The sequence below is a fragment of the Streptomyces sp. NPDC057900 genome (assembly GCF_042887885.1).
GTDB lineage: Bacteria > Actinomycetota > Actinomycetes > Streptomycetales > Streptomycetaceae > Streptomyces.
This window is the reverse complement of sequence record NZ_JBHVOI010000006.1, coordinates 379,523-437,193: the sequence shown is the minus strand read 5'-3', so window position 1 is coordinate 437,193 and position 57,671 is coordinate 379,523. Positions and strand designations below refer to the sequence as shown.

The window sequence follows — 57,671 nt, the reverse complement described above, 5'->3', positions numbered from 1 at the left end:
CACGATCGGCGGGGCGATGGAGGACGTACGGAGGATGTCGGCGGGAGGCCCTTGGACTACGCGCCCGTCACCGGGCAGGTACACCACCCGGTCGGCGTACTGCACGACGCGTTCGAGGCGGTGCTCGGCCATGAGGACGGTGACTCCGAGGTCGTGGACGAGCCGGGTGACGGCGGCGAGGACCTCGTCCGCCGCCGTCGGGTCGAGGGCGGAGGTGGGTTCGTCGAGAACCAGGACGCGGGGATGGGCGGTCAGGACCGATCCGATGGCCACCCGCTGCTGCTGCCCGCCGGACAGTTCGTGGAGCGCGCGGTGGCGGAGGTCTGCCAGGCCCAGCAGGTCCAGGGTCTCCTCGACCCGTTTACGCATGACCGGCGGCGCGATCGCCAGCTGTTCCATGGCGTAGGCGAGTTCTTCCTCGACGGTGTCGGTGACGAATCCGTCGAGCGGGTCCTGCCCGACGACTCCGACGACGTCCGCGAGTTCCCGGGGCGGATGGGTTGCGGTGTCCCGGCCGTCGACGGTGACGCGGCCATGGAGCGTGCCGCCCGTGAAGTGGGGCACGAGCCCGTTGACAGCGCCCAGGAGAGTCGACTTGCCGACCCCCGTGTGACCGACGACGAGGCAGAGTTCGCCCTCCTCGATGACGAGGTCGACCTCGCGGAGGGCGGGTTCGGCCGCCCCGTCGTACCTGACGGTGACCTGATCGAAGGTGATCACGTGGTTTCGGCTCTCTCGGTGCGCTGTCGGGGGACGACCGGGTGGGGCGGGGCCGGCGGCGGTGCGAGGAACCCGGCGGTCCCGGCGAGCAGGATCGCGCAGGTGGGCACCAGCGGGAGCGTCGGCCAGCTGAGCGGATAGATGGAGGGGTTGAGCTCGGCCGCGTCGTAGCCCATGTTGCTGAAGAGCAGGACGGCGGAGAGCACACCGGCGCCCGCGACGGTCCATTCGGGCAGCAGCCACGGGTCCGGCCGGTAGGTGGTGCGCGAGACCCTCCGTCCGCCCAGCCGCAGGCCCGCCACGCACAGCGCGGCTCCCGCCGCCATCGCCGGGAACCCGAGGAAGGCGGGGGTGGTCGCGTCGAGAAGGCCGTACGCCCCGGCGCACAGGCCGCACATCCCGAGGAGCATGAGCGCCCCGGTGGCCCGTCGGGAGCGGCGGGTGGCGGTGCCGGCGCGTCCGTATCCCCGGGAGTCCATTCCGGCGGCCAGACACAGGGACCGTTCCAGGGCGTCCTCCAGCACGGGGACGACGATGCCGCGCAGGGCCTTGAGCCCCCTGCCGCGCCCGGCCCGCAGCCGTCGGGCGCGGGCCACTCGTTGCACGCTCTGCACGAGTTGGGGCGCGACGCTGATGGCGACGGTGACGGCGACGCCGAGTTCGTGCAGGGCGCCGGGCAGGATCCGCAGGGCGCGTTTGGGGTTGGCGAGGGTGTTGGCGGCGCCGATGCAGCAGAGCATGCAGGCGAGCCGCAGACCGTCGGTGGCGGCGGACAGGAGAGCTTCGAGGGACACGGGTCCGCCGAGCTGGATGCCCGCGTACCAGTCGGGGGTGGGGATGTGCGGGAGGGAGAAGAGGAAGTGGTCGTGCGGGGTGATGCCGGTGGCGAAGACGGCCCGGAACAGGACGCGGATCGCGACGACGGTGAGGGCGAGGTAGAGGTAGTACTTGAATCCGCGGGCCCAGGGCGCCTCGGTGCGACGCGTGGTAACGACGTATCCGAGGACGGCGAGCACGAGGAACAGCAGCAGCGGGTTGTTGGTGCGGCTGACGGCGGTGGCCAGCGCGAGTGCCCAGATCCACCAGGCGACCGGGTGCAGCGTGCGCGGAAGGCGGCGGCCGATGTCCGGGGTGTGACCGGACATCGGCACGGCCTCCACGGGCGTGGCGTGTGACATGCGGGTCACTGTGTGCGGCGTCGGCGCTTGGCCGCGAACACGGCCGCTCCACCGACGAGCACGATCAGCGAGCCGCCCACCACCACCGGCACGAGAGAGCCGGCGTCGACCTTCGCGTCGGCGGCCGGCTCCGCGTCGACCACTCTGGTCCCGGTGCCCGACGGGCTGGGCGAGGGACTGGGGGTGGCGGTCGCCGAAGGGCTCGGTGACGCGGATTTCGATGCGCCGGGCGACGGGCTCCTCGACGGCTTCGCCTTGGCGGAGGCCGGTTCCGAGGGGGTCGGCTTCGAGGAGGGCGGCTTCGAGGAGGCCGGCTTCTTCGGCTCGGGCACCTTCGGGCCGGTGTCGGTGCCCGGGGGGAGCGCGGGGGCGCGTTCGGTCGAGGCCGGCTTGCCGACGTCGCCCCGCGCCTTCGTGTTGTGGGCCCGGAGCTGGTCCGGGGTCAGCGTGGGCCGTCCCTCTGTGCCCTCGATGTTCGTACCGCCGAAGATCCACAGATCGACGCTGCCGGGCTTCGGCTTGTAGAGCATCGCGCCGAGTTGGCTGTACTCCCAGGAGTTCGCGCCCGGATCGGCGTGCCAGTAGGACCAGTAGGCGGAGGCAGGTGGCGTCAGCACGCAGTCGTCCTGCTGGGGCGTCGGATACTGCTTGCCGCCCTGCTGCCCGCTGTAGCCGATCCGGCAGATGAAGGCCGGACCGTCGTGCCCGGTGCCGGTGGTGCGCCAGCCGCCCTGGTTGAGCAGTTCGTACCCGGTCGTGGGCGTGGTGCCGCAGGAGCGGTAGACGGGGCCGCCCCAGTGGCTGAAGTCGACTGCGAGGACGGCTCCGGACGTGGTCGTGCAGCGGCCCATGGGCTGCGGATCCGCAGCCGCCGGCGCCGCGTTCGCCATGAGCGCGGCGGCCGACAGGAGAAGGGCCGCGACCGTCCGAAGGGCTCCGCGCCGTACCGGGATGCTCATATCCGTCCCGCCCCCGATGCCCGGCGACGGGCCACGACGACCACCCGCCATCCGGCGCCCACCAGCAGCGCCGCGAACCCGGCGAGCACACCGGCCCGCACACCGGTCGAGGCCAGCGCTCCCCCGCCGGAGCCTCCGGTGCCGGTGCCGGTGCCGGTGTCGGTGTCGGTGTCGACGATGCCGCCCGTTCCGCCTGTCGAGCCGTCGGGGGTGATGATCGACGGGGTGGACGCGGCGGGGCCGGGTGTGGGCTGGGGCGAGGTCCCGGCCAGGCTCCGCACGAGCCTGCCGAACGAGATCCCGGTGGCACCGCCGACCGCCTGGGTGGAGGCGCGCAGGTCCGATCCGCGCTGCCCTTCCTTCGCGACGTTGAAGCCGCCGTCCTTGTTCTGCTGGCCCGCGAGGAACTTGCGCGCCTTGGCGATCTCGGAGGCGTACCGCTCCGCGTCCAGCGAGAGCCCCTGAACGGCGAGGGCGGCCGAGTTGACGGAGTTTCCGGCCGCGCCGGGGAAGCCGCCGTCGGGAAGCTGCTCGCCCGCGATCCAGCCGAGTGCCTTGTCCACGGCCTTGTCCGCCTTCTCGCCACCGGCCAGGTCCAGGGCCATCGCGGCGATGGCGGTGGAGTCGACGTCGGAGTCGCCCGTGGCGGGGATCAGGCTGGGCCAGGCACCGCTGCCGTGCTGGAAGCTCTCCAGGTAGGCGACCGGCGCCCGGGCCGCCCGCTGCTCGTCGGCGCGTACCTGGGCCATGATCGCCAAGGACTGGGAGAAGACCGAAGGGGCGTACGCGTAGGCGCCCTTGGCCGCGCAGCTGCGGTCCGGAGCCTTGCTCGGTCCGGCGCACACCGCCTTGCCGAGCGCGGCGATGAGGTCCTTGCCGCCGAAGGAGCGGGGATCGCGGCCCACCGCTTCGGCGAGCAGGGCGGCCTTGCCGATGGATCCGCCGAGCGCGTACTCCGTACCCGTCCCGGTCCAGTCCTGGAGGGTCCTGCCGGCCCCGTCCTTCCCGCCCTTGTCCAGGAAGTCGACGATGCCCCGGAGCTTGTCGTCGCCCATGCCGGTCGCCACGAGGGCGTAGGCGCCGTCGATGGTGAGCCCGAAGTCCGCGCGGCCCGTGCCGTCCCCGTAGTACCGGCCCTGCTTGAGGTTGGCCGCACGGGTGAGGTAGGCGACGCCCTTCTTCAGATCGGGGCCCCGGCCGGCCGGAAGCTTCGGGCCCTCGGTGGGCGGTCCAGTCGTCGGGGGCTTCGTGGCCGGCGGGTCCGTCGGGTCCGGCTTCTTCGTCGTCAGGCGGGCGAGGTCGGTGCCCGCACCGGCCAGGACCGCCGGGCCGGTGGCGTAGAGCACCGGGTCCGTTGCGTCCTCCTCGAATCCGAAGCCGCCACCGTCGAGCTGCTCACGCGAGAGCCAGGAGACGGCCGCGTCGGCCCGGGTGGTGTCGCCGAGCGCGCGCAGCGCCTGGGCCGCGTACGCGGTGGCGTGGACGCTGCCGGCCGTGGACCCCGTGTAGCCGGGGAACGCCCCGTCCTCGCGCTGGGCCTTCTTCAGATAGGTACGCGCCTTCGCCACGGCGGCGTCCTGGCCTGTGGCCTCGCGCAGGGCCAGAACCGTCAGGCCGGTGGTGGCGGGGTCTCCGTCGCAGTATTCGCCGGGGCGGATCAGGATGCTGGTGACGCCGCCGCCGTCGCACTGGAGCCGGGTCAGACGCTCGACGGCCGCCGTCGGAGGCGTCGCACCGGAGCGCAGCACGGCGAGGAGCGCGAGTGCCTGTCCTTCGCCGTACGAGGCGTTGCGGAAGTCGCCCTTCGCGGAGCAACCGGGGGTGTGGGTGCCGGACTCGGGGCCGGCAGCGCAGACGTTGCCGATGAGGTCCGCGATCAGGTCGTGGCCGCCGAAGGCATGCGGGTCGCGCTCCGTGGCCTCGGCGAGGAGGGCGAGCCGAGCGGCCGCCGTCGCGTCGGGTGCCTGGTCCTTGCCGGACGGGTAGGCGTAGTCGTCGGTGTGGGCGGCGAGGAAGGCCGTGACCTTGTCGAGGGTGGCGCTCGTGCCCTCGGCGGCGGCGAGCGCGTAGGCCGCCTCGGTGGTCAACAGGTAGTTCGGGGTGTCGGCGCCGTCGTCGACGACGCGTTCGCCGTCCTTGAGCGCACCCTTGGCCCAGGCCGCCGCCGCGGTGGTGTCGATCTCACCGGCCGGGACCGTGGGCGTGCTGCCGCCGGGGTCCGGGGTCTCTTCGCCCCCGCCGGCGCGCACGTCGTCAGGGGTGAACGTCGGCCCGCCGGTCGTGCCGCCGATGTCGGTCCCGCCGAACACCCAGGCGTCGACGTCACCGTCCTTCAGGTCGCGGCTCATGGCGCCGTACTGGCTGTACGTCCACTTGGTCTGTCCCGGCGAGGCGACCCAGTAGGACCAGTAGGCGGTGGCCGGCGGGGTGAGGACGCAGGACTCCTGGTCCGTCGTCGGGTACTGCGTTCCGGAGCCGAGTCCGATGCGGCAGATGAAGGCCGGGCCGTCGTGCTGCGTCCCCTCTGTGGTGAAGCCCGCCTCGTGGAGGAGTTCGTATCCGGTGGTCGGCGTGGTGTCGCAGCCGCGCTCGACCTTGCCGCCGAAGGGGCCGAAGTCGACAGCGACGACAGCGCCCTCGCGGGCCGTGCACGCGTCGACGGGACCGGCCGCGGCCGGGGTGCCCGTACCGAGTGTCACGCACATGGCAAGCAGGAGAAATGCCACCGCCACCAGGGACAGGAACGCTCTGGTCCCCGGCTTCCGGTCTGTTCGCTGTGCGGTCCCCACCGCGGCCCCCTCGTTCTGTCTCCGTGGGGACACGAACGTGGCTGAGCCCACCGCGACCACGCGTGATTCACCGCATGGCGGGGCTGGTCGACCACGCCGTAGTCCGCGACGGCGCTTCTCGCTGCAGATCAGGCCCCAGGTAATCCGGCTCGCCCGGCGATGCCGGGCCTACGGTTGCGGGTCAGCGCCGGATTTCGACCGGCTTCCCCTGGAACTCAGTGCTTATCAGGCGGATTTGAGCACGCCCTCGCACACAACGTCAAGAGGCGGCCGCGCCGTTCGGACCGGGTTCGGGGGCTGCTGACAGGACTGCTCCGCCTGGGGTAGCGTCCTGGGCTGCCACATGGGGGAACCCGGTGAGAGTCCGGGGCTGACGCGCAGCGGTGTGGGACGGCGGGGGCCGTTCCGAGCCCGAATGCCCATGTCGGCGGTGCATCACAGGAAGCCGGTCCACGCGTTCGGGCGGCGGCCCTTCCCGCTGCCGCCCCTCTTCGGGCCGGACGCGGGCCTGGCCGGCGCGCCCCTCATCCCAGGAGCAGGCCATGCCTCGTCCTTCGGTCTCACCCCGTCTTGTGTTCACAGCAGCCGTCTCCCTCGGGGCTCTGTGTCTGAGTGCCCTGCCGGCGGCGGCCACCGCCACACCGGCCCAGATCGCCACCTCGAAGACGAACGGTGTCGCGTATCTCAAGTCCCTTCAGGCGGCCGACGGTTCGTACGCCTCGGGCGGACTCTCCAACGAGTGGGCATTCAGCGCCCTGGCCGCCGCCGGAACCGCGGCGGTGGACGTCACACCTGGCGGCGACGCCTCGAAGAACGCGAGATCGGTCTACCGCACCCTGCTCGCCACGGCGGGCTGGCCATCGGCGGCACCTGTGGTCACCGACTACGAACGCGCCACGCTCAACGCCTACGCGGCCGGTATCGACCCCGCCAGGGTCTCCTCCTCCCGCAATCTGATCGGTGACATCTACGGCTACTGGCAGAACGCGGAGCCCGGCTACTTCGGCCCGTCCGCGAACTTCAACGGGACCGTCTTCGCGGCCCTGGCCCTCGGCGGGGCCAGGACCCAGGCCGGCGCCCAGCGCATACCCCAGGCCCTGCGCGATGCGCTCGTCACCCGTATCCGCGCCAACCAGCACGACGACGGCGGCTGGAACTACAGCAAGGCCGAGGGCGATCCGGCGGCGCTCGCCGCCACCAGTGACATCGACATGACCGGCGCCGCGATGGCCGCGCTCTGTGTCTCCGGCGTCCCGGGCACTGACACGGACATCGCTCAGGCAAAGGCGTTCCTCAAGAGCAAACTGGTGCCCACGAGCGGCGCGTTCAACGCGATGTTCGGCGTCAACACCGACTCCAACGGCTGGGCGGTCTCCGGTCTGAACGCCTGCGGCATCAACCCGCAGACCGGTGATTTCCTCACCTCCGTCGGCAGGACCCCGGTCGACTTCCTCATCAGTCAGCAGTTCAGCCCCGGCGGCGGCTTCAAGTACCTGCCCGGCGACACCGCGCCCTCCGCCTACGCGTCCATCGACGGTCTGCGAGCCGTCGCCGGCGGCGGATTCACCACCGCTCCCCCGGCCCCCGTCACGAGCGGCGCGCCCCGGTGGGTGGCACAGTCCGCCTTCACCCCGGGTACCGCCGCGAAACTGGCCCTGACGGTGGACGACGGAGCGGGGGGCCTGAAGGTGTGCTCCGTCACCCTCACTCCCACGGGGACCACGACGACGCTCGGCGCCGTCCTGGACGCGGCGACGAGCGGGGCGACCCCGTCCGGCTGCGTGAGCGGCGTGACACCGTCCTCGGGAACGGGCACGATCACGTCTCTCAACGGCAAGGCGAACAGCGGGACGAACACGTGGAAGGTCAGCGGCGACGGTTCGGCCTTCGCGGGAGCGAACCGCGCGACGGTGCTCAACGCCGGTGACACCATCGCCCTGCGCCGGGGCGCCTGACCGGACCGGGTGGTCTTCGACGTATCCTTATTGCACATGCGTCGCAATTAGCCAGCATGTGCAGAAAGGTGCGTCATGGAGTCCCCGGTGGTGCTCGGCATCGAGTCCTCGTGCGACGAGACCGGCGCGGGTCTCGTACGGAACGGGCGCCTGCTCGGACACGCGCTGGCGTCGAGCATGGACGAGCACGCGCGGTTCGGCGGAGTGGTGCCGGAGATCGCGGCGCGGGCACACCTGCACGCGTTCACGCCCGTCATGCGGGAGGCGCTGGACCGGGCGGGACTGCGGATGGCGGACATCGGTGCCGTGGCGGTCACCACCGGCCCCGGGCTGTCGGGGGCGCTCCAGGTGGGGCTCGCCGGGGCGAAGACCCTGGCGTTCTCGCTCGGGGTGCCGCTGTACGGGGTGCACCACCTGGCCGGGCACGTGGCCGCCGACACCCTGGAGCACGGGCCGCTGCCCGATCCCTGCATGGTGCTGATCGTCTCCGGTGGCCACACCTCCCTGCTGCTCGTACGGGATCTGGCGCGTGACCCGATCACGCATCTGGGCGACACCGTGGACGACGCGGCCGGCGAGTGCTTCGACAAGGTGGCCCGGGTGTTCGGGCTGCCGTATCCGGGCGGGCCGGCCATCGACCGGGCCGCCCGGGACGGCGATCCGCGCGCCGTGGCGTTCCCGCGCCCGCTGTCCGGGCCGCGGGACTCACGTCACGACTTCTCGTTCTCCGGGCTGAAGACCTCCGCCGCGCGCTGGGCCGAGCGGTACCGGCTGCGCGGCGAGGAACCGCCGCTGGCGGACGGGGCCGCCTCGCTCCAGGAGGCCGTGGCCGACGTGCTGACGCGCAAGGCGGTCGCCGCCTGCCGCGAGCACGGCGTGGACACCCTGGTCGTGGTGGGCGGAGTGGCCGCCAACTCCCGCGTCCGGGCGCTCGCGGAGGAACGCTGCCTCGCCGCCGGCATCACACTGCGGATCCCGCCGCTGAAGCTGTGCACCGACAACGGGGCGATGATCGCCTCGGTCGGAGACCTCCTGGTCCGGGCGGGGGCCGAACCCGCGCCCCTGGACGTCTCCATCGACCCGTCCGCACCCCTGGAGTACGCCGCGCTGCACCCCATCGCCCGTACGGCCAGGGCCGCCTGACGGTCCGCTCCGGCACGGCAACGGTCACCGCCATGGCCGAAATACGCCCGTCCACCCCCTTGACGGTGGCAGAAATGCGACTGACTATCTAAAGCATCTTAAGTAAAGCCGCTTTAGGAAGCAGTCTCTCCATGGGCAAATCCGCCGTTCCTCCCGCCGGGCCCCTCCGTCCGCAGCGCAGCCTGCTCCAGGTGCCCGCCCTGCCGCGCCGGCCTCCGGAGCGGCAGAAGGCGAGCACGCTGGACAGCCGGGTGCACAACCGGTCGCTGGTGCTGGCGACGCTGTACCACGAGGGGCCCAGGAGCCGTTCGGAGATCGCGCGGGCGTCCGGGCTGACCGCGCCGACGATCTCCGCGCTCGTCGCGGACCTTGAGGAGGACGGGCTCGTCGCCGACATCGGCCCCCGGCAGGGCGGCGCCCGGCTCGGCAAGCCCGCGAGCCTCGTGCGCATCGAGGACGACGCGGTGAACCTCGTGGTCCTGGACCTTTCGCACAGCAACCGGTTCAGTGGCGCGGTGCTCAACCTGCGGGGCGAGGCCGTCGAGCGCCGGGATGTGCCGCTCGGCGATGCCCTGGGCGCGGCCGCCCACGAACTGGTGCTCCGGCTCACCGCGGAACTGATCGGGGCGGCGCCCCGGCGGGTGCTCGGGATCGGCGTCGGCTCGCCGGGCATCATCGACGACACCGGGGTCATCCGTCTCGCCGCCCATCTCGGCTGGACGGACCTTCCGTTGGCGGCCGAACTGGCCGAACGCTTCGGCATCCCGGCTTACGTCGGCAACGACGTGAACCTGGCGGCGCTCGGGGTGCTGCACTTCCGGGACGCGCGGACCCAGAACCTCATGGTGATCTCGATCGAGCACGGCGTCGGCGCGGGGCTGATCGTCGGCGGCGAGCGGGTCGAGGGAGAGCAGTTCGCGGCGGGCGAGATCGGTCACGTCACCGTGGACGAGCACGGCGAGCTGTGCGTCTGCGGGCGGCGCGGCTGCCTCGATCTGTCCATCGACGCGGGGCACCTGAGGCGCCGTCTGGAGCGGGCTCCCGAGGAGCGCTGGCCGGTCCTGCGGGCGGAGGCGGGCCGGGCGCTGGGCACCGTACTCGCCCCGATCATCAGTGTCCTGAACCTGAACGAGATCGTGCTGACCGGCCCTCCCGAACTGGTCGACGGGGAGTTCCTCGACGCCGCGCTGGAGATCGTCCGGGCTCGCACGCTCGGCCCGGTCAACGCCGCTCTCGACATCCGGTCCCTCGCCGGGGACGACGATCTGATCCTGCTCGGCGGCGCGTGCCTGGTACTCGCCGGTGAGCTCGGGGTGCTCTGAACCGGGCCCACCACCCTGCCGTCCCCTTCGCCTCGCTTGAAACTTCCTCATACTCACAGGAGTTGCGATGAAACACTCAAGGTTCGCCGCGGTCGGCGCCCTCGGCCTGGCCTCCGCTCTCACCCTGACGGCCTGTAACGGCTCCGGGACGGGCGGCGCGGGCGGCGGTGAGCAGAAGGTCTCCGACGCGAAGGCGGAGGGCAAGACCCTCACCGTGTGGATCATGCAGGACGACTACTCCCCCGAGTCGCTCAAGGCGATCAAGCAGGAGTTCTCCGCGAAGACCGGTGCCGGGGTCACGATCGAGACCCAGAGCTGGGACGGGATCGCCACCAAGCTCACGACGGCGCTGGCCACCGACAGCCCGCCGGACGTCCTCGACCTCGGCAACACCCAGGTCGCGAGCTATGCCTCCAGCGGCGGCCTGATGGACCTGACCCCGTACGCCAAGGACCTCAGGCAGGGCCAGAAATGGCTTCCCGGTCTGGAGGACCCTTCGACGGTCGACGGCAGGCTGTACGCCGTGCCGGGCTTCGCCGCCGCCCGCGCGGTGATCTACAACAGGACGATGTGGTCGAAGGCCGGCGTCAAGAAGGCGCCGAAGACCTACGCCGAGCTCACCGCGGCGCTCGGGAAGGTCCGGGCGGCCAACAAGGCGTCCGACTTCTCACCGTTCTACCTGCCCGGCCAGCACTGGGCCACCGGGCTGCAGTTCATCTGGGACGCGGGTGGCGAGATAGCCACAGAGCAGGGCGGCAAGTGGTCGGCCGGGATCGGCTCCGCCAAGGCGCGGTCCGGTCTCGCCGAGTTCAAGAAGTTCCAGAACGCGTACTCCGCGCCCGCCTCCCGTACCGCCGATCCGCAGAACCCGGACCAGCTCCAGGTGTTCGCCGACGGGAAGGCGGGCGCCATCACCGCGACCAGCGGGCAGATCGCCCAGATCGAGAAGGCCAACCCCGAGCTCACCGACGCCGATCTCGGGTCTTTCCCGCTGCCCGGCACCTCCGGCAAGGCCCAGCCGGTGATGCTGGGCGGCGCCGTATGGGGCGTGGCGGCCAAGAGCAAGGAGCAGGATCTGGCGCTCCAGTGGATGAAGACCGCCGCGAGCCCCGGCATCCAGGACACCTGGATCGGCGGGCACGACGGCTGGAATCCGAACAGCGCCGAAGCGAACGAGAAGGCCCTGGACAGGGCCGCCCCGCTCAAGAAGGGATTCTTCGAGGCGGCGCTGAACTCCCGTGCCACACCGGCCAGTCCGAAGTGGGCGGCGCTGGAGGCCGACAAGTCCGTCAACCAGTTGTTCTCCGGCGTCGCCTCCGGCAAGAAGTCCCCGGCGGACGCGGCCCGCGACTTCGACGCCGCGGTGGACAAGGCACTCAATGCGGCCGGCTGACGAGGCGGGCCGCCCCAGCCCGTTGGGCGCCCATGACCTGCTCACCAAGGATCCGGAGCCCGCGACAGCGCCGGCCGGCGGCGGGCCGCTCGACGCGGCCGGTACGGCGGAGCCGGGGAAGCGGCCGGCGAGACGCCGACGGCAGTGGGCGGTGGTGTGGCTGCTCTCACCGGCCGGGCTGGTGATGGCCGCCTTCAGCGTGGCACCGGTCCTGTTCCTGGTCTTCACCTCGTTCACGGACTACAACCAACGCACCCTGTTCACCGGTGAGTTCAGCATGGTCGGCACGAAGCAGTACGCCGACATGTTCGACGACCCGGAGTTCTGGAAGTCGCTGGTGCGCAGCGTGCTGTTCACCGTGGCGATGGTCGCGGGCAGCGTCACGCTGGGCGTCGGCGTGGCCCAGTTGCTCACCCGGCTGCGCACCGCGATGCGCATGACGGTGACCGTCGTGCTGATCTTCGCCTGGGCCATGCCGAACGTCGCTTCCTCCCTGGTGTGGAAGTGGCTGTTCCAGCCGGGCTACGGGGTCGTCAACTGGCTGCTGACCCAGACGCACGTGTTCGGCGACGTGACCAATACCGACTGGGGCCAGAACGCCTCGCTCGCGTATCTCTCGATCTGGTCCCTGGTGGTCTGGCAGGCGGTGCCGTTCATCGCGCTGACCCTGTACGCGGCGCTCACCCAGCTGCCCCTGGAGCTGCCGGAGGCGGCGCGGCTGGACGGGGCGGGCGAGTGGCGGGTGTGGTGGTCGGTCACACTGCCCTTCCTGCGGCCGACCCTGCTGCTCGTCACGATCATGTCGGTGATCTGGGACTTCAACGTCTTCAACCAGATCTGGCTGGTCTCCGCGGGTGGTCCCGACAACGCGACGAGCACGCTCGGGATCTTCGCGTACAAGACGGCGTTCGTGTCCTTCCGGATCGGCCAGGGCGCGGCCCTGTCGGTCATCACCACCGCGATCCTGCTGGGGATCACCGCCGTGTACATCCGCAACCTGCTTCGCTCGGGGGAGGACCTGTGAGAAGCCGTACGGGAAACCGGGTGAAGGGCCGTCCGTACCGGGCGGGGAACCCACGGGGCGGCTGGCTGAACAACACGCTCGCCACCCTCTTCTGCCTCGTGTGGATCTTCCCTGTCTACTGGATGGTCAACACCGCCTTCAAGGCACGCTCCGAGGCGATGACGCCGACGCCGCACTTCTGGCCGTCCTCCCCGACCCTGCGCAACTTCGACGCGGCGATCAACCAGACGGGCTTCCTGACCGACCTGCGCAACAGCCTGATCGTGGTGGGCGGCGCCGTGCTGCTCGCCGTGGTCCTGGGGGCGTTCGCCGCGGCGGCGCTGTCCCGGTTCCGCTTCCGGGGCCGGCGCACCATCATGGTGTCGATCCTGATCGTGCAGATGCTGCCGATCACGGCGCTGCTCATCCCGACCTTCCTGATCTTCAACGAGATCGGGCTGCTCGGCACGTACATCGGGCTGGTCCTCGCTTACGTGGCCACCGTGCTGCCCTTCTCGATCTGGGTCATGCGCGGGTTCTTCATCACGGTCCCGGCGGAGATCGAGGAGGCCGCGCGGCTCGACGGCGCGACCACCTGGCAGACCCTGACCCGGATCCTCTTCCCCCTGGTGGCGCCGGGCCTGATCGCGTCCAGCATCTTCGCGTTCATCACGGCGTGGAACGACTATCTGGTCGCCTACACCTTCATGAAGGACCAGGACCACTACACGCTGCCCGTCTGGCTGGCGTCGTTCTCCACTCCCGCCACCGGTACCGATTTCGGCGGCCAGATGGCCGGCTCGGTGCTCTTCTCGCTGCCGGTGGTCGTCTTCTTCCTGATCATCCAACGCAAGCTGGTGTCCGGCATGTCCGCCGGAGCCGTGAAGGGATGACCCCCACCATGCTCCTCCTCCCCCGCCCCCGCTCGGCCGCGTCCGGCGACGGCGCGTTTCCGCTGGACACGTCCACCCGGATCAGCGCGCCCGCCGAACTGGCGCCGACCGCGCACTGGCTGCAGTCGGTGCTGCGTCCGGCGACCGGACTGGCGCTGCCGGTGACCGCGGGCTCCGGACCCGCCCCGGCGGGCCCCGTGCTGGCGCTGGCCCTGGATCCGCGCCTCCCCGCGGAGGGCTACCGCCTGGTCAGCGGTCCGGACGGCGTCACCGTCACGGGAGGTGACACCGCGGGCGTCTTCTACGGCTGCCAGACCCTGCGTCAGCTCCTGCCGCCGCAGATCTACCGCGCCGCCGGGACGGCCGGGGTGAGCTGGACGGTACCCTACGGCACCGTCGAGGACTCGCCCCGCTTCCGCTGGCGCGGCACGATGCTGGACGTGGCCCGGCACTTCATGCCCAAGCACGACGTGCTGCGCTTCCTCGACCTGCTGGCGATGCACCGCATCAACACGCTTCACCTGCACCTGACCGACGATCAGGGGTGGCGGGTGGAGATCCTGCGGCACCCCCGGCTGACCGAGGTCGGCTCCTGGCGCCGCGAGTCCCAGCTCGGCGCCGCGGAGGACGCCCCCAACGACGGTCGTCCGCACGGTGGTTACTACACCCAGGACGATCTGCGCGAGATAGTCGCGTACGCCGCCCAGCGGCACATCACGGTCATGCCGGAGATCGACGTACCGGGCCACTCGCAGGCCGCCATCGCCGCCTACCCCGAACTCGGCGTACGGGGCGAGCGGTTGGAGACCAGTCCTCGGTGGGGCATCAACAAGAACATCCTCAACGCGGAGGAGTCGACGCTCGAATTCTTCCTCGGTGTGTTCGACGAGGTGATGGACCTCTTCCCCGGGCCCTTCATCGGCATCGGCGGCGACGAGTGCCCCAAGGACCAGTGGGACGCCGATCCGCGCAGCCGGGAACTGATGGCTGAGCGGGGGCTCGCCGGCTCGAAGGAGCTACAGGCGTGGTTCCTCGGCCGGATCGGCGCGCACGTCGCGTCGCGCGGGCGCCGGGTGTTCGGGTGGGACGAGATCCTGGAGGGCGCTGTCCCGGAAGGTGTCGCGGTCGCCTCGTGGCGCGGGATGACCGGGGCCCGTACGGCGGCCCGCCGGGGATACGACGTGATCTCCTGCCCGGACGACCTGGCGTACCTGGACTACCGGCAGTCGGAGCTGGAGAGCGAACCGATCCCGTTCGCGGTGCCGCTGACGCTCGCGGACGCGTACGGCTTCGACCCGGTGCCCGACGGGCTCACCGAGGGGGAGACGGCCCGGATCCTCGGCGGACAGGCCAACCTCTGGACCGAGCACATGGATTCGCCCCGGACGGTCGACTACTACGCCTTCCCGCGCCTGTGCGCCATCGCGGAGGCGCTGTGGAGCGACGGCGAGCGCGATTTCGACGCCTTCCTCGTACGGCTCCGTACCCACCTGGCCCGGCTCGACGCCATCGGTGTCGAGTACCGCCGGGAGGACGGCCCGCTGCCGTGGCAGAGCCGGCCCGGCGTCCCGGGCAAACCCGCGACACGCGCCGACTGGGCCGAGTTCATCGACGGACTCGTGGCCCCCATCAGGACCTGAGCACCCTCCCGCACCACCTGCGAATCCGCACCTCTCCGAAGGAGAAACAGTGAAGCAGAGAACAGGACGACGGGCCGGCCTCGCGGCGGCGTCCGCGCTCACCGTGGCCGTGGCGACAGGAGTGGTGGGCCTGCCCGCCGCGAACGCCGCGAACGCCGCGGCATCCGGGACAGTGACCATCGGCGGGAAGTGTCTGGACGTCACCGACGGCAGCTCGGCCAACGGCACCGCCATCCAGCTGTTCGACTGCAACGGCGGCACCGCCCAGCAGTTCAGCTGGGCGGACGACGGCTCGTTGAAGGTGCTCGGCAAATGCCTTGATGTGACGGGCGGTTCGGATGCCAACGGCGCGCGCGTCCAGCTCTACGACTGCGCACGGGTGAACCAGCAGAAGTTCGAGTACCTGCCCGACGGGACCATCTACAGCGCCAAGTCCGGTAAGTGCGTGGCCGTACTGGGTGAGGTCGCGAACTACGCGCGGACCGGCCTCGCTCCGTGCGACCCGAAGCAGGCGTCGCAGCACTGGACCGCCGCGTCGGCGCCCGGCCCGGAGTACCGCCTCTCGGCCGGTGCCCCCGTCGAGTACGCCAACCCCGATGACACCCCGGCCGGGGTGTTCACGGCGAAGGACGGCCGGTTCTACTACCAGCAGGCGCACGCCCTGTACAGCGCGGACGACCCGCGCGAGTGGAACTTCTTCAGCGGCGACGACTTCGACTCGGCGCGGCTCGACCCGATATCCGGTGCGGTGAACCCCGCCGACGAGCGGGACCGCAACGACGACACGACGTGGCGCTGCAACAACAGCCCCACCGGCAAGGAAGCCACATCGGCCCCGGACACGTCCGGCTACGCCCATCCCAACTACTGCGATCTGGCGGGCGTGTGGGTCGATCCGGACAGCGGCGACTGGTACGGCCTGGTGCACAACGAGTTCACGCCGCAGCCGTTCGGCGACGGCATGCACTACGACGGGATCGACTACGCCGTCTCCCGGGACCAGGGCAGGACCTGGTCGATCGAGGACCACGTGATCACCTCGCCGTACAGCACGAAGCGCGATGACACCGGCCAGTTCCCGCAGGACACGTACGACTACGGCGACGGCGACCCGCGCCTGTTCGTGGACAACGCCTCGGGGTACTTCTACGTCTTCTACGCCGACCGGGTGCTGAACAAGTCCGGCGGCGGCAGCGTCTGGCACCAACACGTGGCGCGCGCGCCCATCGCCGGGAAGATGGCGCCCTCCTCATGGAGGAAGTGGCACGACGGCGCCTGGCAGTCGCCCGGCACCGGCGGCGAGGAATCCAACATCATCCCGGCGGACGGCAACGGCACCGGCTACACCGCGCCTGCCGACGAGTACAAGCCGTCCACCGCGGGCAAGGCGGCGGACCAGGTCGCGCGGGGCACCATGCCGGACAACTCCCAGCTGACCGTCATGAACATCACGTGGAGCGCCTACCTGGGCAAGTACATCGGCACCCCGCAGAACAACATCGCCCAGGCCACCGAGACCGACTCCCCGCTGCACTTCTACGCGACGGACGACCTGGCCACCCAGAAGTGGGAGGACATCGGCAGCGTCGCGGAGAACCAGAACGCCTCGTGGTACCGGTGGTTCCTCGACTCGGGGAGCAGGACCACATCCAGCGTGGTGGGCAGGACGTTCCGCTCGTACTGCTCCTTCTACTGCGACACGTACACGGGCGAGTACGCCGACATCACCATCGAGCCCACCTCGAAGACCGCGCTGCCCGTCTCCCCGGCCGGTGGCGGGGCCCGGGAGATCAGGGCCGCGAACGGCAGGTCCCTCGCGCTGTCCGGCGGACCGGCCCAGAAGTGGAAGGTCACGAGCACCGGCGACGGCTTCTACACCGTCTCCGGACCTGACGGCCGGCCGCTGCGCGTCGCGGACGGGGCGAGCGGGCGGGCCTGGGGCGCGCGGGTCTCACTCGGCGCGAAGGGCGCCACGGTGTCGGCCACCTCCCAGTGGTACGTCCAGAAGGCGGTGAAGTCCCCCGCCGCGGGTGGCGCTTCACGGGCCACGGGTGAGTACCGCCTGGTCAACCGCCACAGCGGGCTGGCCCTGAGCATCGACGGCCACGGCTCGGTCTCGACCGCACCGCAGCAGGCGGACGCGGCCCAGTTGGTGTCGTTCCGCCCCTGACGGCCGTCGGGCGGCGCGGCGGACCGGGGCTTCGGCCCCGGTCCGCGGGTCCCGGCAGAGGCTTCTCGGACGGTATGGACAGGGTGAGTTGACATGACTACGCTCACCCTTGGTCTAGACCGCAGAACTCTCCGGACGTCACCCCACATCTCCAGGAGCTACGTATGCGCAGAAGGATCACTTCCTTACTGGCCGGGCTCGGCCTGGCCGGTGCGGCACTCTTCGCCACCTCCGGCAGCGCCCAGAGCCACGGCTACACCGACTCCCCCATCAGCCGTCAGCAGCTCTGCGGCATCGGCACCGTCAAGCACTGCGGACAGATCCAGTGGGAGCCCCCGAGCGTCGAGGGCCCCAAGGGTTTCCCCACCCGCGGACCGGCCGACGGCCACATCTGCTCGGGCGGCATCGGCCGGTTCTCCGAGCTCGACGACCCGCGCGGCGGCGCCTGGCCCGCCACCAAGGTCACCGCCGGGCAGAGCTACACGTTCAACTGGCGGATCGAGGCGCGGCACGCCACGACCGACTTCCGGTACTACATCACCAAGGACGGCTACGACCCGTCCCAGCCGCTCACCCGGGCCGACCTGGACCCGCAGCCGTTCCTCACCGTCCCCTTCGGCGGCAAGCTGCCCGGCTCGACCGTGACCCACTCGGGCGTACTGCCGCAGAAGTCCGGCAAGCACCTGATCCTCGGCGTCTGGACGATCTCCGACACCGGGAACGCCTTCTACGCCTGCTCCGACGTGCAGTTCTGACACCGTCCCAGCCGCCGCTCCGAGCCACCCGGCCACCGGCCGGACGCACGGGGCGGCGGCCCGCCGCACCGGCCCACCGGTATGCCATTGGTACAGTCGCCGCCCCAGCAGACGTACCAGTGAGAGGCCGGCCGACCATGGCGGTGGACGCGCTCGACACCCGCATCCTGCGGCTGCTCATCGAGCAGCCGCACACCAGCGTGCGGGAGTACGCCCGGATTCTCTCCATCGCCCGGGGCACCCTCCAGGCCCGCATCGACCGGCTGGAACGCGACGGGGTGATCACCGGCAGTGGACCGGTCCTCTCCCCCGCCGCGCTCGGCCACCCGGTACTCGCCTTCGTCCACCTGGAGGTGACGCAGGGGCACCTCGACGACGTGGGCGAAGCGCTCGCCGCCGTCCCGGAGATCGTCGAGGCCTTCTCCACCACGGGCGGCGGCGACCTGCTGACCCGGGTGGTGGCCCGTGACAACGGACATCTGGAGGACGTGATCCAGCAGCTGATCCAGCTGCCGGGCGTGGTCAGAACCAGCACCGAGGTGGCGCTGCGGGAGCGGGTGCCGCACCGGCTGCTGCCCCTGGTGGAATCGGTGGGCCGGGCGGCCGCGGGGGACCCGGGATGATCAGCTGCTGAGAGCATGACCGTATGAACTCATCACGCACACGGCTCCCTTCGGTCCTCTTCGACCTGGACGGCACGCTCGTCGACAGCGAGCCGAACGCCTACGAGTCGGCGCGGCTGCTGCTGGAACGGTACGGGGTGCCGGACTTCACCTGGGAGCAGAACGCCCGGTTCGTCGGCATCAGCAACCGCGAGGCGCTCGCCGTGCTGCGGACCGAGTACGGCATCGGGGCCTCCGTGGACGAGCTGGTGGCGGGTCAGGACGCCATCTATCTGGAGCTGGCGCGCACCTCGACCGAGGCGTTTCCGGAGATGCGGAAGTTCGTGGAGACGCTGCACGCGCGCGGCGTCGCCATGGCGGTGGCCTCGGGTTCGTCGCCGGCCGCGATAAAGACCGTGCTGAAGGCCACCGGTCTCGACGCGTATCTCACCGAGTACGTCTCCGCGGAGGAAGTGACGCGTGGAAAGCCCGCACCGGACGTCTTCCTGGAGGCGGCGCGCCGTCTCGGCGTCCCGCCGGCCGGCTGCGTGGTGGTGGAGGACGCCCCGCCGGGCGCCGAGGCGGCCCGAGCGGCGGGCATGCGCTGCATCGCGGTCCCCTATGTACGGGCGACTGCCGGTGATCCGGTGTTCGTGGCGGCGGATCTGCTCTTCCCCGGCGGTCAGGGCGAGTTCAGCGCACAGGCCGCCTGTGCGTGGTTGTTCGCCTGATCCGCGCCGATCCCGCCCGGCGGTCGTCCGGCCGCCGTCCGCCGGATATCCTGATCATGCTGCGTGCCCCCACCCCGTCGGATACGGATGAGGTCGCAGCCGCGGCAGTCGAAGCGGTCCTCGGCCCAAACTCTGGATAGGTGTGCGCAGGTGCTGGTTGCTGGTCGGTACCGATTGATATCCGCCATCGGTCGTGGCGGGATGGGTGAGGTCTGGCGGGCCACGGACGAGGTCCTCGGCAGGTCCGTCGCCGTGAAGCTGCTGCTGGGAGAGCACGCCGACGAGTCGGCCACCGCGCGTTTCCGGCTGGAGGCCCAGACCGCTGCCCGGCTGAGCCATCCGCATCTGGTGGCGGTGTTCGACTTCGGGTCCTGGGAGGACCGGCTCTTCCTGGTGATGGAGCTGGTCGAGGGCAGGAGCCTCGCCGATCTGCTGCTGGCCCAGGAACGGCTGGACCCGGAGCAGGTCGCCCGCATCGCCGGGCAGGCCGCCGCCGGGCTGGCCGCGGCCCACCGGCAGGGCATAGTCCACCGGGACATCAAGCCCGGAAACCTGATGCTGGACGCGGAGGGCTCCGTCAAGATCGGTGACTTCGGCATCGCCCAGTTCGTCGACGACCCGTCCGCCGCGCTCACCACCACCGGCCATATCGTCGGCACGAGCCTCTACCTCGCACCGGAGCGGGCGCTGGGCCGCACGGCCGACGCCGCCTCGGACATGTACTCCCTCGGCTGTGTGATCTACCAACTGCTCCTCGGTCAGCCGCCGTTCCGTTCCGACACCCCGACCGCCACCCTCTACCAGCACGTGGACACGCCTCCCGTGCCGCTGCGGCAGCGCGGGGTCGACATGTCCGCCGCCTTCGACTCGTACCTGCTGGGACTGCTCGCGAAGCAGCCGGAGGACCGGCCGACGGCCCAGCAGGTGGCCGACTGGTTCAGCGGCGAGGCCTGGCGGGGGCAGGCGGAGCCGCTGCCGATGTACCGGCCCGCTCCACCGGCCGCGCCCTACCCGTCGGCGCCCGCACCGTCCTCCCGCGCGCCGCACCGGCCCCCGGCGAAGGCCGCGCCCGGCGCCGCGGCCGGCGAGGACACCGGCGCTCCGACCACCTACCGGCTGCCGCAGGCGGCCGGCGGCCACGGGCGGCGCGCGGCAAGCCGGCCGAGGAGCGTCCCCCGGCGCAGCACCCGTGAGGCGATAAGACGGCGCCCGAGGGTGGCCAGTGCCATCGCGGGCACCGTCGCCTTCCTCGCCGCCGTGTATCTGGGGATGAGTCTCTTCTCCCCCGATTCCAGTTCGGCCACCACCCCGGACGAGGTCATCCCGACGAGCGGTGCGCAGTCACCGGCCCCCGACGACGAGGGCCGGTAGTCCCACGCGCTACCAGCGGCCGTGCACCGCCGCGCGGATCCTGCGGTCGTAGAGGTCACGTACCGCGTCGAGCGTCCTGTCCGCCAGTGGCTCCAGCGCCGCCGCCGACGCGTTGGCGCGGGCCTGTTCCACCGAACGCGCGCCGGGGATCACGCTGGTGACGCCCGGCTGCTGGATGATCCAGCGCAGTGCGGTCTGCGCCGGCGTCGCCCCCTGGGGAGCGAGCCCGGCGAATTCGGCCGCGGCGGCGATCCCGGTCGCGTAGTCGATTCCGGAGAAGGTCTCGCCCTGGTCGAACGCCTCTCCGTGCCGGTTGTACGTGCGGTGGTCGTCGGGACCGAAGACGGTGTCCTTGGTGTACTTGCCGGAGAGCAGCCCGGAGGCGAGCGGCACGCGCGCGACGATGCCGACACCGGCGGCGCGCGCGGCCGGAAGCACCTCGTCCAGCGGCTTGAGGCGGAACGGGTTGAGGATGATCTGGACGCTGGCGACGCCGGGGCGGGCGATGGCCGTCAGCGCCTCCGCGCAGGTCTCGACACTCACCCCGTAGGCGGCGATCCGCTGCTGTTCGACCAGTGTGTCGAGTGCGTCGTAGACCGCGTCGGAGGAGTAGACGGCGGCCGGCGGGCAGTGCAGCTGCACCAGGTCCAGGGTGTCGACGCCCAGGTTCGACCGCGAGCGGTCGTTCCAGGCGCGGAAGTTGTCCAGGACGTAGTTCTCCGGCAGCTGCTCGACGCGCCGGCCCATCTTCGTGGCGACGAAGACCCGCGCGTCCGGACGCTCCTTCAGATAGCGGCCGATGAGCTGTTCGCTGCGGCCGTCCCCGTACACATCCGCGGTGTCGAAGAAGGTGACTCCCGACTCGACGGCCGCGTCGAGCACGCCGAAGGCATCCTCCTCCCGCACCTCGCCCCAGTCCCCGCCGAGCTGCCATGTGCCCTGCCCGACGACCGATACGTCCCGTCCGGTCCTGCCCAGTTCGCGCTGCTCCATGGAGATCATGCTACGTCGCCACGGGGCCGGCCCCGGGTCTCCCCGGGGCCGGCCCGCGGTGTGGGCTCAGGAGGCGTGCCGGCCCAGTTCCGTGAGGAGCCGCAGCTCGTCCCCGGTGAGCCGCAGGGCGGCCGCCGCGACGTTCTCCGTGAGGTGGTCCGGGTCGCCGGTGCCCGGAATGGCCAGTACGTGCGGGCCGCGCTGGAGGGTCCAGGCCAGCCGGACCTGGGCGGGCGAGGCTCCGTGCGCCCTGGCGACGGCCGACACCGCCTCGCTCTCCGCGGCGGCGGCCGCACCGGACTCCCGGCCCTCGCCCGCGATGGCGTAGAACGGCACGAAGGCGATACCCCGCTCCCCGCAGATCCGCAGCACATCGTCGGAGTCCGCGCGGCGGGTGGCTATGCCGTACCGGTTCTGCACGCAGACGACCGGTGCGATGGGCAGGGCCTCCGCGATCTGGTCCACCCCGACGTTGGACAGCCCCAGGTGGCGGATCAGCCCCTCCTCCCGCAGTTCGGCCAGCGCGCCGAACCTGTCCGCGATGGAGGCGGGCCCGTTCATGCGGAGGTTCACCACGTCGAGGTGGTCGCGGCCGAGCTGGCGGAGGTTCTCCTCGACCTGGCCGCGCAGGTCCTGCGGCCGGGCCCAGTCCAGCCAGTCGCCGGACGGGCCCCGGCCGGGGCCGACCTTGGTGGTGATGACCAGGTCGTCCGGGTAGGGCCCGAGCGCCCGGTTGATCAGCTCGTTGGCCGAGCTCATCGGTGAGAAGTAGAAGGCCGCCGTGTCGATGTGGTTCACACCGAGGTCAACGGCCCTGCGGAGCACGGCGATGGCCCGGTCCCGGTCGTGCGGGGTGCGGGCGGTGCTGAGCGCGGCGCCGCTCTGGGTGAGGCGCATCGCGCCGAAACCCATCCGGTTGACGGTCAGGTCGCCCAGCTGCCAGGTGCCGGCGTCCGCTGCGGTGATGGTTCCCGAAGTCATGTCTGTCGTCTTCCTCGTTGGCGGCGGGCCGGGGCCGGCCGCGTGACGGTACGTCAGGAGGGCTTGTGTAATTGATCGAGAGGTGATAAGGTCACAGTGGATATTTTCGTGGCAAGATCATTGAGTGCGGGTGCATACTAAACCCCTCACCGTCGGCCTGTCCACTCCCCCTCGCGTTCTTCCGGCGTCCGGATTCCGCCGCGCCGTCGATCTCTCGCGAGCCGCCTGGTGAACACACCAACTCGCCACCACTCTGTGCGAACGCTGTGCGATCCCACCGGGCCGACTTGACCAGACTTGCCAACTCCCGTCATAGCGACCTCAGTTCGTTGACCCACCGAGGGCCACGTGTGAGTGTTCGGTCGCTCGATCACGGACACCACCTGGGCGGACGGCCGACGGCAGCCGCACGGGAGGGGCGACTGTCCACGCCGCCGCCCGTGACCGAGGTCCCCACGAACCGAGGAGCCTCGATGAAACGCAGACCGATGACGGCCGGGACAACCCTGGCCGTCCTCGCCGCGATGCTGGTCGCCACGAATGGCCAGTCAGCTTCCGCGGAACCGTCCCCGCCCGCCCCCACCCCTCTCGCGGCCGCCGTGTCGGCCGCCGACCGGGCGGCCGCCAGTGGCCTCGACGCCCTGGCGAAGGGACCGGAGGAACGCTACGAGCGGCAGAACGTGACCCCGTGGGTCAACGGGCTCTACTCGATCGCCTACCAGCGCACCTACCGCGGACTCCCGGTGGTCGGCGGGGACGCCGTCGTGGTGGCCGACTCCAAGGGACGGGTCCGCGGCGCGCAGTCGGCGGTCTCCCGGCGGATCAACGTGCCGACCACCGCGACCGTCTCCGCCGCGAGGGCCGAGACCGCCGCGCGCAAGAAGCTGAAGTCCGTCGAGCGGGTGGACAGCCACCGGCTGGTCGTACGGGCCACCGGCAAGAAGTCCCGGCTGGCCTGGGAGACGGTGCTGACCGGCCGGACCGCGAAGGCGCCCAGCCATCTGCACGTCTTCGTCGACGCGGGCACCGGCACGGTGCTCGACAGCTACGACGACGTCAAGGCCGGCACCGGCAACAGCCAGTGGAACGGGCCCTCCCCGCTCTCCATCAACACGACTTCCTCCGGCGGGAGTTACTCGCTCCGGGATCCCGGCAGGCCGGGACTCAGCTGCGCCGACTACAGCACGGGCGGCGTCTTCACCAAGTCCTCCGACTCCTGGGGCACCGGCAACGCCGCCAGCAAGGAGACCGGCTGCGTCGACGTCATGTGGGCGGCCCAGCACGAGTGGGACATGCTGCGCGACTGGCTGGGGCGCAACGGCCACGACGGCAACGGCCGCAGCTGGCCGGTCAAGGTCGGGCTGAACGACGTGAACGCCTACTGGGACGGCTCCACCGTCTCCATCGGCCACAACAACGCCAACCAGTGGATCGGCGCCATGGACGTCGTGGGCCACGAGTTCGGCCACGGCATCGACCAGTACACCCCCGGCGGCGCCAACAACGAGTCCGGTCTCGGCGAGGCGACCGGCGACATCATGGGGGCGCTCACCGAGGCGTACACCAACGAGCCGGCCCCGTACGACGACCCGGACTACACCGTCGGCGAGAAGATCAACCTCGTGGGCAACGGGCCGATCCGCATCATGTACAACCCGGGGCAGATCGGTGACCCGAACTGCTACAGCTCCTCCATACCCAGCACGGAGGAGCACGCGGCGGCCGGTCCGCTCAACCACTGGTTCTACCTGCTGGCCGAGGGTTCCAGCCCCGGCGGCGGCAAGCCGTCCAGCCCGACGTGCAACAGCTCCTCGGTCACCGGCGTGGGCATCCAGAGCGCGGGCAAGGTCTTCTACGGCGGAATGCTGCTCAAGACCAGCGGCATGACGTACAAGCGCTACCGCACGGCCACGCTCACCTCGGCCAAGGCCCTCGACGCCACCTGTGTGCTGTTCAACCGGACGAAGGCCGCCTGGGACGCCGTCAGCGTGCCCGCCCAGAGCGGTGACCCCGCCTGCACCCCGAGCGGCAACAACGACTTCTCGATGTCGCTGGACCCGGCCACCGGCTCGGTGAAGCCCGGCAGCTCCGTGACGGCCACGGTCAGGACGACCGTCAGCTCCGGCAGCGCGCAGACGGTGAACCTGTCCGCGACCGGTCAGCCGAGCGGGGTCTCCGTCTCCTTCAGCCCGTCCTCCGTGCAGTCGGGCGCGACTTCGGCCATGACCGTCTCGACGACGTCGGCCGCGGCCCCCGGGACCTACACGCTCACCGTGAAGGGCGACGGCACCCAGAGCCACACCGCGCAGTACACGCTGACCGTCAATGACGGCGGTGGCACGCCGGGCGGCACGCCTCCCGACATCAGCGTCGCCAATGTGCAGTCGCACCTCTCGCAGCTCAGCACCATCGCCTCGCAGAACGGCGGCAACCGCCGGGCCGGCAGCGCCGGTTACACCGCCTCGCTCGCCTATGTGAAGGGCAAGCTCCAGGCGGCCGGCTACACCGTCAGCGAGCAGACCTGCGGCAGCTGCACCTACGCGGGCAAGAACCTCATCGCGGACTGGCCCGGCGGTCCGGCGGACAAGACCGTGATGTTCGGCGCCCATCTGGACAGCGTCAGCGCCGGGCCCGGCATCAATGACAACGGTTCCGGCTCTGCCACCCTGCTGGAGAACGCCCTCGCGCTGGCCCAGCAGAACCCGACGATGACCAAGCACGTCCGCTTCGCCTGGTGGAACGGCGAGGAGCAGGGCCTCCAGGGCTCCCAGTACTACGTCGGGCAGCTGACCTCCGCCCAGCGCGCCACCATCAGCGCGTACTACAACTTCGACATGATCGCCTCCACCAACGGCGGCTACTTCATCAACAACCTCAACTCGGCGGCCTCCGCCCCGATGAAGGAGTACTGGACCTCGCTCGGCCTCGCTCCGGAGGAGAACGTCGAGGGCCAGGGACGTTCCGACGACTACTCCTTCCAGCAGGGCGGCATCGCCACCTCCGGGTACGCGACCGGCGCGAGTGACACCAAGACCTCGGCCCAGGCCGCCAAGTGGGGCGGAACGGCCGGGCGTTCGTACGATCCCTGCTACCACCAGTCGTGCGACACGACCAGCAACATCAACGCGACCGCTCTCGACCGCAGCGCCGACGGTGTCGCCTACACGGTGTGGAAGACGGCGGTCGGCACCACCGCACCGGCCGACGACTTCTCCGTCTCGGTGAACCCGGTGTCCGGCAACGTCCAGCCGGGCGCCTCGGCGACCGCGACCGTGTCCACGGCCACCACCAGCGGCTCCGGGCAGAGCGTCCGCCTGACGGCCTCCGGTGCGCCGAGCGGGGTCACCGTCTCCTTCGCCCCGGCTACCGTGCAGTCGGGTTCGTCCTCGACGATGACCGTCTCCGCGGGGGCCCAGGCCGCCGCCGGCACCTACACGCTCACGGTGACCGCGACGGGCACCGCCACCCACACCACCACCTACTCGCTGGTCGTCGGTGGCGGCGGCAACTGCCAGGCCCGGCAGGTCGTCGCCAACGGCGGCTTCGAGAACGGCACGGCGCCGTGGACCCAGACGGACGGGGTCATCAACAACCGGACGTCGGAGAAGCCGGCGCACACCGGCTCGTACCAGGCCTGGTTCGGCGGCTGGGGCAGCACCCACAGTGACAGCGCCTCGCAGTCACTGACCGTCCCGGCGGGCTGCTCGACGTACCGGCTGTCGTTCTTCCTGCGCACCGACACCGCCGAGTCGGCGGGCGACGCGACGGCCTACGACACGTTCACCGTCAAGCTGGGGACCCGGACGCTGGCCACGTACTCGAACCTCGACGCGGGCGGCGGTTACGTCCAGCAGAGCTTCGACGTCGGCTCCGCCGCGGGGCAGACGGTCACGCTGGGGTTCACCAGTAAGGAGGACGCCTACCTCCAGACCAGCTTCGTGCTGGACGATGTCGCGCTCGACGTGAGCTGACCCGGGATCAGCATGACGGGGGCGGGGGCGGGGCGTGGCGACGCGCCCCGCCCCCGGCGTTCCGGCGGACGTCCGCGGCCTAGGGCTTGTCCGGTGGATCAGCGGATCACGGCGGCCAGTCTGCGGACGAAGTCCTCCGTCTCCGGCCGGCCCGCGCCACGGGCCGCCAGTCTCCCGTGCAGCCCGCGCAGTTCCTGGCCGAGCAGGGTCGACGGGGTCACCTCCGTGGTGTCCAGCACCGGGCCCGCCACGGCCTGCGCCGCCGACAGGTCGCCCGCGCAGGCGTGGGCGTCCGCCATCCGGGCCAGGAACAGCATCCGGGCCGAGAGCATCCCGGCCGGCAGCAGGCCGAGCGCGGTGCCGGCCGCTCCGACCGCGCGCAGGGCGAACCGGCGGTCCCCGGTGGCCACCGCGAGATCGCGCAGCGCTCCGGCGGCGCCCGACTCCACCCGCAGCCGCACCGAGGCCACCGAGAGCCAGGGCGCCTCCGTCTCGTCCCGCTCCCCGACCCGGTCCAGCTGGGACCAGGCCCGGTCGATGTGCCCCAGGGTCTGCGCGGCGTCCCCCCGGACCGCGTGCCCGCGCGCCTGGTACAGATCGCTCAACGCCCCCGCCCAGGCCCGGCCCGCCGCGGCCTGCCGGACGGCCCCGCCGTACGCCAGCGCCGACGGGCCGTCACCCTCCAGCCGGGCCAGGGTGCTCATATCGCTCAGGGCGGCGACCTCGGTCCCCACATGCCCGGCCATCGCCGACCAGAGCAGCGAGCGGTCGAGCCAGGCCATCGCGGTGCCGTTGCGGCCCCACAACAGCCGCAGACAGCCGGCCGACTGCGCGTACTCAGCTGCCAGCGGGGCGAGTTGGTGCTGGTAGGGGGCGGCGGGCAGCGCCATCCACCGGAGCATCGCGTGCAGGGTGCGCTCGACGACGGCGGTCGCTCCCGGCCAGCCGCGTTCCTCGTCTGCGCGCAGACAGACGGCCAGCAGGGCGGTCAGCGCGTGCATGGTCTCGTCGTCCAGCGCGGGATGGGACGAGCATTCCGGGCCCAAGGCACAGAAGACGGCGTGCAGTTCGACGACATCGGCCAGCGCGGGCACGGCACAGCCGTCCCGGCCATGCACCGGGCAGGCGAGTCCGTACGCCGGAAGGCGGGCGGGCAGCGCGGCGCCCGGCGGCAGCATCGCGAGGAGCGCCCCGCCCGCGGGCTCTCCGGGCAGCGGGCCCCGGCGCGGCGGGCCGGCGGGCGGTGCGCCGGACGCCTCGCCCGAGGACCGCGCGGCCTCCAGCGCCTCGGCCGCCTCGCAGGCGGCCAGCAGGTCACCGCCCGCCATCAGCAGGTCGTCCAGCCTGCGGGCCAGCGGCGGCGGGGTCCGGCGGCTGCCGTGTTCGAGTTTGCTGATGGCGGTGTGGTCGTAGCCGACCCGGGCGCCCACCTGAACCTGTGTCAGCCCGGCCCGCCGGCGCCACTGGCGGAGCCGGACCCCGAAGGATCTCCACGCCTCCGCGCCGCCGGGCCCCGACGGCGCGGGGCCCATGTCACCGGTCACCGGAAACACCGTCGCGCCTGGTCAAGGGCGTCGCGCGTGCCATGCTCACGGCTCATGTCCCGGAGGATAGCGAGCACCCGCGCCCGCTGTCCCGGGGGCGTCGGCAAGATGTCCGGTAACAGGCGCGGTGGCCTCCGGTGCGCAGATCCTCCGTCCCGCGGCGGGTACCCGCGGGGAGTGTCCCGTTGCGGTGGCAACGGCGCGCATCACCTCGGTCACTCCATGTGTACGCACCATCATCCCCTGAATCGACGCTGCGTCAGATCCCCTGCCAGGTAACCGCGAAGGCGTGCGGAACCGGGTCATCCGTGAGATTTCCGTCGTCAACTCTTGTTCTCAACGACCGCAGAACAACCGGGTGTTGCACACCTATTGACGCGTGGGGAACGGAGGGAGAAGTATCCCCATCGGTCGGAGAGAGCGCTCTCCGACTTCGTGTCGTGCACCCGTACCGCGACTCAGGAGACTCACCCATGTACGCACCCCCCGTGTTCCACAGACCCGTGGCCTCGACCAGAAGAAGACGTACCGGCGTACTGACCGCCGTCGCCGGTCTCGTCGTCTCGCTCCTGGCCTTCGTCCCCTCCGCCCCGGCGAGCGCGGCACCCACACTGCTCTCGCAGGGCAAGACGGTGACCGCCTCCAGCCAGGAGAACTACGGCACGCCCGCCACCTCCGCGGTGGACGGCGACAACGGCACCCGCTGGTCGAGCGCCGCCTCCGACCCCCAGTGGATCAAGGTGGACCTGGGCTCCTCCGCCTCGGTCAGCCAGATCGCGCTGAAGTGGGAGACCGCCTACGCGAAGAGCTACAGGATCGAGTTCTCCACGGACAACAACTCCTGGAGCACCGCCTACTCGACCACCACCGGCCCCGGCGGGAACGAGACACTGAACGTCTCCGGGACCGCGCGCTACGTCAGGCTGACGGGCACCACGCGAGCCACCCAGTACGGCTACTCGCTCTGGGAGTTCCAGGTCTTCGGCACCACCGGCGGCGGGGGCGGCCCGCAGATTCCCGGCGGCGGCGACCTCGGCCCCAACGTGCTGGTCTTCGACCCCTCGACGCCCAACATCCAGGCCAAGGTCGACGAGATCTTCAAGAAGCAGGAGTCGGCGCAGTTCGGTGACGGCCGCTACGCGCTGATGTTCAAGCCGGGCACGTACAACAACCTCAACGCGCAGATCGGTTTCTACACCTCGATCGCCGGTCTCGGCCTCAAGCCCGACGACACCACCTTCAACGGTGACGTGACCGTGGACGCGGGCTGGTTCAACGGCAACGCCACCCAGAACTTCTGGCGTTCGGCGGAGAACCTGGCGCTCAACCCGGTCAGCGGCACCGACCGCTGGGCCGTCTCGCAGGCCGCCCCGTTCCGCCGGATGCACGTCAAGGGCGGGCTCAACCTCGCGCCGAACGGCTACGGCTGGGCGAGCGGCGGGTACATCGCCGACAGCAAGATCGACGGCCAGGTCGGCCCGTACTCGCAGCAGCAGTGGTACACCCGCGACAGCTCGATCGGCGGCTGGGGCAACGGCGTCTGGAACATGACGTTCTCCGGCGTCGAGGGCGCCCCCGCCCAGAGCTTCCCCAACCCCCCGTACACCACGCTCGACACCACCCCCGTCTCGCGTGAGAAGCCGTTCCTCTACCTGGACGGCAACGACTACAAGGTCTTCGTCCCGGCCAAGCGCACCAACGCGCGCGGCGTCTCGTGGAACGGCACGCCGCAGGGCGATTCCATCCCGCTGAGCCAGTTCTACGTGGTCAAGCCCGGGGCCTCGGCCGCCACCATCAACGCGGCCGTGCAGCAGGGCCTGCACCTGCTGTTCACGCCCGGCGTCTACCACGTGAACCAGACCATCAACATCGACCGCGCCAACACGGTCGTTCTGGGCCTCGGCCTCGCCACGATCATCCCGGACAACGGGGTCACCGCGATCAAGGTCGGTGACGTGGACGGGGTGAAGCTCGCCGGTCTGCTCGTCGACGCCGGTCCGCAGAACTCCCAGGTCCTGGTCCAGGTCGGTCCCGACGGCGCCTCCGCCGACCACTCGGCCAACCCGACCACCGTCCAGGACGTGTTCGTCCGGGTCGGCGGCGCTGGAGCGGGCAAGGCCACCACCGCCATGGTGATCAACAACGACGACACCATCGTCGACCACACCTGGCTGTGGCGCGCCGACCACGGAGACGGGGTCGGCTGGGAGACCAACCGGTCCGACTACGGCCTCCAGGTCAACGGCGACGACGTGCTGGCCACCGGACTGTTCGTCGAGCACTTCAACAAGTACGACGTGCGCTGGTCCGGCGAGCGGGGCAAGACGATCTTCTTCCAGAACGAGAAGTCGTACGACGCCCCCAACCAGGCAGCCGTCCAGAACGGCAGCACCAAGGGGTACGCGGCCTACAAGGTCGACGACTCCGTCACCACCCACGAGGGCTGGGGCCTGGGCAGCTACTGCTACTACAACGTGGACCCGACGATCATCCAGGGCCACGGCTTCGAGGCCCCGGTGAAGCCCGGGGTCAAGTTCCACGACCTGCTCGTCGTCTCGCTCGGCGGCCAGGGCCAGTACGAACACGTCATCAACAACACCGGAGCGCCCACGTCGGGGACGTCGACCGTCCCGTCCAACGTGGTGTCCTTCCCGTGACACCGCTCATGAGGTGAACGAAGGGTGCGGGGTCCGGCAGCCGCTGCCGGACCCCGCACCGCCGTCGGTGCGGGCCTGCCCCTATCCGGGTGGCGGCTCCGGCTCTCCGAGCGTCTGCTCCGACCAGATCACCTTGCCGCGCGCGGTGTACCGGGTGCCCCAGCGCTCCGCGAACTGGGCGACCAGGAACAGCCCCCGCCCGCCCTCGTCGGTGGTCGCGGCGTAGCGCAGATGTGGCGAGGTGCTGCTGCAGTCCGCCACTTCGCAGATCAGCGCCCGGTCGTACAGCAGCCGTACGGTGATGGGCTCGGAGCCGTAGCGGATGGCGTTGGTCACCAGCTCGCTGAGGATCAGCTCGGTGACGAACCCTTCCTCGTCGAGCCCCTGGTCGCTGAGCCACCGGGTGGCCTCCTTGCGGACGCCCGAGACGGCCGAGGCGTCCGGTGCCACCTCCCACTGCACGCGCCGGGCCGGGTCCAGGGTGCGGGTGCGGGCCACCAGCAGCGCGACATCGTCGCCCGGCCGGGTCGGCAGCAAGGACTCCAGCACGTCGTCACAGGTCTGCTCCGGGGTCCGGTCGCGGTCGGCCAGGGCACGGCGCAGCTCCGCGAGGCCCTCGTCGATGTCCCGGCCCCGGCGCTCGATCAGGCCGTCCGTGTACATGACCAGCCGGCTTCCCTCCGGTACCTCCAGTTCGACCGTCTCGAAGGGCATCCCGCCGATTCCGAGGGGCAGACCCGCCGGGATCTCGGGGAACTCGACGGTGCCGTCGGGCAGCACGAGAGCGGGTCCCGGGTGGCCGGCCCGAGCCATGGAGCAGCGCCCGGTCACCGCGTCGTAGATGGCGTAGAGGCAGGTGGCACCGGTGACGGCTACGCCGTCGTCGGTCTGTTCGTCCTGGTCGATCCTGACGACGAGTTCGTCGAGGTGGCCGAGGAGCTCGTCGGGCGGCAGGTCCAGCGTGGAGAAGTTGTGCACCGTGGTGCGCAGCCGGCCCATGGTGGCCGCGGCGTGCAGACCGTGCCCGACGACGTCGCCCACGACGAGGGCGACCCGTGCGCCGGACAGCGGGATCACGTCGAACCAGTCCCCGCCCACCCCGGCCTGGGCCGGCAGGTAGCGGAAGGCGACCTCCAGGGCGTTCTGCTCGGGCACGCCGCGCGGAAGCAGGCTGCGCTGGAGGGTCACGGCCATCTCGTGCTCGCGGGTGTAGCGCCGGGCGTTGTCGACGCTGACGGCCGCGCGGGCCACCAGTTCCTCCGCGAAGGACAGGTCCTCGGCGTCGAACGGCTCCTCGTTCTCCGTACGCCAGAAGTTCGCCATGCCGAGGATGACACCGCGCGCGTGCAGCGGCACGGAGAGCAGCGAGCGGAATCCGTGATCCAGGATTCTCGCGGCCTGTTCCGGGTCGGCCTGCCGCCACTGCTCCGACGCGGTCAGATCGGGCACCATCCAGGTGTGGCCGCTGCTGCTGCCGATGCCTTCGGGGTCGGTGGGCACGAATCCGATGACGCGGCCGAGCGGGTAGAAGGGGTGTCCGGTCCCGGCGCCGGACACGGCGGTGCGGCGGACGTTTATCACCTCGCCGGAGGGCAGCTCCGGTTCCTCGCCGCGCAGCACCGCGTCCGCGAGGTCGACCGTCGCGCAGTCGGCGAATCCGGGGGCGGAGACCTCGGCGAGTTCCCGTGCGGTCGTGGTGACGTCGAGGGTGGTGCCGATCCGGGCGCCCGCGCGGTACAGCAGCGTCAGGCGCTCGCGCACGGTCTCGGCCCTGCCTGTGACGACCCGCAGCTCGGTGGTGTCCCGCAGGGTCGCCACGACGCCCGGGGGCCCGCCGCGTTCGGCCGTGGGACGCAGGTTGATGGCGAGCAGCCGGTTCCCGGCCGGCCGCACCTCGTCGGTGGCGACCTTGCCGGAAGCCAGCAGTTCGGCGGTGCGCGGCTCCAGACCCAGCTCGGTCACGGCGCGCCCCTCGGCGTCGGCGGGCAGTCCGAGGAGTCTTCTGGCCTCGTCGTTGGCGAGCAGCAGCCGGTGTTCGGCGCCGATGATGAGGACGCCCTCGCGGACCGAGTGCAACACCGCGTCGTGGTGCTCGTACATCCGGGTCATCTCGGTCGGGCCGAGGCCGTGTGTCTGGCGGCGGAGCCGACGGCTCACCAGGGCGGCGGCGCCCGTCGTGAGGACCAGTGCGCCCAGCGCGGCACCGATGGCGAACGGGATGCTCGGCTGGGCCACGGCGTTCACGGTCTCGACCGTGATGCCCACGGACACCAGCCCGGCGACGGTTCCGTCGTGCCGCAGGACGGGGGCCAGCGAGACGACGGAGGGGCCGCGGCTCGTTGTGAAGGTACGGGTGAAGGCGCGGCCGTCCAGGGCTTCCTTGTACGGGCCGATGATGTGCTTGCCGATCCGTTCGCGGTCGGGGTGGGTGTAGCGGATGCCATTGGTCCCGGCGACCACGATGGACTCGACGCCGGTCCGCTCCCGGACTCTCTCCGCGAGCGGTTGCAGTACGGCGGTGGGGTCCTTGCTGTCCAGCGCCGCGGCGGTTCCGGGGGCGTTGGCGAAGGACTGCGCCACGCTCATCGAACGGGCCTCGGCCTCGTGGGTGCTGTCGCGTCTGCCCTGGAGCACCAGCGAGAGGACCGCGGCCGCCACGAGCAGCAGCACGATCCCCAGCGTCATGAAGAAGACCTGCCCGGCGACGGTGCGAGCGCTGAAGAGAGCGCGCACCTTGCGGCCGGCCGAAAGCCCTTTCACGTCCGGTTCGAAGGACGCATGCCGCTCACCGCCCGCGCGTCCGCCATCGTGCCGATGCGGCCGCCGGGCGGGGTGGTGAAACCACGCCCGGAACCGACCTGTACCACCCACATCTTCAGGTTTAACACGAAATGCCAGGTCCGGAATGCGGAGCGGGGCCACGGTGCGGGCCCGGCACGCCCTGCCGGGCCCCGGCAGGGCGTGCCGAACGGGTGACGCGGACTTCCTCCGGTGCGCGCCCGTCGCCCGGCCCCGGCGGCGGCCGGGCATGATCCCGAAATGGTGCCTGTGTTCCTGAGCAAGGCGGTCGAGCTGCTGCTCGGCCGGGAAGGCCGTTCGCTCCATCTGAAGGCAGTGGGCTGGGCGACGGTGCTCCTCGCGCTGACCTTGCTCGCCGGCTCCTGGGCGGTGCTCGCGGCGGAACAGCACGCCGGGCACTCCGCCACCATCACCAGCTACCCCCGGGCGCTGTGGTGGTCGGCGGAGACCGCGACGACCGTGGGGTACGGCGACTTCTACCCGGTGACCGTGTGGGGCCGGATCGTCGCTGTCGTGGTGATGGGCGTGGGCATCACCACCTACGGCATGGTCACGGCGGCTCTCGCCACCTGGTTCGTGGGGCACGAGCAGAGACGTCGGCACCGGCTCGCGGCCGCGGCGGAGCAGAGCGCGCGTCACGTCCGGGAGGAGACCGCCCAGCTGCACGAGCGCTTCGACCGGATCGAGCGGCTGCTCGCCGACGCGGGCCACGGGCCGCGGGAGTAGGCCGGTCCCGGTCACGGAAAGCGATCACCGGCCCCGCGGGGTGTGAACGGCGCACCGCAGGGCATAGGTCGGGTGACCGACAGGAGGTGGTGGCAGTGGGCCGCATCAGGGTTGTCAGGCGTCCCCAGCTTCCGTCGCGGCCGCCGCCGCTCGATCTGCGTACGCCGTCCGGGCGTCCGCTGCCGTACTGACCGTCAGCGTCCGCCTGTTCTCGTCCCTTCACCGCTTGTCCGCTCCGGGGCCGCACGCCGTGCGGCCCCGGAGCGCGTCGCGGTGACCGCACCGGACGAACCGGAATCCCACACACCTCGCACGCGTGATCACCCTGCCGCGGGGCGTCGCCAACCGGCAGGATGTCGGTGTACAGGGCCGCCCCGCCGGGCGGCTCGGGCCGCCCCAGGAAAGGGTTCCCGATGCGGGAAGCGCGTGCAGACCAGTCCTCGCCCGACGAGCGGTCCCCCGGCGGACCGGAGGAGGCGCAGGTGATCGTGGTGGGGGCGGGTCCGGCCGGGTCCTCCGCCGCCTTCCACCTCGCCCGCGCGGGCGTGGACGTGCTGCTCCTGGAGAAGTCCGGCTTCCCCCGGGAGAAGGTGTGCGGGGACGGCCTCACGCCGCGCGCGGTGCACCAGCTCATCCGGATGGGCGTCGACATCGACGCACCGGGCTGGACGCGGTCGCGCGGGATGCGCTGGGTGACCGGGGACCGGCAGGTGCGGATCGACTGGCCCGCGCTGGGCGGCTACCCGGATTTCGGCCTCACCCGCAGCCGCCACGACTTCGACGACATCCTGGCCCGCCACGCCGTCGCCGCCGGGGCGCGGCTGCGTACCGGGGTGAAGGTGACGGAGCCGGTGACCGACCGGGCCGGACGGATCACCGGCGTGAGCGCGGTGTCCGGGAAGGCGGACCCGGTGGTGCACCGGGCGCCGGTCGTCATCGCCGCCGACGGCGCCTCCGCGCGGCTGGCCCTCGCGATGGGCCTGCAACGGGACACCAGGCGCCAGATCGCCACGGCGGCCCGCCGCTACTACCGGAGCCCCGAGCGCTCGCGGGAGGAGTACCTGGAGCTCTGGGCCGACCTCCGTTTCCCCAGGAGCGACCGCTTCCTGCCGGGGTACGGCTGGATCTTCCCGATGGGTGACGGGCGCGTCAACGTGGGACTCGGCGCGATCCCCCACCGCCGCCACGGCAAGCCCGACCTGCGGGCGACCCTGGACCAGTGGCTGGCCCGTACACCGCCCGAGTGGGGGCTCCGTGAGGAGAACGCCGAGGGGCCCGTGCGCAGCGCGGCGCTGCCGCTGGGCCTCAACCGCCATCCGCTGTACACCCGGGGCCTCCTGCTGGTCGGCGACTCCGGGGGGATGATCAGCCCGTGGAACGGTGAGGGCATCGGGCAGGCCCTGGAGGCCGGGGAGGTCGCCGCCGAGAGTGCCGCGCTGGCCCTGGCGATGCCCGTGGGCCCACGGCGGGAAAGGGCGCTGCACCACTACCCGGCGGAGATGAACCGGCGCTGGGGGCGTTACTACCGGCTGGGCAACACGGCCGCCGATCTCGTCTTCAGCCGGTCGGGGTTCCAGCCCGTCCTGAACCGGTACGTGATGGGCTCGCCGTTCCTGCTCAACACGCTGGCCAGGCTGCTCAGCAATCTGACGGACAACCCCTCGCGCGATGTGATCGACCATGTCCTGAACACCGCGGTACGTCTCGTTCCCGCCCCGAGGACGCGCCGGCGCTGAGGGCGCCGTGCCGAAGGGCCCGAGCCGCGCTCACCGGGTCCGGGCCGTGCTGTCCGCGTCGCCGTCCGTGCCGTGGGCGTCGTGTGTCCCCTCCCAGCGGGCGGCGAGCAGCAGGGCGATGTCGTCAGGCCGGTCCGGGGCCTGCCTGGCCCGTGCGATCACGTGGTCCGCCGTTTCGGTCAGCGGGGCCGGGCCGAAATCGGCGATGGTGCGGCGCAGCCGTTCGATGCCGACGTCGATGTCCGTTCCGGACTGCTCGACCATGCCGTCGGTGTACAGGGCGAGCATCGCGCCCGTGGCCAGGTGCAGTTCGCTGACGGGGTAGGAGGCGTCGGGTGCGACACCGAGCACGATTCCGCCCGACAGGTCGAGCACCTCGGCCGTGCCGTCCGGGTGGCGCAGCACAGGCTGCGGATGCCCGGCGCGCACGGCTTGCGCGATCCCGGTGGCGGGGTCCAGGACGATGTAGCAGCAGCTGGCGAACTGGCCGGGGTCGAGGTCGATGAGGAGCCGGTTGGTGCCGCTCACCACCTCCTGCGGATCGTGCCCGCTGAGTGCGAAGGCCCTTACGGCGCTGCGCAGTTGGCCCATGGTCGCGGCGGCCGAGACGCCGTGCCCCTGGACGTCCCCGATGACCAGGGCCACCCGGTCGCCCGTCTCGATGACGTCGTACCAGTCGCCGCCGACTTCCATGCCCTGGGTGCCCGCGAGGTAGCGGCCCGCGGTGGCGACGTGGTCGACGACGGGCAGCCGGTGCGGCAGCAGGACGTCCTGAAGTCCGCGGGCGAGGGCGGCCTCGGTGTCGTACCGCTGGGCCCGTTGCAGTGCCTGGGCGATGAGACCGGCCAGCGCGGTCAGGATCGTGCGCTCCTCCGGGCTGAAGCCGCGCGGCTGGTCGAAGCCGAGGATGCAGGAGCCGACGTGCTGTCCGGAGGCGATCAGCGGCAGGAAAGCGCGGGCGCCGACATCCGCGTCCATCGGGATGCCGGGGTAGGCGGCGCCCAGGTGCTGCATGGACTCGAAGAAGATCGGGCGGCCGGAGGTCAGCGTCTCCACACCGGGGATGCGGGCGTCCAGTCCGACGCCGTCGAAGCCGTCGAGGAAGCCCTTGGGGAAGCCGGTCTCCCACTCCAGGTAGAGGCGGCCCTCCTTGAGGAGGTAGATCGCGAGCTGCCTGCCGCCGAACGCGGGCAGCAGTTCCTCGGTCACCACGGCGGACACCTGCCGGGCGGTGACGGCCTCGGTCAGCGCGATGGCCAGCGCGACCGGCCGGTAGAGCGCGGCGGAGCGGTCTGCGGGGGAACCGAGGCCCAGCCCGGGCGAGGACACGGAGCCCGGCGCGTAGGAGGGTTCCTCCGTGGGGGTGAGTACGGCCGTCAGCCCTTCGTGGCCGGGGTACAGGGAGATCGCGAGCCAGGGCGGCGGGTTGCGGCGGGCGAGGAAGTGGACCGGTTCGTCGGAGATCATGGCGGACCGGTAGTGGTCCTCGTACGCGGGGTTGGCGAACCACGGCAGGACCTCCCAGAGCACCCGCCCGACCAGTTCGGACCTGGCGTGGCCGAGGATCTGTTCGGCCAGGTCGTTGAGGTAGGTGATCCGGCCGAAGCGGTCCAGCGAGAAGATGCCCCTCGGCAGCCGGTCGGCCGCCTCGGGAACGACCGGGCCGATGCCGAGGTCCACCAGGAAACCGGTCAGGTGGCTCGCCGCACCGGCCCCGGTCCCGCCTTCCCGCCGGCCGGAGACCTCCAGCAGGTGGGAGCGGCCGTCGGGGCCGCGCAACCGCATCCTGCGTACGACGGGGCCGCCCGATCCCGCCGCCTGGCGGGCCAGGGTCCACAGTCCGTAGACGTCCTCCGGAGCCAGCCGTGCGGCCAGCGCGTCGATGGTCCCCGGGAACTGGTCGGGCTCCGTGCCGAGGATCGCGCACAGTTCGGCGTCGGCGACGACGGCGCCGCCGGCCAGCTCCCAGTCGAAGCGGCCGATCCGTACGGGCGGCGAGCTGCCCGCGGGCAGCTGGACGGGGAGCGGCTCCTCGTCCCAGCGCGGTTCCGTACCGCTGGACGCCAGCTCCGTCAGTGCGGCGCCCAGCTCCTCCGCGACCCTGTCGAGCCCGCGTCGTTCCGCTGTTCCCACCGGCTTTCCGGGGGTCGCCGGACGCAGCACGATCAGCACGCCGACCGGTTCGCCGTCGCAGCTGACCGGCACATACAGGGAGCCGAACGGGAACGGCAGGCCCGCCATCAGCTGCGGGTAGAGGCGCATGGCCTCCTCGGGGTCGGCGAGGTGGACGGCCTGGTTCCTGCGGAAGGCGTCGGCCACCGGGAACGGGCGGTTCACATGCATCCGCCACCAGGGGCGGAAGAGCGGTCCGGGCAGTCCCGCCAGCACCGCCAGCCGCAGCAGTCCCGGGGTGCGGGAGCGGAGAAAGGCACCGCCCGCCTGGCCGCCCGCGGCCTCGATCCCGTTCACGACGGCCTGGGCGAGCACCAGGGACAGTTCGTCCGGCGCCCGGCCGTCCTTCAGCCTCCAGGGCACACCGACGCCCTCGCCGAGCGGAGCACCCCGGGCCGCGCTGTACCAGGTCACCCACCCAGCATGCTCCCCGGCAGCCGTGCTCCGCACGTCAGACAGGGGCCTCACAGGACAGAGAGGCCCCCTATATACGTAAATGCACCCTTTACACTTGTATGCGAGTCCGAAAGGCGGCCCATCGTCCGACATCCGCACAGGAGGCACGATCATGGGCAAGAAGCAGAGCCGACACAACCGCGGCGCCCGCAGCGGAGGCCATGAGCACTCCGCGACCGCGGAGCCCAAGGAACAGACGAGTACCGCGCCCGCACCCGAAGGGGTGAAGGCGATCTCGGAGCAGGTCTCGCACAGGCGCGAGCGGAAGTTCGGCCACAACTGACCCCCATCGGAACCGAAGTCGCCCACGAACGAACGGAGCGGCGGTCGCCATCGATGGCGACCGCCGCTCCGTCGCGACCGTGCGGGGGCAGGCGGGACCTGCGGGGCGCCTACCGGTCGCCGGCGGGCGGCCGCTTGTCACCGAGCTGGTCATTGAGCTTCTCCTGGGCGGAGTCGACCTGGCCGCCGTACTTGCCACCCGTCTTCTTGTCGACGAGGTCACCACCCTTCTCGACCCCCTGGCGGGCCTGGTCCGGGTGCCCCTTCATCAGGTCCTTGATCTTGTCGAGCATGCTCATGACTGTCCTCCTCATGGAACGCTGACCCTCCCAGCATCCACGCGACACCCGGGCGCCGCACCCGGAGGAGACGGGGCGGTGGCGGCCCGCAGGCGGCCGGACCGCGGAGAAATTACTCGCAGGTATGTAGTGACTTCTTACGCGAGCGCCAGTAGAACTCGTTCCCATTCGATCGAGAGTGAGGAACGTCACATGACGGACTCAAGCTTACCCGACAAGGGATCGAGCGGTGTCTCGCGTCGCAGATTCATCGCTAGAACAAGTTTCATAGTGGGGGCTGCGGCCCTCTCCGGACACGCCACCGTCGCCCAGGCGGCGAGCCGCGCCAAAGCCACCGTGATCGGCAGCGGGGAGCACGTCCCGGTCCTGGTGATCGGCACCGGGTACGGCGGCTCCGTGGCAGCGCTGCGGCTCGCCCGCGCGGGCATCAAGGTGCACATGGTCGAGATGGGCATGTCCTGGGACACCCCCGGCTCCGACGGCAAGATCTTCGCCAACACGACGAGCCCCGACGGACGCTCGTACTGGTTGCGCACCAAGACCAAGCAGCCCCTCAGCAACTTCCTCGGCTTCCCCATCGACCGGTCGATCCCCCGCTACACCGGAATCCTGGACGCGGAGGACTTCAGCGGCATCACGGTCTACCAGGGGCGCGGCGTCGGCGGTGGCTCGCTGGTCAACGGCGGTATGGCCGTCACCCCGAAGCGGGAGAACTTCGGCGCCGTCCTCCCCACGGTCAACGCCGACGAGATGTACTCCACCTACTACCCGCGCGCCAACTCCGGCCTCGGCGTCGGCACCGTGGACCCGGCCTGGTTCGACAGCGTCGACTGCTACAAGTACGCCCGGGTCGGCCGCAAGCAGGCGCAGCGCTCAGGCTTCCCGTTCGTCTTCGTGCCGGACGTGTACGACTGGGACTACATGGAGCAGGAGGCGGCCGGCACCGTACCCAAGTCGGCACTGGCGGGTGAGATCCTCTACGGCAACAACTACGGCAAGAAGTCGCTGCAGAAGACCTACCTCGCCCAGGTCATGGCGACCGGAAACGTCACCATCTCTCCCCTGCACAAGGTGACCTCGGTCTCTCCGGCGTCGGCCGGCGGCTACACCGTCGTCATCGACCAGCTGCGCACCGACGGGAGCACGGAGGCCACCAAGACGGTGACCGCGGACAAGGTGTTCTTCGCGGCCGGCAGCGTCGGCACGAGCAAACTGCTGACCGAGCTGAAGGCGACCGGCAAGCTGCCCGCTCTCAACGACGAGATCGGCAAAAGCTGGGGCGACAACGGCAACGTCATGTGCGGCCGTGCCAACCACCTGTGGGACCCGACCGGGGCGGTCCAGGCGAGCATTCCCTGCGGCGGCATCGACAACTGGGCCGCCGGCGGCGCGTTCGCCGAGGTCGCACCGCTGCCGACCGGGATCGAGACGTTCGCCTCGTTCTACCTGTCGATCACGAAGAACCCGAACCGGGCCCAGTTCTCCTGGAACCCCGCGACGGGCAAGGTCGACCTGAACTGGCAGACCGCGTGGAAGCAGCCGTCCATCGACATGGCCAAGACGATCTTCGACAAGATCAATGCCAAGGAGGGGACGATCTACCGGACGGACCTGTTCGGTGTGTACAAGATCTGGGGCGACCACCTCACCTACCACCCCCTCGGGGGCGCGGTGCTGGACCGGGCCACCGACAACTACGGCCGCCTGCACGGGTATACGGGCCTGTACGTGATCGACGGCGCGCTGATCCCCGGCAACACCAGCGTCAATCCGTTCGTCACCATCACGGCACTCGCCGAACGGAACATCGAGAAGATCATCGCGACCGATCTGTGACACCGGCCCGGTGCGGCAGGCCGGCCGGCCAGGAGGGGATGACGGAGCGGGTCTCCTCCTGGTTACGCCCCGGGCCCGGGGCGCGACGCACGGGCCCGGGGCGTCCGGCGCACGGTTCAGTGGCCGGGCAGCACGCACACGGCGTCGAGACCCAGTACGTGGTTGAGCCGGCCGAACGCCAGCCAGGAGCCGATGCTCATGCTCAGCTCGACGATCTCGCGCTGGCTGTAGTGCGCGGTCATCCGGGTCCAGAACTCCTCGTCCAGGCCGTGGTGGTCCAGGGCGTACCGCTCGGCGTACTCGGCGGCCAGCCGGGTCCGGTCGTCGAAGGCCTCGGTGGTGCGCCACTGGTCGACCGCGTCGGCGAACTGGTCCTCGACCTTCTCGCCGTCCCGTTCGGTGCGCCAGTCCAGGCAGAACAGGCACCCGTTGATCCGGGCGATCCGCAGCCGGGCGGCCTCGAACTCCCGCAGGCCCAGCGTGGTGTGCTCGTACACCGACAGGGAGAAGTTCGCGGCGGCCATCCCGATTCCGGGGACCATGTCGCCCCACACGTATCCGATCGGCTCCTGGCCCTCGGGTATGTCGATGATCATGGCTGCTTCCTTCCGAGTCGGCCGGCTGCGGGGCGCAGGGGGACGTCGAGTGCGTCGTAGAGTCCGGGCTCCGCGTCCACCAGCCAGTCGATGGCGTTCACCAGCCGGCCGACCGCGGTGGCGTTGCCGCCCGCCGAGCGGTTCTCGTCCTCGTCGGTGGCCTCGACGGTGACCTCGATGCGCGGACGGCCCTCGATGATCACGCGGTGGGCACCGGCGCCGTCGGGCGGCGACGGCCAGTCCGGGGCGCAGGAGGGGTGGATGCGGGTGATGTGCTCGATGACGATGCGGGGCTCGCCCCCGACGATGCCCTGCACCTCGAACCGCACCGCGCCCTGGGTGCCCGCCGCGAACTCGCCCATGGTCCGGGTGGTGACCGTCGTCTCCAGTGGCCGCCGGGCCATGGTCTCGCGGATGTCGTCGAGCTCCACGCCCAGGGCCCTGGCCATCAGCCGCAGCTGCCCGCCCCACACCATCGTCGGGACGGAGGCCGCGAGCATCAGCGGCTCGTACTCCATGGGGTGACCCATGCCGATCAGGTCGCGGACCGCGTCGGGCTGGTCGTAGGTGGAGTAGTCGAAGATCTCCTGGCAGCGGATCGCGTCGACCGTGCTGCCGAGTCCGCTGATCATCAGGGGCAGCACGTCGTTGCCCCAGCCGGGGTCGACACCGGAGACGAACAGGGAGCCGCCGCCGTCCGCGACAGCGGCCAGGACCGGGTCGCGCAGCTCGGGCGGGGCGCTCCGCTGGTCGTAGAGGGCGTACAGGGCGGGGGTGACGACCACCGCCCCGGTCCGGACCGCCCTGGTGATGTCGGCGAGCGCCTCGTCGGGGCGGATGTCCCCGGACGCCGCGTACACCACCGCGCCGGGAGCGGTGGCCAGCACCGCGTCGATGTCGTCGGTCGCCGCGACGCCCAGATCGCGGCCGGTCCCGGCGAGGTCGCCCGCGTCGCGGCCCACCTTGCCCGGATCGTGAACAAGCACATGCGCCAGTTTCAGGGCCGGATGGGCCTCGACGGCGCGGATGGCCGCGCGGCCGACATTGCCGGTTCCCCAGACCACCGTGGAAATCATGCGGCGGAGGGTAGCGCGCGGGATGAAAGGTTCATAGTGCCATCGCGCACCCGGTTGCGGGGCGCCCCCGAGCGGGTCCGCGGGGGCCGCACGGCACGCGAAAGGGGCGGGAAGGAGCCGCGTGGCCCTTCCCGCCCCTGCGCCCGGTTCCTCCCTAAGGCGGAGCCGGGGTATGTCAGTAGGCGCCGAAGACGTTGTCGATCGAGCCGTAGGTGGCCGCCGCGTAGTTGCAGGCGGCGGTGATGTTGGCGACCGGGTCGAGGATGTCCATCGACGTACCGGCCACGTGGTAGGCGTCGAAGGTGGGCTGGATCACCTGGAGGAGACCCTTGGAGGGTGTGCCGGCGACGGCGTTCGAGTCCCAGTTGTTCACGATCTGCGGGTTGCCGGAGGACTCGCGGATCACGTTGCGGTAGATGCCGTCGTAGCTGCCCGGGATGCCGTTCTGGGCCATGACGGCGAGCGACTCCTTGATCCAGCCGTCGAGGTCGTCGGTGTACGCCGTCGCGGCCTGCGCGGGAGCGGTGGCCGCGGTCTCGGTGGCGGTGGTCCCGGTGGCGGCGGTCTTCTCCGCGACGGGCGCGACCGTCCGCTCGGAGCGGTCGGCGCGGTCGGTTCCCTCGGACCGGTCGGACGACTGCGCGGCGTCGGTCGCGGGCTTCGATTCGGTGGCGGCCTTCGAATCGGCGGTGGGAGCCGCCTTCGGGGCCACGGCGGCGGACTTGGCGCCGATGGTCAGCTTGAGGCCCGGGTGAATCAGGTCGGGGTTACCGCCGACCGCACTCCGGTTGTCCTGGTAGAGCCGCTCCCAGCCACCGCTGAGGGAATGCCCACGGGCGATCTTGGCAAGCGAATCGCCGGAGACCACGGAATAGACGGTGGACTCCGCCTTGTGGGCCGCAATTCCCTTGGCCGCAAAGGGGGTCGAGGATGCCGACTTTTCCGCGACGGCGGGGTGCGCCGGTGCGGCAGAAGCGGATCCGGCACCGATCAGGGGGAGCGCGAGAACGACTCCGCCCGTACTCACGGCGATGAAGCCGCGGGTCAGGGTGGTGGACTTGAAACGACGGTACTTACCCGTGATGGGCATGGCGTATTTCCTCTCCGCCGCCTGCGAGGTGAGCTGTCGGGTTCGGACTGGAGATGTCCGGCCGCACGTGATGGCGACTTAACCCCAAGCCGCTCCGGATTCCGGACCGGCAGTAAACCTGGGTCCCCCGCTCCTGCCGTACGTGAGTGGGTCGGGTTCCCGGACGGCGGCAGGATTCGGCGTTCCATCCGGATTGACGGTGACCGTAAGCGAAAAACGCCGGACGAAACAAGCCCGGAATTCTTGATCCCAATTGATTCGCAAGATCAATTAAAGGAAATGCTCAGCATCAGACCTGCCGGGGGAAGTCAACTTTCTTGGCACAGCAGGGAACCGAGGCCGGACGCACCGCGTCCGGGGCCGGGAAGGTGACGCTGACCACTGAGCCCGAAAAGGGCGATTTGCCCGGCACCCCGACCTTTGGGCCGTACATAAAGGGGCCCAGGGTGACCATTGATGGCGTTTGCGATTAACCACCCAATAAGGACATTTCACCACCCCCGGCAACCACACCACCCGCGACCTCGTACCCCACAGATGCATCTCCATTGATGCATCGAAATAGATGCACTACGGTGTGGTTCATCGGCCGGCGCTCATGGCGCCGCCCACCACTGCGACCGGGAGAACCCGATGTTCCTCGACACCGATGGCGCCACGCTCCACTACGAGACCCGTGGCTCCGGGCCCCTGCTGCTCGTCTCCCAGAGCGGTGAGGGCGACGCCGACCGCAGCACCGACCTGGTCGACCGGCTCGTGGACCGCTGGACCGTGGTCACCTACGACCGCCGGGGCCTCTCCCGCAGCACGCTCGACGATCCCGGGCAACGCGTCACCATGGCGCAGCACGCCGACGACGTGCACCGGCTGCTGGCCGAACTGACCGATGAGCCCGCCCTGATGCTCGGGTGCAGCATGGGCGCCGCCATCGGGCTGCACCTGGCGCTCGCCCACCCCGAGCAGCTCGGGCTGCTCGTGGCGCACGACCCGGTCGCGCCGTCCCTGCTGCCCACCGGACGGCGCGAGCGGCACGCCGCCGAGCTGGCGCACCTTCAGGATGTCTACCGCGACGGCGGCCTGGCAGCGGCCTTCCCCGAGATCGCCCGGGTCCTCGGCATCGACCCGGCGCGCCAGGAGACCGAACCGGGGCTCACTCCGATGCCGCTCACCCCGCGCCGTGTGGCCAACTTCGGCTTCTTCATCGAGCGCGACTTCACCGCCGTCATCGAATCCGAGCTCGACCGGGAAGCACTGCGGGCGACTCCCGTACGCATCGTGCCCGCGAGCGGCGGCGCCATGGCGTCGTCCGTCTTCGTCGGCCAGTGCGCACAGAGCCTCGCCGAAGTGGTCGGCCGGGAGGTCGTCCCGTTCCCCGGCGGGCACAACGGCAACACCACGCATCCACGGGCGTTCGCCGCCCGGCTGCGGGACGTGCTGTCCGAGGTCTGAGCGGGGTCGGAGCGAGGTCCGAGCGAGGTCCGAGCCGGGGCGCCGTCGGACGGGACGGCGGCCGGCGCCCCCGTGACGGTGAGCGGATCAGTGCGGCCGGCTGCCGCCCTCGCGCCGGAGTCGCGCCGAAAGGTGGTGCTGGAGCGGCCGGCCGACCGCCGCGAGGTCGTGGACGAATTCGAGCGTGCCGTCATCCGTCAGGGTGTAGCGACGGCGGGTGGCCTTGACCTCCTTGGCGGTGGGCGCGAGCGCGACCTGATGGGTGGCGAGGTCGGCCACGCCGTCGGCCGCACGGCCCGTCAGGATCTCCGCGACACCGGTGGGCTGGGTGATCAGCGCCTCCACCCGTCCGTCCGCCTGCATCCGCCACCAGCCGCTCTCCCGTGCGGACGGCCGCAACGGGGCGCCGTCCGCGTCGAGCAGCCAGGCGCGCGCCTCGTAATGGAGGAAGGGCCGCCCGTCGTGACTGAAGGTCACCTGCTGCGCGTACCGGAACTCCTCGGCGAGCGTCGGGTACTCACCGCTCCCCCGCCCGGCCCAGGTGCCCAGGAAACCGCTCAGCGGCGCGAGCAGAGCGTGCGGGGCAGGCGCCGCGTCCGGCCGGAACGCGTCGGGGTACGGGTGCGGCTGGGCGGGTTCGAACATCTTGCGCGCTCCTGGGTCGGGGACGGTGCCGGTGCCGGTTGGCAGCCTAAGGGCTGTCCCGTTGATCCGGCGCCGGGCAGGTACGTCGCGCTGCCGGCGGGGCAATGAGGGGGTCAGCCGCTGGACTCGGCCTCGGGCAGCGGATCACCCCTCCGTCTCCGAGAGCCCCTTCGCTCGCGGGTAGATCCGCCCGGCGGAAGTCCGGCGGGCGGAGAACCTGCCGTAGCCGCATTCGCCGACGGCTTGGCGGGCCGGTGGGGTGGGCGGACCGGCCGCGTTCACCGATGTGCCGCCAGCACTGCCGCGATCCCCTCTCGCAGATCCTTGACGAAATACCCGGGAACCTCCAGCGACGGGAAATGTCCCCCGCTTTCCGGCTCCGACCATCTGACGATCCGCCGGTACCGTTCCCGCGCCCAGGGGCGCGGGCATTTCTCGACGTCGCGGGGATACATGGTGAGTGCTGACGGAACGTCGACCCGAAGTCCGGGGTCCAGCGAGTTGTGGCTTTCGTAGTAGATACGGGCCGCAGAGGCACCGGTTCGCGTCAGCCAGTAAAGGGTGACGTCATCAAGAACGCGGTCGACGGGAATCCTCTCGAACGGGCTGTCCTCGGTATCCGACCATTCCGCGAACTTGTCAAGGATCCAGGCAAGAAGCCCGACCGGTGAATCGACGAGCGAGTAGCCGATGGTCTGCGGCCGGGTCGCCTGCTGTTTCGCGTACGCCGCGCGGTGGCGCCAGAAGTCGGCGGTTTCCTCGGCCCATTCGCGCTCGGTCGCGGTCAGTCCGTCCGTGGTCATTCCGGGCGGCGCCTCCGCGAACGTGGTGTGGATGCCGAGAACGTGTGCCGGGAATCTGCCGCCGAGGACCGTGGTGATATTGCCTCCCCAGTCACCGCCGTGGGCCGCGAACCTGCTGTAGCCGAGCCTTTCCATCAGCTCCACCCATGCGGCCGCGATCTTCTCGGTTCCCCACCCGGTGATGGCCGGCCTCTCGCTGTATCCGAATCCCGGCAGCGAGGGCACCACGACGTGGAACGCCGGTGCGGCCGCGTCTTCCGGATCCGCCAGCTCCTCCACCACATCGGCGAACCGGACGATGCTGTCCGGCCAGCCGTGCGTCAGGAGCAGCGGAGTCGCGTCCACGCGCGGGGACCGGCGGTGCAGGAAGTGGATTCCCAGACCGTCGATGGTCGTGCGGAACTGACCGATGCGGTTGAGGCGCTCCTCGAAGGACCGCCAGTTGTACTCGGTGCGCCAGTAGTTCACGACATCGACGAGGTCGGCGAGCGGAACGCCCTGCTCCCATCGGCGGGGGCCGGGCGCGGCCCCGCGGACCGTCTCGGCCTCCGGCAGGCGCGCCGCGGCCAGTCGCGCACGCAGATCGTCGAGGTCGGCGTCTGGCACGTGCGCTTCGAACGCCCGCACATCGCCGGTCGGACGGGGCATGAGACCTCCAGGCCATCGCGGAACCGGCCGCGCACATCGCGAACCGTCTAAGGCGGTTCTACTACGCCTTCTCGTCGGCACGCAACCGGCTAAGGTGGTTCCATGCAAGCTGAGTTCCCCGACTTCCGCCTCGGCAGCGTGCTGGCGACCAGCTTCACGGGAACCCTGTCGGAGCGTCACGGCAACCCGGTGGAGCGCATTCCCGCCCCGCACCGGCTCATCGACTGGCTGGCGGTCTACGGTCTCGCCGTGGACTCCTGCACCGGTGCCCAGCTCGATCTCGCCCGGGAACTGAGGGAGTCGATCCACGCCGCCGCGACAGCGGCCGCGACCGGGGACGCTCTCCCCGCGTCCGCCGTCCAGATCATCAACGAGCACAGCACCAGGGGCCGGGCCACGGCCGTCCTGACGCCTGGGGGCGCGCGGCGATGGCAGCTCGGCCCGGGTTCCCGTACGGAGGACGCCCTCGGCGTGATCGCCGCAGACGCGATCAGCATCATCTCGGGCGTGCGGGACGGAAGACTGGCCCTGTGCGCGTCGCCCACCTGCCGGGCCGCCTTCTTCGACACCAGCCGGAGCCGCACCCGCAGGTGGTGCGACATGAACACATGCGGGAACCGTCAGAAGAAGGCACGCTTCAACGCCAACCAGCGCAAGAGCCCCAGTCCGGCGGAGTGATCGCCACCTCGGCGCGCCCACCTGGGCATCGCGGGTCGCGCCGTCGATGCGCACAACCGCAAAATCCCCGGCCCGCAATTGCGGGCCGGGGATTTTCCCAGGTATATTGAGTGTTTCTGTGCGCCCACAGAAAAGGCCCCTCACCGGGGGCCACTAAGCAAGACCATATCCGGCAGGGAGCCATTTTGTCAACTCGGGAAAGCTCCGAATTGCAGGGGGAGCAGGAATTCATCGACCGGCTCTACGACCGTGTCGACGTGCTGCGCGGAGTCGCCGCCCAGCACGTCCAGGACGCCCTGACCCCGGTCGGTACCGGGCTGCAGGCCCGTCACGAGCGCGACGTGCTCGTCGCCGAACGCTCGGGTCTGCTGGCTGCCCTGAACTCCGTGGACGGGTCGCTGTGTTTCGGCCGCATCGACCTCGCCACCGGCGCGGCCCACCACATCGGCCGTATCGGGATCCGCGAGGACGACACCGCGCACACCCCCCTGCTGATCGACTGGCGCGCGCCGGTGGCCCGCCCCTTCTATCTCGCCACCGGTCACACCACCATGGGGCTGCGCAGGCGCCGGCACATCACCACAGAGGGGCGCACCGTCACCGAGCTGCACGACGAGATCCTCGACGTCGGGGACCGGGAGCGCACCGGCTTCGAGGATCCGAGCGGCGACGCGGTGCTGCTCGCGGCCGTGAACTCCGCCCGCACCGGCCGCATGGGCGACATCGTGCGGACCATCCAGGCCGAGCAGGACCGCATCATCCGTGCCCCGCACCGCGGTGTCCTCGTCGTCGAGGGCGGCCCCGGCACCGGCAAGACAGCGGTGGCGCTGCACCGCGCGGCCTATCTGCTGTACGAGCACCGCGAGCTGCTCGCCAAGCGCGCCGTCCTGATCGTGGGCCCGAACCCGGCCTTCCTGCGCTACATCGGCGAGGTGCTGCCCGCGCTCGGCGAGACCGGTGTCCTGCTCGCCACCCAGGCCGAGCTCTACCCCGGGGTCCACGCCGACGGCACGGACACCCGCCGCGCCGCCGCCGTCAAGGGCGGCGCGGCGATGGCGGAGGCACTCGCGCTCGCCGTCCGCGACCGGCAGCAGCTGCCCGAGCCCGGTGCCCCGATGATCATCCGGCACGACGACGGCGACCTCGTCCTGGACTGGGAGATCGCCTACGAGGCCCGGCAGGCGGCCCGTGACACCCTGCTGCCCCACAACCTGGCCCGCCCGCACTTCGCCTTCCGGATCATCGACGCCCTCACCTCGCAGCTCACCGAGCTCATCGGCGCCGACCCGCACGGCGGGCCCAACTTCCTCGGTCCGGACGACGTCGCCCAGCTCGGCAGGAACGTCGCGCTCAGCAAGGAGGTGCACGCCGCGGTCGACGAGCTGTGGCCGCCCCTCACCCCGGAAGGGTTCCTCACCGACTATCTGGCCGGGCCCGGATACGTACCGGACGAGGACGCCGAAGCCATCCGGCGCGCGCCCGGCGAAGGTAATTGGACCCCCGCCGATGTCCCGCTGCTGGACGAGGTGGCGGAGCTCCTGGGGGTCGACGACAGCGCCGAGCGGGCCGCCGCGGAGGCCGAGCGCCAGGAGCGGATCGCCTACGCGCAGGGCGTCCTTGAGCTGTCGAGGGGCTCGGAGTCGTACGAGTTCGAGGACGAGGAGTCCGAAACGCTCGCCGCGCACGACATCATCGACGCCGAACGGATGGCGGAGCGGCAGGAGGAGGCCGATCACCGCAGCGCGGCGGAGCGCGCCGCCGCCGACCGGACCTGGGCGTTCGGTCACATCATCGTCGACGAGGCACAGGAGCTGTCGCCCATGGCGTGGCGGCTGCTGATGCGCCGTTCACCGACCCGCGCGATGACCCTGGTGGGCGATCCCGCGCAGACCTCGGAGGAGGCGGGTGTCGGCTCGTGGGAGAAGATCCTGGAGCCGTACGTGGGTGACCGCTTCGAGCACACCGCGCTCAAGGTCAACTACCGTACGCCCGCCGAGATCATGGAGCTGGCCGCCCGGGTGGTACGGGCAGAGGACCCTTCCTTCGAGCCGCCCGGCTCCGTGCGGTCCACCGGCGAGGTGCCGTGGATCCGGGACGCGGGGGACGATCTGGCGGGCGCGGTGGCGCGGGCCGTCTCGGAGCTGACGCCCGAGGAGGGACGTCTCGCGGTGATCGCGCCGACGGCGCTCCACGCGGAGATCGCGTCCCCGCTCGACGGGGTCACGGCCGGCGCGGAGCCCGATCTGACCCGCCCGGTGGTGCTGCTCGAACCCAGGCAGGCCAAGGGGCTGGAATTCGACCATGTACTGGTCGTGGAGCCGGCCCGGTACGGAACCAGCGATCTGTACGTGGCGCTGACCCGTGCCACGCAGCGACTGGGCGTCATCCACCGGGAGAAGCTGCCCGAGTCGCTGCGCTGACGGCGTCCGGGCGCTGCCCGGCCGTCGGCGTACCGGCTCGGTTAGCCTCCCGGAATGGAAAACGTGGCTCATGAGGACCTGACGGGACGGGCGCGGCTGCGGCGGTCCGCGCTGGAGCTGTTCGCGGAACGGGGCTTCGAGGCCACCTCGACGCGGGCGGTCGCGGCCGCGGCCGGACTGTCGCCCGCGCTCGTCACCCGGCACTTCGGCTCGAAGCAGGGGCTGCGGGCCGCGGTGGACGAGGAGGTGCTGGGCCGGATCGGGGAGGCTCTCGCCGGGGCCGGGTCGGGGTCCGGCGATCTGATGGCCTCGCTCGGGGATGTCTCGGCGCGGCTGTTCGGCGCCGATCCGGTGCTGCGGGGGTACCTCCGGCAGGTCCTGCTGGAGGACAGCGAGGCGAGCGCCGACCTCTTCGCCCGCCTGCTGCGGGGCGCGCGGGGCGAGCTGGAGCGGCTCGCGACGGCCGGGGGCGTCAGGACGGACCCCGGCGCGCAGCCCTGGGCCCCGTTCCAGATCCTCTGCCTCGTACTCGGACCCCTGCTCCTGGAGCGGGTGATGCAGCCGGGCCTCGACCGGCCGATGTTCGCGCCCGAGGTGCTGGCCCAACGCAGCGCCGCCAACCAGCGGTTGCTGCTGCACGGTCTCTTCGACGATGCGACCGGCGAGGCCGGACCGGCCGCCTGACAGGCCCCGACCCCGCACCCGCGGAAGAACCCTGACGCCCTCTCAGGGATTTCCCCGATGTTCGGGTGTACATGTGTTGAGCATAGTGAACAGATGAACACACACATGAACGCGCACCTCGGTGCCGACACCGGCACGCCGCCGGTCTCTCCGGACCCCGCGAAGGGCCCACGTCTCGACTGGCTCGACACCCTCCGCATCGCCCTCATCACCCTGGTGGTGGCGCACCATTGCGCCCAGGCCTACGGTCCGGCCGACTGGTGGTACGTGGAGGGCGGGCCGCGCACCGGCGTCCTGGCCACGCTCTCCGCGCTCGACGGCACGTTCTTCATGAGCCTCTTCTTCTTCGTCTCGGCCTACTTCGTGCCGGCTTCGTACGCCCGGCGCGGCGGCCGGTCGTTCGTCCGCGGCCGGCTGCTCCGCCTCGGCGTGCCGGTACTGGCGGGAGCGCTGACCCTCGTACCGGGGCTGATGTATGCCTACTACGCGCACTACCGCGGCTATCCGGACATCTCCTTCCCCCGGTACTTCGCCGATGTGTACCTGGGGCTGGGCGAGCGGCCCGCGGACTGGACCGGACCGTCCTGGCCCGACCTGCAGTTCGGACACCTCTGGTTCATCCAGAACCTGCTGGCCTACAGCCTGTTGTACGCGCTGTGCCGGCTGGTGGCCCGCTCCGTCCGCCGGTCCCCCGCCCCCGTAGCCACCCCGGGCCCCCTTCCGCCCCGCCGGGTGCCCGGACACCTCGCGCCGGTGGCGCTCACCGTGGTGCTCACGGGCGCGACGTTCGCCGTCCGGGTGCGGTATCCCCTCGACACCTGGGTGCCGTTCCTCGACTTCCTCCAGGTCGAGCCGGCCCGGGTGCCGCAGTACGCCGCCTTCTTCGTCCTCGGGATACTCGCCCGTCGCGGCGACTGGCTCGACCGGCTTCCCGCACGGACCGGCTGGACCTGGCTGTGGATCGGACTCGCCGGTGCCGTCCTGCTGTTCGCGGTGGGCGCCGACGCCCCGTTCTTCGCGGCGGGCGGCGCGAACGGGGCCTCGCTGCTGTGGTCCGGGGCCGACAGCCTGCTCTGCGTCGCCCTGTGCACCGGGCTGCTGGTCCTCTTCCGGGAGAAGGCGCGGTGGAACACCCGGTTCAGCCGGTCCCTGGCGGCCGACTCCTTCGCGATGTACGTGATCCACGTACCGATCGTGGTGGCCCTCCAGTTCGCCGTGGCGGGCCATGGGCTTCCGGCGCTCGGCGCGTTCGCACTCGTCACGGCCTGCGCGGTGCCGGCCGGCTTCGCGGCCGCCCACGCGCTGCGCCGGATACCGGGGTTCCGCCGGGTCCTGTGAGCCGGGCCGCCCAGCCGGGGCCTACAGCGGCGTCGCCGCTTCGAGCGCGACGAAGAGCGCGAAGGCCGCGTTCAGCGAGGACAGCGTCGACAGAGCGGTGCCCACGGCGGCGACGGACGCGGCGATCCCGGTCGGGGTGTGCACCGGCGGCCAGCCCTGCTCCGGCGGCACGGGCCCCAGCAACGCGGCGACCCGCCGGGGGACGGGACCGGCGGAGGCGAACGCCGCGACGGTCTCGGTGGCGGCCCGGTGCGAAATGATCGCCGCCTTGCCGACCGTACGAGCGGTGAGCCGCCGGTCCCCGGTGGTGACCGCGGCCTCCTCGTCGGCCCAGCGCTCCGTGCTGTACGTGATGGCCGCGCGCAGCGGCCGCAGCAGCGGGTTGGCGCAGCCGGCCAGCTGAACGGCCAGCAGCAGACGGTGGTGCTTGCCCGCGAGATGGGCCCGTTCATGGGCGAGGAGCGCCCGCCGCTCGGCCTCCGTCAGGCAGTCGAGCATCGCGGAGGACACCATGATCCGGCCGGGCGAGCCGGGCAGCGCGTAGGCGTACGGCACACTGTCGGGCAGTACGGCGACCTCGGCCGTCGTCGGCAGTCCGGCGAGTGTGCGGTGCGCACGGGACCGGAAACGGTAGTGGCGCCACAGGACGGACGCGCAGCCCGCGGCCACGGTCACGAGTGCGGCGATCGCCGTCTTGCCGACGAACCTGTCGTGCGGAACGGCCTTCCTGACCTCGTCGTCGGACCAGCCGTCGGGGAGCGGGTTGCCGGGCAGCTGGGCCGTGCCGACCACCGCCAGCAGACCGAGACAGACGGTGCTGCACGACGCGAGGATCACGGCGATCGTCGCGAGCAGACGGGCGGCGCTTCGCGGGTGCAGGTGCTGCTCGGCCAGGCGCGCGATGGGCAGCGCGGTGAGAGGCAGGACCAGGGGCAGACAGACGAAGACACCCATCGGTCAACTCTCCGACTCGTCCGCGGCCGGGCCGGAGCCGCTCTCGCCGAGCAGCGACCGCAGCAGTTCCTCGTCGTCCGGCGAGAGCGCGGAGACGAAGCTGGACAGCACCGCGTCCCGGTCGTCCCGCTGGTCGAGGAGCCGGCGCATCCGGAACGCGGTGAGACCGGCCCCGTTCGCGGTCGACTGCCACAGCACGGGGCGGCCGGAACCCGTACGGGTGACCGCCTGCTTGCCGAGCAGCCGGGTCAGGATGGTGATGACCGTGCTGTACGACAGGCCGCCGTCGAGCCGCTCCTGCACCCACGCCGCGGTGACGGGTTCACCCGCTCCGCCCAGCACGGTCAGCACCTGGGTCTCCAGCTCGCCCTGGCCACGGCGGCGGGGCCGAGGCTCCTGCGGCCGGCTGTCCTTCTCTCCGCCCACGGCGCGGCCCCTTTCGCACGACTGCCCGGCCGCTCGTTCAACTGCCGGACGCCGGTGCATACTACCGAGCCGCCCGGACGTCGCGTGAGCCCGGCGGAGCCCGGTGCCGTACTCCGCGTACAAACTCTACAGTGCTGTAGATTTCAGATGCCGCACTCGGCGTTCGCGCGATCACGCGCGGTCGCCGCGGTGCGCAGTTCACCAACCGCTGAACGCGGAACTACGTGTAGGTAGAGGGAGAAAACCATGGGAGTGAGCCTCGCCAAGGGCGGAAACGTCTCGCTGACCAAGGAGGCCCCCGGGCTGACCGCGGTCCTCGTCGGTCTCGGCTGGGACGTCCGTACGACCACCGGCACGGACTACGACCTGGACGCCAGCGCCCTGCTGTGCAACGAGTCCGGGAAGGTCGCTTCGAACGAGCAGTTCGTCTTCTACAACAACCTGAAGAGCCCCGACGGTTCGGTCGAGCACACCGGCGACAACCTCACCGGCGAGGGTGAGGGCGACGACGAGATCGTCAAGGTCGACCTCGCGGGCGTACCGGCCGACGTCGCCAAGATCGTGTTCCCCGTCTCGATCCACGACGCGGAGGGACGCGGCCAGAGCTTCGGCCAGGTCCGCAACGCCTACATCCGCGTGGTCAACCAGGCCGGTGGGGCCGAGATCGCCCGCTACGACCTCAGCGAGGACGCCTCCACCGAGACGGCCATGGTCTTCGGCGAGCTGTACCGCAACGGCGACGAGTGGAAGTTCCGCGCCGTCGGACAGGGCTATGCCGCCGGGCTCAGCGGGATCGTCGCCGACTTCGGAGTCAGCCTCTGACCCGCTCCGGGTCACCGTCGAACCGCCGCCCCCTGCCGAGAGTGGAGCCATGACCGTCAACCTGACCAAGGGCCAGCAGATCAGCCTCACCAAGACGGGCGGCGGTGAACTCACCGTCGTACGCATGGGTCTGGGCTGGAAGTCCGCGCCGCGCAGGGGGTTCCTCGCCCGGCTGGCCGCCCGTGAGATCGACCTCGACGCCTCTGCCGTCCTCTTCGCGGGCACGGCCCCGCAGGACGTCGTCTTCTTCCAGCACCTGACCAGCGACGACGGCTCGGTCCGGCACAACGGTGACAACCGGGTCGGCGGCGCGGGCGAGGGCGGTGACGACGAGTCGATCGTCGTCGATCTGCAGCGCGTCCCGGCCCATGTCGACCAGATCGTCTTCACCGTGAACTCGTTCACCGGCCAGACCTTCGAGGAGGTCGACAACGCGTTCTGCCGACTGGTCGACGAGACCACCGGACAGGAACTGGCGCGCTACACACTGACCGGCGGCGGGCGCCACACCGCGCAGATCATGGCCAAGGTCCAGCGGTCCGGTGCGGGATGGCAGATGACCGCCATCGGTACCGCGGCCCAGGGCCGCACCTTCCAGGACCTGATGCCGGCCGTCGCCGCGCATCTGTGACAACCTCCCGCCGGAACTCATCACTTCGACCGACCCTGGAGTATTTCGAATGGCACTGTGGGACCGCGTCAAGGAATCGGCGTCGACGATGCAGACGCAGCTCAACGCCAAGAAGAACGACCTGAAGAGCGGGGCCTTCCGCGACGCGAGCCTGGCCATGTGCGCCCTCGTGGCCGCGGCGGACGGCTCCATCGACCCCGCGGAGCGGCAGCGGGTGGCCTCTCTGATCGCGGGCAACGAAGTACTGCGGAACTTCCCCGCGGAGGATCTGCAGCGCCGGTTCAACGACTACTGCCAGCAGCTGATCTCGGACTTCGACTTCGGGAAGGTCAGCCTCCTCCAGACCATCGGCAAGGTCGGCAAGAAGCCCACCGAGGCCCGCGCGGTCATCCAGATCGGCATCGTCATCGGCGGCGCCGACGGCGACTTCGACGCCACCGAGCGCGCCGTGGTCCGCGAGGCCTGCTTCGCGGCCGGCATCGCACCGGCCGAGTTCGACCTGTAACCCATCGGCCCCGCAGGGCGTGCCGCTGTTCGTACGCGGCACGCCCTGCGTCGTCGTTCCCGCACACCTTTCCTTGACACCCCGGAGCGGCAGGAGGAGCATCCTCACGTCGTTGACAACGTTGTCGGGAGCGACGCCGTCGCGGAGTGGTCACGGCGTACCCGCTCCCGGCGCGTTGACCGTTCGTCATACACGAAGGGCAGGAACGGTGTCAGACACGCACAACCACCGGACCCACGCCGGGCTCAGAGTCATCAGTTCCGTCGCCGTCGCCGCCATGGCCGCGCTGGGACTGGCCACCACGGCCTCCCCCGCCTCTGCGGCCTCCCCCCACAGCACCGTCAAGAACCCGGTCTCGTACGTCGATCCGCTGATCGGCACATCGAACGCGGGCAACACCTATCCGGGAGCGGTCCAGCCGTTCGGCATGCTGGCCTGGAGCCCGCAGAACTCGAAGGGCAAGCAGGTCTCGACGCCCGCTCCCGGCGGCTACCAGTACGACGCCAAGAAGATCCGGGGGTTCAGCCTCACCCACCTCAACGGCGTCGGATGCTCGGGCGCCAACGGCGACATCCCGATCATGCCGTACGTGGGTGACGTCGACTCCTCGCCCAGCTCGGACACCACCGACGCGAAGTACGCGAGCGACTTCTCGCACGCCGACGAGACCGCGACTCCCGGCTACTACAAGGTCGGCCTGGCGAGCGGCGCGTCCGCGGCGCTCACGACGACCGCCCGGACCGGCTCCGGAAAGTTCGGCTTCCCGGCCGGCAAGCCCGCGAGCGTGCTCTTCCGGACCTCGAACTCGGAGAGCGGCAGCACCCGCGCCACCGTGAGGATCGACAAGGCGGCCCGGACCGTGACGGGCTCCGTCACCGCGGGCAATTTCTGCGGCCCGCAGAGCGCGAACAACCGCAAGGACCTCTACACGCTCTACTTCACCGCCCACTTCGACAAGGCGTTCGCGAAGACCGGCACCTGGACCGACGGCACGGTCCAGCCCGGCTCCACAGAGGCGTCCGGCGGTACGGGGTACAGCTCGTCCGGCAACGCCGTGGAGGGCAAGGGCTCCGGCGCGTACGTCACCTTCGCCGACGGCACGACGGAGGCCGGGGCCAAGGTCGCCGTCTCCTACGTCAGCCCGCAGAACGCCGAGGCCAACCTCCGTGCGGAGAACGGCCCCCACGAGAGCTTCGACTCCGTCAGGCACCGGGCGGCCGATGTCTGGAACAGGACGCTGAAGTCGGTCGAGGTGGGCGGCGGCACCGACGCCCAGCGCTCCACCTTCTACACCGCGCTCTACCACTCCATGCTGGAGCCCACCCTCACCAGCGACGTGGACGGCCGCTACCTCGGCGCCGACCGCAAGCCGCACCGGCTCGCCAAGGGCCAGAAGGCCCAGTACGGCACCTTCTCCGGCTGGGACCAGTACCGCGCACAGGTACAGCTGATGACGCTGCTCAACCCGAAGGCGGGCAGCGACTACGCGCAGTCCCTCTACAATTACGCCGGCCAGCGCGGCGGCGAGTGGGACCGCTGGCTGCTGGAGAACGGCAAGACGAGTGTGATGTCGGGCGACCCCTCCGACGCGGCTCTCGCCGGGATCTACGCCTTCGGCGGCCATGACTTCGACGTCAAGGGCGCCCTGAAGTCGCTGGTCAAGGCGGCGACGGTGCCCACGGCGAACGACTCGGACAGCTCCGGCTGCAACGTCGAGTGCGTGGGCCAGCGGCCGGCGCTCGACAAGTACCTGGAGCTCGGGTACGTACCGGCGGACAACTGCCACTGCTGGGGCGGCGCGGCCGAGAAGCTGGAGGACGCGGCGGCCGA

Annotated in this window: 44 protein-coding genes and 3 riboswitches (2 of these 47 running past the window's edge); of the genes, 27 read left to right on the top strand and 17 right to left on the bottom strand. The window is 71.0% G+C overall.

Translation table 11 applies throughout. The annotated features are described in order from the left end of the window. The 4 genes in view from ACFVQ0_RS24575 to ACFVQ0_RS24560 are tightly spaced (at most 5 nt apart) and all read right to left on the bottom strand, a layout consistent with a single transcriptional unit that may run on beyond the window. Window positions 1-720 carry the 5' portion of an ABC transporter ATP-binding protein gene (locus tag ACFVQ0_RS24575; RefSeq protein WP_390091348.1) on the bottom strand. The gene continues 945 nt to the left of window position 1, outside the view, so only the first 720 of its 1,665 coding nucleotides appear in the window; it begins with the start codon at window positions 718-720; its stop codon lies off the left edge, out of view. Then, entirely contained in the window at window positions 717-1,898 is a 1,182-nt protein-coding gene (locus tag ACFVQ0_RS24570; protein ID WP_390091347.1) for a CbiQ family ECF transporter T component, read from the bottom strand. Before ACFVQ0_RS24570 ends, ACFVQ0_RS24575 begins: the two co-directional genes overlap by 4 nt. A 5-nt stretch (window positions 1,899-1,903) precedes the next feature. Next, on the bottom strand, window positions 1,904-2,857 hold the full coding sequence (locus ACFVQ0_RS24565) for a hypothetical protein (protein ID WP_390091346.1): 954 nt from the start codon (window positions 2,855-2,857) through the stop codon (window positions 1,904-1,906). Beyond that, complete coding sequence (locus ACFVQ0_RS24560; RefSeq protein ID WP_390091345.1) at window positions 2,854-5,562, bottom strand: prenyltransferase/squalene oxidase repeat-containing protein; 2,709 nt, start codon at window positions 5,560-5,562, stop codon at window positions 2,854-2,856. The genes ACFVQ0_RS24565 and ACFVQ0_RS24560 overlap by 4 nt, the downstream gene beginning before the upstream one ends. A gap of 200 nt (window positions 5,563-5,762) precedes the next feature. Then, a riboswitch (cobalamin riboswitch) is annotated at window positions 5,763-5,908 on the bottom strand. A gap of 84 nt (window positions 5,909-5,992) precedes the next feature. After that, a riboswitch (cobalamin riboswitch) is annotated at window positions 5,993-6,067 on the top strand. A gap of 121 nt (window positions 6,068-6,188) precedes the next feature. Between ACFVQ0_RS24560 and ACFVQ0_RS24555 the strand changes: the two genes are divergently transcribed. From ACFVQ0_RS24555 to ACFVQ0_RS24500, 12 genes are all read left to right on the top strand, one after another. After that, window positions 6,189-7,601 (top strand): hypothetical protein, encoded by a 1,413-nt coding sequence (locus ACFVQ0_RS24555; protein ID WP_390091344.1) that lies wholly within the window; start codon window positions 6,189-6,191, stop codon window positions 7,599-7,601. 75 nt (window positions 7,602-7,676) lie between these two features. Then, window positions 7,677-8,744 carry a tRNA (adenosine(37)-N6)-threonylcarbamoyltransferase complex transferase subunit TsaD gene (gene tsaD, locus ACFVQ0_RS24550; protein WP_390091343.1) on the top strand — a complete coding sequence of 356 codons (1,068 nt, stop codon included), beginning with the start codon at window positions 7,677-7,679 and terminating at the stop codon, window positions 8,742-8,744. A gap of 131 nt (window positions 8,745-8,875) precedes the next feature. Beyond that, a complete protein-coding gene (locus tag ACFVQ0_RS24545) occupies window positions 8,876-10,066 on the top strand; it encodes an ROK family protein (protein ID WP_390091342.1) in 1,191 nt (396 codons plus the stop codon). 67 nt (window positions 10,067-10,133) lie between these two features. Continuing rightward, window positions 10,134-11,459 carry an extracellular solute-binding protein gene (locus ACFVQ0_RS24540; protein ID WP_390091341.1) on the top strand — a complete coding sequence of 442 codons (1,326 nt, stop codon included), beginning with the start codon at window positions 10,134-10,136 and terminating at the stop codon, window positions 11,457-11,459. Then, complete coding sequence (locus ACFVQ0_RS24535) at window positions 11,446-12,483, top strand: carbohydrate ABC transporter permease (protein ID WP_390091340.1); 1,038 nt, start codon at window positions 11,446-11,448, stop codon at window positions 12,481-12,483. Before ACFVQ0_RS24540 ends, ACFVQ0_RS24535 begins: the two co-directional genes overlap by 14 nt. Then, window positions 12,480-13,355 (top strand): carbohydrate ABC transporter permease, encoded by an 876-nt coding sequence (locus ACFVQ0_RS24530; RefSeq protein WP_390091339.1) that lies wholly within the window; start codon window positions 12,480-12,482, stop codon window positions 13,353-13,355. Before ACFVQ0_RS24535 ends, ACFVQ0_RS24530 begins: the two co-directional genes overlap by 4 nt. Next, window positions 13,352-14,995: a beta-N-acetylhexosaminidase gene (locus ACFVQ0_RS24525; protein ID WP_390091338.1), complete on the top strand. Its 1,644-nt coding sequence runs from the start codon at window positions 13,352-13,354 to the stop codon at window positions 14,993-14,995. Before ACFVQ0_RS24530 ends, ACFVQ0_RS24525 begins: the two co-directional genes overlap by 4 nt. Before the next feature lie 49 nt (window positions 14,996-15,044). Beyond that, entirely contained in the window at window positions 15,045-17,165 is a 2,121-nt protein-coding gene (locus ACFVQ0_RS24520) for a ricin-type beta-trefoil lectin domain protein (protein ID WP_390091337.1), read from the top strand. A 164-nt stretch (window positions 17,166-17,329) separates the two neighbouring features. Continuing rightward, window positions 17,330-17,920 carry a lytic polysaccharide monooxygenase gene (locus tag ACFVQ0_RS24515; protein ID WP_390091336.1) on the top strand — a complete coding sequence of 197 codons (591 nt, stop codon included), beginning with the start codon at window positions 17,330-17,332 and terminating at the stop codon, window positions 17,918-17,920. Between the two features lie 137 nt (window positions 17,921-18,057). Continuing rightward, window positions 18,058-18,543: an Lrp/AsnC family transcriptional regulator gene (locus ACFVQ0_RS24510; protein WP_390091335.1), complete on the top strand. Its 486-nt coding sequence runs from the start codon at window positions 18,058-18,060 to the stop codon at window positions 18,541-18,543. Window positions 18,544-18,566: 23 nt separating this feature from the next. Next, a complete protein-coding gene (locus ACFVQ0_RS24505; RefSeq protein ID WP_390091333.1) occupies window positions 18,567-19,253 on the top strand; it encodes an HAD family hydrolase in 687 nt (228 codons plus the stop codon). Between the two features lie 201 nt (window positions 19,254-19,454). Further along, window positions 19,455-20,624, top strand: coding sequence for a serine/threonine-protein kinase (locus tag ACFVQ0_RS24500; protein ID WP_390091332.1), 1,170 nt, complete (start codon window positions 19,455-19,457; stop codon window positions 20,622-20,624). Between the two features lie 9 nt (window positions 20,625-20,633). Here ACFVQ0_RS24500 and ACFVQ0_RS24495 read toward each other — a convergent pair whose 3' ends face one another. Then, complete coding sequence (locus ACFVQ0_RS24495) at window positions 20,634-21,626, bottom strand: aldo/keto reductase (protein WP_390091330.1); 993 nt, start codon at window positions 21,624-21,626, stop codon at window positions 20,634-20,636. Between the two features lie 57 nt (window positions 21,627-21,683). Next, the gene (locus tag ACFVQ0_RS24490; protein ID WP_390091329.1) at window positions 21,684-22,598 is read right to left on the bottom strand and encodes an aldo/keto reductase; all 915 of its coding nucleotides are present in this window, start codon (window positions 22,596-22,598) and stop codon (window positions 21,684-21,686) included. 488 nt (window positions 22,599-23,086) lie between these two features. Here ACFVQ0_RS24490 and ACFVQ0_RS24485 point away from each other — a divergent pair, with 488 nt between their 5' ends. Next, a complete protein-coding gene (locus tag ACFVQ0_RS24485; protein WP_390091369.1) occupies window positions 23,087-26,569 on the top strand; it encodes a M28 family peptidase in 3,483 nt (1,160 codons plus the stop codon). 98 nt (window positions 26,570-26,667) lie between these two features. Here the strand turns inward: ACFVQ0_RS24485 and ACFVQ0_RS24480 are convergent, their stop codons facing one another. After that, a complete protein-coding gene (locus tag ACFVQ0_RS24480; RefSeq protein WP_390091328.1) occupies window positions 26,668-28,113 on the bottom strand; it encodes a helix-turn-helix domain-containing protein in 1,446 nt (481 codons plus the stop codon). A 473-nt stretch (window positions 28,114-28,586) separates the two neighbouring features. Here ACFVQ0_RS24480 and ACFVQ0_RS24475 point away from each other — a divergent pair, with 473 nt between their 5' ends. Then, window positions 28,587-30,770 carry a discoidin domain-containing protein gene (locus ACFVQ0_RS24475; RefSeq protein ID WP_390091327.1) on the top strand — a complete coding sequence of 728 codons (2,184 nt, stop codon included), beginning with the start codon at window positions 28,587-28,589 and terminating at the stop codon, window positions 30,768-30,770. Between the two features lie 81 nt (window positions 30,771-30,851). On the opposite strand, the gene ACFVQ0_RS24470 is transcribed toward ACFVQ0_RS24475, so the two are convergent. Then, window positions 30,852-33,455, bottom strand: coding sequence for a SpoIIE family protein phosphatase (locus ACFVQ0_RS24470; RefSeq protein ID WP_390091368.1), 2,604 nt, complete (start codon window positions 33,453-33,455; stop codon window positions 30,852-30,854). Between the two features lie 354 nt (window positions 33,456-33,809). Here ACFVQ0_RS24470 and ACFVQ0_RS24465 point away from each other — a divergent pair, with 354 nt between their 5' ends. Together ACFVQ0_RS24465 and ACFVQ0_RS24460 are read left to right on the top strand one after the other, a co-directional pair. After that, window positions 33,810-34,295, top strand: coding sequence for a potassium channel family protein (locus ACFVQ0_RS24465; RefSeq protein WP_390091326.1), 486 nt, complete (start codon window positions 33,810-33,812; stop codon window positions 34,293-34,295). Between the two features lie 413 nt (window positions 34,296-34,708). After that, window positions 34,709-36,031: a geranylgeranyl reductase family protein gene (locus ACFVQ0_RS24460; RefSeq protein ID WP_390091325.1), complete on the top strand. Its 1,323-nt coding sequence runs from the start codon at window positions 34,709-34,711 to the stop codon at window positions 36,029-36,031. 30 nt (window positions 36,032-36,061) lie between these two features. Here the strand turns inward: ACFVQ0_RS24460 and ACFVQ0_RS24455 are convergent, their stop codons facing one another. Further along, window positions 36,062-38,617, bottom strand: coding sequence for a SpoIIE family protein phosphatase (locus ACFVQ0_RS24455; RefSeq protein WP_390091324.1), 2,556 nt, complete (start codon window positions 38,615-38,617; stop codon window positions 36,062-36,064). A 154-nt stretch (window positions 38,618-38,771) separates the two neighbouring features. Here ACFVQ0_RS24455 and ACFVQ0_RS24450 point away from each other — a divergent pair, with 154 nt between their 5' ends. After that, entirely contained in the window at window positions 38,772-38,942 is a 171-nt protein-coding gene (locus ACFVQ0_RS24450; RefSeq protein WP_199884421.1) for a hypothetical protein, read from the top strand. 109 nt (window positions 38,943-39,051) lie between these two features. Here the strand turns inward: ACFVQ0_RS24450 and ACFVQ0_RS24445 are convergent, their stop codons facing one another. Further along, entirely contained in the window at window positions 39,052-39,240 is a 189-nt protein-coding gene (locus ACFVQ0_RS24445) for an antitoxin (RefSeq protein ID WP_390091323.1), read from the bottom strand. Between the two features lie 192 nt (window positions 39,241-39,432). Between ACFVQ0_RS24445 and ACFVQ0_RS24440 the strand changes: the two genes are divergently transcribed. Continuing rightward, on the top strand, window positions 39,433-41,076 hold the full coding sequence (locus ACFVQ0_RS24440; protein ID WP_390091322.1) for a GMC oxidoreductase: 1,644 nt from the start codon (window positions 39,433-39,435) through the stop codon (window positions 41,074-41,076). A gap of 116 nt (window positions 41,077-41,192) precedes the next feature. Here the strand turns inward: ACFVQ0_RS24440 and ACFVQ0_RS24435 are convergent, their stop codons facing one another. From ACFVQ0_RS24435 to ACFVQ0_RS24425, 3 genes are all read right to left on the bottom strand, one after another. Beyond that, window positions 41,193-41,672, bottom strand: a complete 480-nt coding sequence (locus tag ACFVQ0_RS24435; RefSeq protein ID WP_390091321.1) for a carboxymuconolactone decarboxylase family protein — start codon at window positions 41,670-41,672, stop codon at window positions 41,193-41,195. Further along, on the bottom strand, window positions 41,669-42,748 hold the full coding sequence (locus tag ACFVQ0_RS24430) for a dihydrodipicolinate reductase (RefSeq protein WP_390091320.1): 1,080 nt from the start codon (window positions 42,746-42,748) through the stop codon (window positions 41,669-41,671). The genes ACFVQ0_RS24435 and ACFVQ0_RS24430 overlap by 4 nt, the downstream gene beginning before the upstream one ends. 175 nt (window positions 42,749-42,923) lie before the next feature. Beyond that, the gene (locus ACFVQ0_RS24425) at window positions 42,924-43,838 is read right to left on the bottom strand and encodes a transglycosylase SLT domain-containing protein (protein ID WP_390091319.1); all 915 of its coding nucleotides are present in this window, start codon (window positions 43,836-43,838) and stop codon (window positions 42,924-42,926) included. 3 nt (window positions 43,839-43,841) lie between these two features. After that, a riboswitch (cyclic di-AMP (ydaO/yuaA leader) is annotated at window positions 43,842-44,030 on the bottom strand. Between the two features lie 441 nt (window positions 44,031-44,471). Here ACFVQ0_RS24425 and ACFVQ0_RS24420 point away from each other — a divergent pair. Beyond that, window positions 44,472-45,287: an alpha/beta fold hydrolase gene (locus ACFVQ0_RS24420; protein WP_390091318.1), complete on the top strand. Its 816-nt coding sequence runs from the start codon at window positions 44,472-44,474 to the stop codon at window positions 45,285-45,287. An 87-nt stretch (window positions 45,288-45,374) separates the two neighbouring features. On the opposite strand, the gene ACFVQ0_RS24415 is transcribed toward ACFVQ0_RS24420, so the two are convergent. Beyond that, the gene (locus ACFVQ0_RS24415; protein ID WP_390091317.1) at window positions 45,375-45,932 is read right to left on the bottom strand and encodes an FABP family protein; all 558 of its coding nucleotides are present in this window, start codon (window positions 45,930-45,932) and stop codon (window positions 45,375-45,377) included. Between the two features lie 278 nt (window positions 45,933-46,210). Further along, entirely contained in the window at window positions 46,211-47,383 is a 1,173-nt protein-coding gene (locus tag ACFVQ0_RS24410; RefSeq protein WP_390091316.1) for an epoxide hydrolase, read from the bottom strand. 102 nt (window positions 47,384-47,485) lie between these two features. Between ACFVQ0_RS24410 and ACFVQ0_RS24405 the strand changes: the two genes are divergently transcribed. The 4 genes from ACFVQ0_RS24405 (at window position 47,486) to ACFVQ0_RS24390 (ending at window position 52,503) form a co-directional block, all read left to right on the top strand. Continuing rightward, the gene (locus tag ACFVQ0_RS24405; RefSeq protein WP_390091315.1) at window positions 47,486-48,061 is read left to right on the top strand and encodes a CGNR zinc finger domain-containing protein; all 576 of its coding nucleotides are present in this window, start codon (window positions 47,486-47,488) and stop codon (window positions 48,059-48,061) included. Between the two features lie 209 nt (window positions 48,062-48,270). After that, window positions 48,271-50,481 carry a HelD family protein gene (locus ACFVQ0_RS24400; RefSeq protein ID WP_390091367.1) on the top strand — a complete coding sequence of 737 codons (2,211 nt, stop codon included), beginning with the start codon at window positions 48,271-48,273 and terminating at the stop codon, window positions 50,479-50,481. A 54-nt stretch (window positions 50,482-50,535) separates the two neighbouring features. Continuing rightward, complete coding sequence (locus ACFVQ0_RS24395; RefSeq protein WP_390091314.1) at window positions 50,536-51,165, top strand: TetR/AcrR family transcriptional regulator; 630 nt, start codon at window positions 50,536-50,538, stop codon at window positions 51,163-51,165. A gap of 93 nt (window positions 51,166-51,258) precedes the next feature. Then, window positions 51,259-52,503, top strand: coding sequence for an acyltransferase (locus ACFVQ0_RS24390; RefSeq protein ID WP_390091313.1), 1,245 nt, complete (start codon window positions 51,259-51,261; stop codon window positions 52,501-52,503). Window positions 52,504-52,524: 21 nt separating this feature from the next. Here the strand turns inward: ACFVQ0_RS24390 and ACFVQ0_RS24385 are convergent, their stop codons facing one another. Together ACFVQ0_RS24385 and ACFVQ0_RS24380 are read right to left on the bottom strand one after the other, a co-directional pair. After that, a complete protein-coding gene (locus tag ACFVQ0_RS24385) occupies window positions 52,525-53,457 on the bottom strand; it encodes a M56 family metallopeptidase (RefSeq protein WP_390091312.1) in 933 nt (310 codons plus the stop codon). A 3-nt stretch (window positions 53,458-53,460) separates the two neighbouring features. After that, on the bottom strand, window positions 53,461-53,883 hold the full coding sequence (locus ACFVQ0_RS24380) for a BlaI/MecI/CopY family transcriptional regulator (RefSeq protein WP_390091311.1): 423 nt from the start codon (window positions 53,881-53,883) through the stop codon (window positions 53,461-53,463). Between the two features lie 246 nt (window positions 53,884-54,129). On the opposite strand from ACFVQ0_RS24380, the gene ACFVQ0_RS24375 reads away from it, so the two are divergent. The 4 genes from ACFVQ0_RS24375 to ACFVQ0_RS24360 form a co-directional block, all read left to right on the top strand. Beyond that, window positions 54,130-54,705 (top strand): TerD family protein, encoded by a 576-nt coding sequence (locus ACFVQ0_RS24375; protein ID WP_390091310.1) that lies wholly within the window; start codon window positions 54,130-54,132, stop codon window positions 54,703-54,705. A 49-nt stretch (window positions 54,706-54,754) separates the two neighbouring features. Then, window positions 54,755-55,336, top strand: a complete 582-nt coding sequence (locus ACFVQ0_RS24370) for a TerD family protein (RefSeq protein WP_390091309.1) — start codon at window positions 54,755-54,757, stop codon at window positions 55,334-55,336. Window positions 55,337-55,385: 49 nt separating this feature from the next. Then, a complete protein-coding gene (locus tag ACFVQ0_RS24365) occupies window positions 55,386-55,841 on the top strand; it encodes a tellurite resistance TerB family protein (RefSeq protein WP_390091308.1) in 456 nt (151 codons plus the stop codon). Between the two features lie 277 nt (window positions 55,842-56,118). Further along, window positions 56,119-57,671: the beginning of a GH92 family glycosyl hydrolase gene (locus ACFVQ0_RS24360; RefSeq protein WP_390091366.1), read on the top strand. It continues 1,729 nt past the right edge of the window; 1,553 of the gene's 3,282 nt are visible here — the first part of the coding sequence; the start codon lies at window positions 56,119-56,121; its stop codon lies off the right edge, out of view.

Bases quoted from the DNA above. Each gene is read 5' to 3' on its own strand.
- ACFVQ0_RS24570 (WP_390091347.1), bottom strand. From the start codon at position 1,898: ATGTCACACGCCACGCCCGTGGAGGCCGTGCCGATGTCCGGTCACACC.
- ACFVQ0_RS24565 (WP_390091346.1), bottom strand. From the start codon at position 2,857: ATGAGCATCCCGGTACGGCGCGGAGCCCTTCGGACGGTCGCGGCCCTT.
- ACFVQ0_RS24560 (WP_390091345.1), bottom strand. From the start codon at position 5,562: ATGTGCGTGACACTCGGTACGGGCACCCCGGCCGCGGCCGGTCCCGTC.
- ACFVQ0_RS24555 (WP_390091344.1), top strand. From the start codon at position 6,189: ATGCCTCGTCCTTCGGTCTCACCCCGTCTTGTGTTCACAGCAGCCGTC.
- tsaD (WP_390091343.1), top strand. From the start codon at position 7,677: ATGGAGTCCCCGGTGGTGCTCGGCATCGAGTCCTCGTGCGACGAGACC.
- ACFVQ0_RS24545 (WP_390091342.1), top strand. From the start codon at position 8,876: ATGGGCAAATCCGCCGTTCCTCCCGCCGGGCCCCTCCGTCCGCAGCGC.
- ACFVQ0_RS24540 (WP_390091341.1), top strand. From the start codon at position 10,134: ATGAAACACTCAAGGTTCGCCGCGGTCGGCGCCCTCGGCCTGGCCTCC.
- ACFVQ0_RS24535 (WP_390091340.1), top strand. From the start codon at position 11,446: ATGCGGCCGGCTGACGAGGCGGGCCGCCCCAGCCCGTTGGGCGCCCAT.
- ACFVQ0_RS24525 (WP_390091338.1), top strand. From the start codon at position 13,352: ATGACCCCCACCATGCTCCTCCTCCCCCGCCCCCGCTCGGCCGCGTCC.
- ACFVQ0_RS24515 (WP_390091336.1), top strand. From the start codon at position 17,330: ATGCGCAGAAGGATCACTTCCTTACTGGCCGGGCTCGGCCTGGCCGGT.
- ACFVQ0_RS24510 (WP_390091335.1), top strand. From the start codon at position 18,058: ATGGCGGTGGACGCGCTCGACACCCGCATCCTGCGGCTGCTCATCGAG.
- ACFVQ0_RS24505 (WP_390091333.1), top strand. From the start codon at position 18,567: ATGAACTCATCACGCACACGGCTCCCTTCGGTCCTCTTCGACCTGGAC.
- ACFVQ0_RS24500 (WP_390091332.1), top strand. From the start codon at position 19,455: ATGGGTGAGGTCTGGCGGGCCACGGACGAGGTCCTCGGCAGGTCCGTC.
- ACFVQ0_RS24495 (WP_390091330.1), bottom strand. From the start codon at position 21,626: ATGATCTCCATGGAGCAGCGCGAACTGGGCAGGACCGGACGGGACGTA.
- ACFVQ0_RS24490 (WP_390091329.1), bottom strand. From the start codon at position 22,598: ATGACTTCGGGAACCATCACCGCAGCGGACGCCGGCACCTGGCAGCTG.
- ACFVQ0_RS24485 (WP_390091369.1), top strand. From the start codon at position 23,087: ATGACGGCCGGGACAACCCTGGCCGTCCTCGCCGCGATGCTGGTCGCC.
- ACFVQ0_RS24475 (WP_390091327.1), top strand. From the start codon at position 28,587: ATGTACGCACCCCCCGTGTTCCACAGACCCGTGGCCTCGACCAGAAGA.
- ACFVQ0_RS24470 (WP_390091368.1), bottom strand. From the start codon at position 33,455: ATGACGCTGGGGATCGTGCTGCTGCTCGTGGCGGCCGCGGTCCTCTCG.
- ACFVQ0_RS24465 (WP_390091326.1), top strand. From the start codon at position 33,810: ATGGTGCCTGTGTTCCTGAGCAAGGCGGTCGAGCTGCTGCTCGGCCGG.
- ACFVQ0_RS24460 (WP_390091325.1), top strand. From the start codon at position 34,709: ATGCGGGAAGCGCGTGCAGACCAGTCCTCGCCCGACGAGCGGTCCCCC.
- ACFVQ0_RS24450 (WP_199884421.1), top strand. From the start codon at position 38,772: ATGGGCAAGAAGCAGAGCCGACACAACCGCGGCGCCCGCAGCGGAGGC.
- ACFVQ0_RS24445 (WP_390091323.1), bottom strand. From the start codon at position 39,240: ATGAGCATGCTCGACAAGATCAAGGACCTGATGAAGGGGCACCCGGAC.
- ACFVQ0_RS24440 (WP_390091322.1), top strand. From the start codon at position 39,433: ATGACGGACTCAAGCTTACCCGACAAGGGATCGAGCGGTGTCTCGCGT.
- ACFVQ0_RS24435 (WP_390091321.1), bottom strand. From the start codon at position 41,672: ATGATCATCGACATACCCGAGGGCCAGGAGCCGATCGGATACGTGTGG.
- ACFVQ0_RS24430 (WP_390091320.1), bottom strand. From the start codon at position 42,748: ATGATTTCCACGGTGGTCTGGGGAACCGGCAATGTCGGCCGCGCGGCC.
- ACFVQ0_RS24425 (WP_390091319.1), bottom strand. From the start codon at position 43,838: ATGCCCATCACGGGTAAGTACCGTCGTTTCAAGTCCACCACCCTGACC.
- ACFVQ0_RS24420 (WP_390091318.1), top strand. From the start codon at position 44,472: ATGTTCCTCGACACCGATGGCGCCACGCTCCACTACGAGACCCGTGGC.
- ACFVQ0_RS24415 (WP_390091317.1), bottom strand. From the start codon at position 45,932: ATGTTCGAACCCGCCCAGCCGCACCCGTACCCCGACGCGTTCCGGCCG.
- ACFVQ0_RS24410 (WP_390091316.1), bottom strand. From the start codon at position 47,383: ATGCCCCGTCCGACCGGCGATGTGCGGGCGTTCGAAGCGCACGTGCCA.
- ACFVQ0_RS24405 (WP_390091315.1), top strand. From the start codon at position 47,486: ATGCAAGCTGAGTTCCCCGACTTCCGCCTCGGCAGCGTGCTGGCGACC.
- ACFVQ0_RS24395 (WP_390091314.1), top strand. From the start codon at position 50,536: ATGGAAAACGTGGCTCATGAGGACCTGACGGGACGGGCGCGGCTGCGG.
- ACFVQ0_RS24390 (WP_390091313.1), top strand. From the start codon at position 51,259: ATGAACACACACATGAACGCGCACCTCGGTGCCGACACCGGCACGCCG.
- ACFVQ0_RS24385 (WP_390091312.1), bottom strand. From the start codon at position 53,457: ATGGGTGTCTTCGTCTGTCTGCCCCTGGTCCTGCCTCTCACCGCGCTG.
- ACFVQ0_RS24375 (WP_390091310.1), top strand. From the start codon at position 54,130: ATGGGAGTGAGCCTCGCCAAGGGCGGAAACGTCTCGCTGACCAAGGAG.
- ACFVQ0_RS24370 (WP_390091309.1), top strand. From the start codon at position 54,755: ATGACCGTCAACCTGACCAAGGGCCAGCAGATCAGCCTCACCAAGACG.
- ACFVQ0_RS24365 (WP_390091308.1), top strand. From the start codon at position 55,386: ATGGCACTGTGGGACCGCGTCAAGGAATCGGCGTCGACGATGCAGACG.